The 57,671-nt window shown below is 51.1% G+C and carries 47 protein-coding genes (2 of these 47 only partly in view); 26 read left to right on the forward strand and 21 right to left on the reverse strand.

Annotation, left to right across the window (positions count from 1 at the left end; translation table 11 throughout):
• Window positions 1-730: the 3' portion of an SDR family oxidoreductase gene (locus M0L20_RS01960; protein ID WP_248475382.1), read on the forward strand. Its footprint begins 158 nt before the window's first position; only the last 730 of its 888 coding nucleotides appear in the window; its start codon lies off the left edge, out of view; its stop codon occupies window positions 728-730.
• Window positions 731-751: 21 nt separating this feature from the next.
• Here the strand turns inward: M0L20_RS01960 and M0L20_RS01965 are convergent, their stop codons facing one another.
• From M0L20_RS01965 to M0L20_RS01995, 7 genes are all read right to left on the reverse strand, one after another.
• The gene (locus M0L20_RS01965) at window positions 752-2,221 is read right to left on the reverse strand and encodes a phytoene desaturase family protein (protein ID WP_248475383.1); all 1,470 of its coding nucleotides are present in this window, start codon (window positions 2,219-2,221) and stop codon (window positions 752-754) included.
• Window positions 2,222-2,299: 78 nt separating this feature from the next.
• A complete protein-coding gene (locus tag M0L20_RS01970; protein WP_248475384.1) occupies window positions 2,300-3,586 on the reverse strand; it encodes an O-acetylhomoserine aminocarboxypropyltransferase/cysteine synthase family protein in 1,287 nt (428 codons plus the stop codon).
• Between the two features lie 88 nt (window positions 3,587-3,674).
• Window positions 3,675-4,562, reverse strand: a complete 888-nt coding sequence (locus tag M0L20_RS01975; protein ID WP_232559145.1) for a cyanophycinase — start codon at window positions 4,560-4,562, stop codon at window positions 3,675-3,677.
• 155 nt (window positions 4,563-4,717) lie between these two features.
• Complete coding sequence (locus tag M0L20_RS01980) at window positions 4,718-4,990, reverse strand: hypothetical protein (protein ID WP_248475385.1); 273 nt, start codon at window positions 4,988-4,990, stop codon at window positions 4,718-4,720.
• A 73-nt stretch (window positions 4,991-5,063) separates the two neighbouring features.
• Complete coding sequence (locus tag M0L20_RS01985; protein ID WP_248475386.1) at window positions 5,064-5,792, reverse strand: peroxiredoxin family protein; 729 nt, start codon at window positions 5,790-5,792, stop codon at window positions 5,064-5,066.
• A gap of 460 nt (window positions 5,793-6,252) precedes the next feature.
• Window positions 6,253-7,122: a hypothetical protein gene (locus M0L20_RS01990; protein WP_232559148.1), complete on the reverse strand. Its 870-nt coding sequence runs from the start codon at window positions 7,120-7,122 to the stop codon at window positions 6,253-6,255.
• A 224-nt stretch (window positions 7,123-7,346) separates the two neighbouring features.
• Window positions 7,347-7,880, reverse strand: coding sequence for a DUF2911 domain-containing protein (locus tag M0L20_RS01995; RefSeq protein ID WP_232559149.1), 534 nt, complete (start codon window positions 7,878-7,880; stop codon window positions 7,347-7,349).
• A 356-nt stretch (window positions 7,881-8,236) separates the two neighbouring features.
• Here M0L20_RS01995 and M0L20_RS02000 point away from each other — a divergent pair, with 356 nt between their 5' ends.
• From M0L20_RS02000 to M0L20_RS02015, 4 genes are all read left to right on the forward strand, one after another.
• Entirely contained in the window at window positions 8,237-9,265 is a 1,029-nt protein-coding gene (locus tag M0L20_RS02000; protein ID WP_248475387.1) for a YheT family hydrolase, read from the forward strand.
• 30 nt (window positions 9,266-9,295) lie between these two features.
• Window positions 9,296-11,215, forward strand: a complete 1,920-nt coding sequence (gene serA, locus M0L20_RS02005; protein ID WP_248475388.1) for a phosphoglycerate dehydrogenase — start codon at window positions 9,296-9,298, stop codon at window positions 11,213-11,215.
• 77 nt (window positions 11,216-11,292) lie between these two features.
• Window positions 11,293-12,369, forward strand: coding sequence for an aminotransferase class V-fold PLP-dependent enzyme (locus M0L20_RS02010; protein ID WP_248475389.1), 1,077 nt, complete (start codon window positions 11,293-11,295; stop codon window positions 12,367-12,369).
• A 163-nt stretch (window positions 12,370-12,532) separates the two neighbouring features.
• Window positions 12,533-13,231 carry a porin family protein gene (locus M0L20_RS02015; protein ID WP_248475390.1) on the forward strand — a complete coding sequence of 233 codons (699 nt, stop codon included), beginning with the start codon at window positions 12,533-12,535 and terminating at the stop codon, window positions 13,229-13,231.
• A gap of 47 nt (window positions 13,232-13,278) precedes the next feature.
• Here the strand turns inward: M0L20_RS02015 and M0L20_RS02020 are convergent, their stop codons facing one another.
• Window positions 13,279-13,764: a DinB family protein gene (locus M0L20_RS02020; protein WP_248475391.1), complete on the reverse strand. Its 486-nt coding sequence runs from the start codon at window positions 13,762-13,764 to the stop codon at window positions 13,279-13,281.
• A 245-nt stretch (window positions 13,765-14,009) separates the two neighbouring features.
• Between M0L20_RS02020 and M0L20_RS02025 the strand changes: the two genes are divergently transcribed.
• A complete protein-coding gene (locus M0L20_RS02025; RefSeq protein WP_248475392.1) occupies window positions 14,010-15,143 on the forward strand; it encodes a spore photoproduct lyase family protein in 1,134 nt (377 codons plus the stop codon).
• 41 nt (window positions 15,144-15,184) lie between these two features.
• Here the strand turns inward: M0L20_RS02025 and M0L20_RS02030 are convergent, their stop codons facing one another.
• On the reverse strand, window positions 15,185-17,230 hold the full coding sequence (locus M0L20_RS02030; protein WP_248475393.1) for a M13 family metallopeptidase: 2,046 nt from the start codon (window positions 17,228-17,230) through the stop codon (window positions 15,185-15,187).
• Between the two features lie 175 nt (window positions 17,231-17,405).
• Between M0L20_RS02030 and M0L20_RS02035 the strand changes: the two genes are divergently transcribed.
• Window positions 17,406-17,861: a DUF4920 domain-containing protein gene (locus tag M0L20_RS02035; RefSeq protein WP_232559157.1), complete on the forward strand. Its 456-nt coding sequence runs from the start codon at window positions 17,406-17,408 to the stop codon at window positions 17,859-17,861.
• 596 nt (window positions 17,862-18,457) lie between these two features.
• Window positions 18,458-19,735, forward strand: a complete 1,278-nt coding sequence (locus M0L20_RS02040) for an amidohydrolase family protein (RefSeq protein ID WP_248475394.1) — start codon at window positions 18,458-18,460, stop codon at window positions 19,733-19,735.
• Between the two features lie 34 nt (window positions 19,736-19,769).
• On the opposite strand, the gene M0L20_RS02045 is transcribed toward M0L20_RS02040, so the two are convergent.
• The 3 genes from M0L20_RS02045 to uxuA form a co-directional block, all read right to left on the reverse strand.
• Window positions 19,770-20,636, reverse strand: a complete 867-nt coding sequence (locus M0L20_RS02045) for an alpha/beta fold hydrolase (RefSeq protein ID WP_248475395.1) — start codon at window positions 20,634-20,636, stop codon at window positions 19,770-19,772.
• Window positions 20,637-20,735: 99 nt separating this feature from the next.
• Window positions 20,736-22,163 carry a glucuronate isomerase gene (uxaC, locus tag M0L20_RS02050; protein ID WP_248475396.1) on the reverse strand — a complete coding sequence of 476 codons (1,428 nt, stop codon included), beginning with the start codon at window positions 22,161-22,163 and terminating at the stop codon, window positions 20,736-20,738.
• A gap of 154 nt (window positions 22,164-22,317) precedes the next feature.
• Window positions 22,318-23,499, reverse strand: a complete 1,182-nt coding sequence (uxuA, locus tag M0L20_RS02055) for a mannonate dehydratase (protein ID WP_248475397.1) — start codon at window positions 23,497-23,499, stop codon at window positions 22,318-22,320.
• Window positions 23,500-23,646: 147 nt separating this feature from the next.
• Between uxuA and M0L20_RS02060 the strand changes: the two genes are divergently transcribed.
• From M0L20_RS02060 to M0L20_RS02075, 4 genes are all read left to right on the forward strand, one after another.
• Window positions 23,647-25,008 (forward strand): MFS transporter, encoded by a 1,362-nt coding sequence (locus tag M0L20_RS02060; RefSeq protein WP_232559162.1) that lies wholly within the window; start codon window positions 23,647-23,649, stop codon window positions 25,006-25,008.
• A 64-nt stretch (window positions 25,009-25,072) separates the two neighbouring features.
• Window positions 25,073-26,065 (forward strand): sugar kinase, encoded by a 993-nt coding sequence (locus M0L20_RS02065; RefSeq protein ID WP_248475398.1) that lies wholly within the window; start codon window positions 25,073-25,075, stop codon window positions 26,063-26,065.
• A gap of 79 nt (window positions 26,066-26,144) precedes the next feature.
• Entirely contained in the window at window positions 26,145-26,807 is a 663-nt protein-coding gene (locus M0L20_RS02070) for a bifunctional 4-hydroxy-2-oxoglutarate aldolase/2-dehydro-3-deoxy-phosphogluconate aldolase (protein WP_248475399.1), read from the forward strand.
• An 84-nt stretch (window positions 26,808-26,891) separates the two neighbouring features.
• On the forward strand, window positions 26,892-28,400 hold the full coding sequence (locus M0L20_RS02075; protein WP_248475400.1) for a tagaturonate reductase: 1,509 nt from the start codon (window positions 26,892-26,894) through the stop codon (window positions 28,398-28,400).
• A 54-nt stretch (window positions 28,401-28,454) separates the two neighbouring features.
• Here the strand turns inward: M0L20_RS02075 and M0L20_RS02080 are convergent, their stop codons facing one another.
• Window positions 28,455-29,489, reverse strand: coding sequence for a glycerophosphodiester phosphodiesterase (locus M0L20_RS02080; protein WP_248475401.1), 1,035 nt, complete (start codon window positions 29,487-29,489; stop codon window positions 28,455-28,457).
• A gap of 261 nt (window positions 29,490-29,750) precedes the next feature.
• Between M0L20_RS02080 and rbsK the strand changes: the two genes are divergently transcribed.
• The 3 genes from rbsK (at window position 29,751) to M0L20_RS02095 (ending at window position 33,617) form a co-directional block, all read left to right on the forward strand.
• Window positions 29,751-30,686: a ribokinase gene (rbsK, locus tag M0L20_RS02085; protein WP_248475402.1), complete on the forward strand. Its 936-nt coding sequence runs from the start codon at window positions 29,751-29,753 to the stop codon at window positions 30,684-30,686.
• 70 nt (window positions 30,687-30,756) lie between these two features.
• Window positions 30,757-32,313 carry an ADP-ribosylglycohydrolase family protein gene (locus M0L20_RS02090; RefSeq protein ID WP_248475403.1) on the forward strand — a complete coding sequence of 519 codons (1,557 nt, stop codon included), beginning with the start codon at window positions 30,757-30,759 and terminating at the stop codon, window positions 32,311-32,313.
• Between the two features lie 80 nt (window positions 32,314-32,393).
• Window positions 32,394-33,617 (forward strand): hypothetical protein, encoded by a 1,224-nt coding sequence (locus tag M0L20_RS02095; protein WP_248475404.1) that lies wholly within the window; start codon window positions 32,394-32,396, stop codon window positions 33,615-33,617.
• 9 nt (window positions 33,618-33,626) lie between these two features.
• On the opposite strand, the gene M0L20_RS02100 is transcribed toward M0L20_RS02095, so the two are convergent.
• The gene (locus M0L20_RS02100; RefSeq protein ID WP_248475405.1) at window positions 33,627-35,081 is read right to left on the reverse strand and encodes a sulfatase family protein; all 1,455 of its coding nucleotides are present in this window, start codon (window positions 35,079-35,081) and stop codon (window positions 33,627-33,629) included.
• A 215-nt stretch (window positions 35,082-35,296) separates the two neighbouring features.
• Between M0L20_RS02100 and M0L20_RS02105 the strand changes: the two genes are divergently transcribed.
• Window positions 35,297-36,541, forward strand: coding sequence for a cation:proton antiporter (locus M0L20_RS02105; protein WP_248475406.1), 1,245 nt, complete (start codon window positions 35,297-35,299; stop codon window positions 36,539-36,541).
• A gap of 156 nt (window positions 36,542-36,697) precedes the next feature.
• On the opposite strand, the gene M0L20_RS02110 is transcribed toward M0L20_RS02105, so the two are convergent.
• On the reverse strand, window positions 36,698-37,312 hold the full coding sequence (locus M0L20_RS02110; RefSeq protein ID WP_354004154.1) for an outer membrane beta-barrel protein: 615 nt from the start codon (window positions 37,310-37,312) through the stop codon (window positions 36,698-36,700).
• 223 nt (window positions 37,313-37,535) lie between these two features.
• On the opposite strand from M0L20_RS02110, the gene M0L20_RS02115 reads away from it, so the two are divergent.
• From M0L20_RS02115 to M0L20_RS02130, 4 genes are all read left to right on the forward strand, one after another.
• Window positions 37,536-37,979 carry a DMT family transporter gene (locus M0L20_RS02115; RefSeq protein ID WP_232559173.1) on the forward strand — a complete coding sequence of 148 codons (444 nt, stop codon included), beginning with the start codon at window positions 37,536-37,538 and terminating at the stop codon, window positions 37,977-37,979.
• Window positions 37,980-38,049: 70 nt separating this feature from the next.
• Window positions 38,050-38,652 (forward strand): hypothetical protein, encoded by a 603-nt coding sequence (locus M0L20_RS02120; protein WP_232559174.1) that lies wholly within the window; start codon window positions 38,050-38,052, stop codon window positions 38,650-38,652.
• A 218-nt stretch (window positions 38,653-38,870) separates the two neighbouring features.
• Entirely contained in the window at window positions 38,871-41,870 is a 3,000-nt protein-coding gene (locus M0L20_RS02125; protein WP_248475408.1) for a serine hydrolase domain-containing protein, read from the forward strand.
• A complete protein-coding gene (locus M0L20_RS02130; protein ID WP_248475409.1) occupies window positions 41,867-42,322 on the forward strand; it encodes a DinB family protein in 456 nt (151 codons plus the stop codon). Before M0L20_RS02125 ends, M0L20_RS02130 begins: the two co-directional genes overlap by 4 nt.
• An 88-nt stretch (window positions 42,323-42,410) precedes the next feature.
• On the opposite strand, the gene M0L20_RS02135 is transcribed toward M0L20_RS02130, so the two are convergent.
• Together M0L20_RS02135 and M0L20_RS02140 are read right to left on the reverse strand one after the other, a co-directional pair.
• A complete protein-coding gene (locus M0L20_RS02135) occupies window positions 42,411-44,303 on the reverse strand; it encodes an amidophosphoribosyltransferase (RefSeq protein WP_232559177.1) in 1,893 nt (630 codons plus the stop codon).
• A 167-nt stretch (window positions 44,304-44,470) separates the two neighbouring features.
• Window positions 44,471-45,040, reverse strand: coding sequence for a hypothetical protein (locus M0L20_RS02140; protein ID WP_232559178.1), 570 nt, complete (start codon window positions 45,038-45,040; stop codon window positions 44,471-44,473).
• A 217-nt stretch (window positions 45,041-45,257) separates the two neighbouring features.
• Between M0L20_RS02140 and lpdA the strand changes: the two genes are divergently transcribed.
• Window positions 45,258-46,658, forward strand: a complete 1,401-nt coding sequence (lpdA, locus tag M0L20_RS02145; protein WP_232559179.1) for a dihydrolipoyl dehydrogenase — start codon at window positions 45,258-45,260, stop codon at window positions 46,656-46,658.
• 91 nt (window positions 46,659-46,749) lie between these two features.
• Window positions 46,750-48,114 (forward strand): M28 family peptidase, encoded by a 1,365-nt coding sequence (locus M0L20_RS02150; RefSeq protein ID WP_248475410.1) that lies wholly within the window; start codon window positions 46,750-46,752, stop codon window positions 48,112-48,114.
• 66 nt (window positions 48,115-48,180) lie between these two features.
• On the opposite strand, the gene M0L20_RS02155 is transcribed toward M0L20_RS02150, so the two are convergent.
• The 4 genes from M0L20_RS02155 to M0L20_RS02170 all read right to left on the reverse strand — a co-directional run bounded on the left by M0L20_RS02155 (window position 48,181) and on the right by M0L20_RS02170 (window position 53,669).
• Entirely contained in the window at window positions 48,181-49,329 is a 1,149-nt protein-coding gene (locus tag M0L20_RS02155) for a BamA/TamA family outer membrane protein (RefSeq protein WP_248475411.1), read from the reverse strand.
• 128 nt (window positions 49,330-49,457) lie between these two features.
• The gene (locus M0L20_RS02160; RefSeq protein WP_248475412.1) at window positions 49,458-51,128 is read right to left on the reverse strand and encodes a hypothetical protein; all 1,671 of its coding nucleotides are present in this window, start codon (window positions 51,126-51,128) and stop codon (window positions 49,458-49,460) included.
• Between the two features lie 76 nt (window positions 51,129-51,204).
• A complete protein-coding gene (locus M0L20_RS02165) occupies window positions 51,205-51,696 on the reverse strand; it encodes an NADH-quinone oxidoreductase subunit C (RefSeq protein WP_248475413.1) in 492 nt (163 codons plus the stop codon).
• A gap of 8 nt (window positions 51,697-51,704) precedes the next feature.
• Entirely contained in the window at window positions 51,705-53,669 is a 1,965-nt protein-coding gene (locus tag M0L20_RS02170; RefSeq protein WP_248475414.1) for a M1 family metallopeptidase, read from the reverse strand.
• 383 nt (window positions 53,670-54,052) lie between these two features.
• Here M0L20_RS02170 and eno point away from each other — a divergent pair, with 383 nt between their 5' ends.
• From eno to gpmI, 4 genes are all read left to right on the forward strand, one after another.
• Window positions 54,053-55,333, forward strand: a complete 1,281-nt coding sequence (gene eno / locus M0L20_RS02175; protein ID WP_232559185.1) for a phosphopyruvate hydratase — start codon at window positions 54,053-54,055, stop codon at window positions 55,331-55,333.
• A gap of 267 nt (window positions 55,334-55,600) precedes the next feature.
• Entirely contained in the window at window positions 55,601-55,912 is a 312-nt protein-coding gene (locus M0L20_RS02180) for an FtsB family cell division protein (RefSeq protein ID WP_232559186.1), read from the forward strand.
• Window positions 55,913-55,983: 71 nt separating this feature from the next.
• On the forward strand, window positions 55,984-56,487 hold the full coding sequence (locus M0L20_RS02185; RefSeq protein WP_232559187.1) for a low molecular weight protein-tyrosine-phosphatase: 504 nt from the start codon (window positions 55,984-55,986) through the stop codon (window positions 56,485-56,487).
• 44 nt (window positions 56,488-56,531) lie between these two features.
• Window positions 56,532-57,671, forward strand: the 5' portion of a protein-coding gene (gene gpmI, locus M0L20_RS02190) for a 2,3-bisphosphoglycerate-independent phosphoglycerate mutase (protein WP_232559188.1). Its footprint extends 432 nt past the window's final position; 1,140 of the gene's 1,572 nt are visible here — the first part of the coding sequence; the start codon lies at window positions 56,532-56,534; its stop codon lies off the right edge, out of view.

Consider the following 57,671-nt stretch of genomic DNA (forward strand, 5'->3'; position numbering starts at 1 on the left):
TCGTTTTGTCAAACTGGATTTTACCGATTCGAATACGTTCACTTCGGCTCTCACGGGTATTACCCGCGTGTTGCTGATCCGGCCGACCGAATTGTCGGATGTAGAGGCTTATTTTAAGCCATTTATAGCTGCGATGAAGCAGGCAGCCGTTCGACACGTAACTTTTTTATCATTACAGGGTGTAGAACACAATCCGATCGTTCCGCATCATGCGATTGAAAAGCTTATCGTCGAGGCCGGATTATCATTTACCTTTCTTCGGCCCAGTTTTTTCATGCAAAACCTTTGCCATACCCACCGCGCCGAAATCCGACTGCGCAACGAGATTTTTGTACCTGCTGGCAATGGTCGTACCAGTTTGATTGACGTACGTGATGTAGCTGCCGTTGCCGCCCGGACACTGACAAGCCAAAGCAATGAATACAGGAATAGAGGGTACGAACTAACCGGTTCCGACGCGTTGACTTATTACGAGATTGCCCAGTTACTGAGCCGGGTGCTGGATCGTCAGATTATCTATAAAAATCCGTCTATGCTAGAATTCATCTGGCAGAAGTGGCACCGGGAGAATAGGTCGTTAGCGCATACACTGGTTAAAACGGCCCTTTACACCGTAGCGCGACTGGGCAAAGCCGCTGACCTCACGAATGAAACTGAACAACTGCTGGGTCGTCCACCGATTACATTCGAGCAATTTGCTATTGACCACCGCGCGGCCTGGCTGCCTTAAACCGAATGGTTACAATACACTTTACCCGGTTGCTAGTGGAACCGACACGGGCAAACCGAATCCTTCGCGTAGGGCAACCCGAGCCGCATGATAACCGCACATACCGTGTACTCCCCCACCCGGTGGCGTAGACGATGAGCACAGGTAAATGCCGGGCGCTGATGTCCGGTAAGGCGATAAGGTTACCACCGGGCGCGTGTACAACTGCCGGATGTCGATAATACCACCGTTGATGTCCCCCCCCACGTAGTTTGGATTATACGCTTCCAGCTGGGCGGTGTTTATCGTATGCCGGGCCAGAATCCGGTCCCGAAAACCAGGCGCATACCGTTCGATTTGCTGTTCAATTACTTCCGTTCGGTCAACCGTCGACCCGTTGGGTACGTGGCAGTAAGCCCAGGCGGTGTGCTTCCCTTGCGGAGCGCGCGTTGAATCAAACAGGCTTTGTTGCGCCAGCAATACATAAGGCCGATCCGGGTGATGGCCAAGTGACGTGAGCCGTTCGGCCTCCGCAATTTCTTCGAGTGTGCTTCCCAGATGAATGGTTCCGGCTTGTCGGCATTCGGGAGCGGTGAACGGAATTGGACCGTCCAGTGCCCAATCGACCTTGAACACACCCATTCCGTACCGATAATGCTCCAGCTGCCAGCGGTACAACCGGTTGAGCGGGCCGGACGCAAACCGATCCCCCGCAATAGCCAGCAGTTGCTTCGGCGTCACGTCGAACACGACTACCTTCGAGGACGGTAGCTGGCTTATCGAGCGAACCGGTATGTTGGTTTCAACTTTACCGCCAATCGACTGAAAGTATGATACTAACGCATTGGCGATAGCCTGCGAACCTCCTTTGGGAACCGGCCAGCCGCGTAAATGACCCGTCGTCATTAGCACCAACGCGATGGCTGAAGTCGTCAGATTCGAGAGCGGCTGAATAGCGTGAGCCGCCATACCCGCAAATAAACCACGGGCTTCTCGGGTCTTGAATCGCTTCGCCAACTGCACCGCCGAGGGCAAGGCATCCAACCCAAACAGCGCTAGATCGATGGGGTGTTTGGGAAAGCGTAAAGGTCCCAGCACATCAGGAGCCAACGTCGGCCAGTGACGCGCCAGCGGTTCCAGTAAACGCAGGTACGCCTGTTCGTCAGTCCCCAGAAAGCGAGCTGTTTCTTCAACGGATGAGCGCAATGCCGCTGCCGTTCCATCGTCAAACGGATGTGCCGCTGCCAGGGGTGGGTAAATAAACTCCAGACCGTGTTCGGCCAGTGGCAGACGCTGGAAAAAAGGTGAGCCAGCCGCCAGTGGGTGAACCGCCGAGCAAATGTCATGCACAAAGCCGGGAAGCGTCAGTTCTGCCGAACGCAATCCTCCGCCAATGTCGGCTTTGGCTTCCAATAAGAGCACGGATAGACCGGCCTGCTGCAAGGTAATTGCCGCACTTAGTCCATTCGGTCCGGAACCCACCACAACCGCATCGTAATCGGGCTTACTCAAAATACATGTACTGTTTATAGTTTATAGCCTCTGGTTTGGCGTTACTCCAAAGACGCCAAACCAGAGGCTATTGACCAGTTACAACTGGGAAAACGCCTGCTCAATATCTGCTTTTATATCGTCAATATGTTCGATACCCAGCGAAACCCGTAGCGCGGTAGGCGCTACACCCGCCCCCGATTGTTCTTCTTCGTTTAACTGAGAATGCGTCGTTGAAGCCGGGTGAATGATCAGCGTTTTTGAATCGCCCACGTTCGCCAGATGGCTGATGAGTTTTAGACTGTTGACAAATTTTTCAGCCCGCGCTTTGTCGCCTTTCAGCTCAAAGGAAAGCACACCACCAAAACCACGTTGCAGGTATTTTTTGGCTAGTTCGTGGTACGGATTGGTTTCTAAACCCAAATAATTGACCGATGCAACTTGCGGTTGTTGCTGAAGCCACTGCGCCAGCGCCAGGGCATTCTCGGTCGTGCGTTCGATGCGAAGCGAAAGTGTTTCAAGGCCCTGAAGCAACAGGAACGAGTTGAACGGACTTTGGGCGGGACCCCAGTCGCGCAAACCTTCTACCCTGGCCCGGATAATGAACTGAATGTTGCCAAACGGTCCGCCAACGCCGAACGCGTCATTCAAAACCAGTCCGTGGTAACTCGGCGATGGCTGCGTAAACTGTGGGTATTTGCCGTTGCCCCAGTTGTACTTACCCGAATCAACAATGACCCCGCCGATGGTCGTGCCGTGGCCGCCAATCCATTTGGTAGCGGACTCCACGATGATATGAGCGCCGTAATCGAACGGGCGGCAGATGGCTCCGGCGGCTCCGAACGTATTATCGACAATAAGCGGTAAATCGTATTTTTCGGCTAGCCGGGCAAATGCGTCAAAGTCGGGAACGTTGAAGCCGAGGTTACCAATCGTTTCCAGATACAAGAATTTTGTCCGGTCGTCGATCAGTCGCTCAAAGCTTTCGACCTTATCCCCGTCGGCAAACCGGGCTTCTACACCGATATTGTTAAATGAATTCTTGAACTGGTTGTACGACCCACCGTACAGATACGTCGTAGTGACGAAGTTATCGCCAACAGTGGTGATGTTGTTGATAGCGATAAACTGAGCCGCATGGCCCGACGCAACGGCTAATGCCCCAACGCCCCCTTCCAGTGCTGCAATGCGCTTCTCGAACACATCGCCGGTTGGGTTCATGATTCGGGTGTAGATATTCCCAAACTCTTTTAAAGCAAACAGATTCGCGCCATGCTCTGTGTTGTTGAAAGCATAGGAAGTGGTCTGGTAGATGGGCACCGCCCGGGCGTTTGTTGTGGGATCGATCTGCTGTCCGCCGTGCAGTTGGAGCGTTTCAAATTTCATGCTACTAGGTACTGGGTTTTGTTGAAGGTTACGATTCGATTTAGTGTCGTTGAGTAAATCAGAAACGAATTATCGCTGCGGTTATACTCTATTTGGCGGGCTCGTTAAACCGTACCGGCTGCTGGTTGATTACCTTCCGCGCCTGCAAATCGAACTTCTGTCCTTTTCCGAGAAAGAAAAATGGCCCACCGGTACTGTTCTGTCCCGATGGATATTTGGCGTTGTTAGCGATCTGTTCCGCCGTATAGACCGCGACATACGATGCACCGATTACCTCGAACGTGTTCTGCTGCACTACGATAGCCGTTCCTTCGTCGATACCAACGCCTAGCAATTCTGGTCGTGATTTGATTACGTCGATCAGGTCGAACTGGCGGTTACGACGCAGTACGTGCTGGTCGATGGTCACGTTATGGATGAAATCGAGTCCCTGCGTGTGGTCACCGATCATGATTGAGTTTCCTTTCGTATCGCCCCGGACCATAAACGAACCCTGAATAGTCGCACCGGCCGAGGTTCCTCCGATAACACCACCCCGGCTAAGCACCGCGTTAAATTCTTTGTGGGCTAGTGTGTTCAGGTAAGAATCGGTCAATCGCCAGTGCCGCCCACCAACGAACCACACCCCCGTAGCTTTTTTCAACGGCGCGACAAACGATTCCTGGTTGGCGACTTTCGGATCGCGGGTGTGCAACACAGTGATGTTTTTTACGCCGAGACTTTGCAGCCGTTCGGTTTCACGCGGAGCCTTACTGGCCGACGAGTCTTCGCCCGCCGTTGGAATGATGACGATGTTCGCAGCAGCTGGTCCACCCGCCAGTTCGACAAATCGGCTCCAAAGTTCGGGTGCCATATTTCCACCACCAACGATAACCAATGAACCCTTTTCGGGTCCTACGGTCTTTAGTTGGTTTTGTGCGTTGCTCAGCGAGGAAAGTAAAGCAAAAAAGAGGATGAGGGTAGATACTTTATTCATTGGTTTTAGAGGAGGTTACTTTGTCTTGTCAACACCGACGCTGAACACAAGAGACAGCACAGGTGATCCATTTTAGCAAGCTTTATAAGTGCAGGTTATGTGTTGATTGAGAAAAGGATTGACTTCTACGATGATCATCAAAGCGGTTTAAGCGATTATGTATACGCATTCAGATTGATAAGTGGACGCTCATCAACGTAGGGCAAAAGATCATCCGTATCCGTGATTGTTCGAAACAAGGTAACGACAAACCGACGCCGACATACCCACATCTCAACAAAAAGCAGGTCAACCGCGTACAAATGCAACCGGAAATCAGGGAGATGACGGGTAGCCACTGGCTGACCTTTTTGCCAAATCGTTGCTGCCTGCTCAGGAAATGGCAATTTGTCAAAGGTGGCCAGTGGCTTGTCAGAATTATTAATCACGGATCGAATAAATGTTTCCGGCTTGGGAAATATAGTAGCCTATCTCAGTTGTCTTCGTGGACAGAATTTACGCTTATGGATTGAGGAACTGCGTACCAGCAGCCGCGAGAAACCCCAGCACCCAAAGAGCAACAAATCGTTGGGCGTAGGTATTTAATCGGCTTAGCGGCTTATCGTTAAGTTCTAACTCAACGGGAATGAGCGACCAGACCTGAGCAATAATTTCATCAATGTCGATGGGTGTATCGAAGTTTTCATCCAGAAAATCATACTCAATTCGGCGGTCTGAGCCAATCACATAAACAGCCGGGATAAACGCTTCGTCGGAGATCCCGGATACCCGATCCCAGACGGGACTGTCTTCATTGTAAACCCCAAACTGACGGGACACCTGCTGATCGGCATCATGAGCGAATAGAAAATCCAGCTGTTTCCCCTGACGCGCTAACGCTTGTGGCGATTCGATCGAAAGAACAACCAACTCGACCCCGATCTGTTGAAGTGCGTCGTTAAGCCGGATAAGCGATTCGAGGTAAGGACCAGCGTACCGTCCCCAGCATGGGCAGTAGAAGCTAACAACAACGGGTTTTTCAGCTACTAAATCCAGCAGAGAAACGGACTGTCCAGAACCGGGCTTAGGGTAATTAAAATTGGAAGCCTTCCAGTCGCCGGACCCACCCGAGAGACTAAAAAAAGGAGCGATGTCGCCTGTTTTCAACGGTTGTACGTCCGTATTGGACTGACGAGGCTTTGTAATAACTGTCCGAAAATCACCGAGTTCATTTTGAAATTGGAGTGTCATAGGTATTTGTGTTTTAGCTGCCTTATAGGATAAAATATATATCCTATATATTTAGTAGTGTATTGTTGTAAATAAAAATCAGTTATTGCTTGTCAAGCTAGTGAGGGATTGATTTACACACCAGTTGACGTGATAAATTTCGCTGTGAGCAGAGGTAATACAGAGGAATCGAAATTGAATAGAATCAACAACAGCAAGCCATGTGCAAGGCGCACATTCGAAACCGAGAAACGGATATTTCAGAAGAAAATACCGGTTGAAATGCTTGCGTGTTCATCCTTGTAATTGACTGCCTGATGACTCAGTCTATTAAGTTCATGGGCAAAGGTGAACAGTATTTTTCTGTTTCGCAAATTTTTCGGGTAAAAAAGTCAGACTTTTTCAATATCAACAGCCTGATTATCAACCCTAAAACTCGATAGACTATTCATTTTGTAAAGCTAACTATACTAGGTTACTGCTACTTAATGCGCTGTTTACCCTGTACATCGAGCACGTGTGCTAGTGTTTGGCGAACGACAAAATTATAGCGAAGTGTTACGCCGTAGCTCATTCCGCTACCCGTTCCAAGCAGTTGAGCCTGCTGTACATCACGCCCATTAAGAAAGTAAGATACGTTGGTCGTGAGTGAATTTCCCAGCCCCCATAGTTTATGAACCGCAAAGCCCATGTCGAATCGGTTGCTAAGCCGGAGATTGTATTCGACACCCGTTTCGAGCATAGCTGTTGGATTCGTGTTCAAGGCGGTACGACCGGTCAATCGGATCGTATCCGGCTTTTCCCAATGGCTATCTTTATTTCCGTAACCCGCTAAAGCAAACTGCCCTTTATCCTGTCCATTGTTGGGCATCAGCCACAGGCCGCCCGTCAGCCAAAATCCGGAACGACGCCAGGGGCCACTAGTTGACAAAATCATTCGTTTTCCGCGCAGGACGAACCCCTGTCTGTTGTTCGTAAACCGGAATGCGTAAGGATAGGAAGCACTGTTGACAACCACCTCCGTATGGATAGGCATATTGGCATAGCCTGCTTCAACCGCCCATTGCTCACGGTGAGACCAGCCGACCAATGCACTACCCGCCAATGTTGTAACGCGATCGCTGTACAGGAGGCCATTGAATGAATTATCAAGTTTAGCACGGTCTGTCCGCACAAACCCGCTCAACGACACATACCAGCGGTCGCGGGTGTAGGCACCGCCATAGCGAGTAAGCAACCGATCGTATTGGCGCTGCGCACTGGGAAGCTGGTAGTAGTCGGCCATTTTCTGCGCAAAGGCAGGCCAGCCAGCCAGTGTTATAAGTAAAAAAAGAAGGTAGCGTTTCATCATCCAATACGACTGAGGTTGTTCACTAAAGTAACTACTTAATTTGCTGTCTGTTAACTTTTTACGCAAATTTTAATGCGCTCGTTGCAAGATAGACCCCTGGTTACTCAAAAGCGATGGAATTGGCTCCGTTCTTTTCTTACAAAAAGTACACCCAGCTCCTCCTGTGAGCAATTGGGTGTACTTTTTAATTTTAAAAACTAAAGCGTCCGGATGGGCCCGTAAGCTTACGATCCATGCTTCGTTACAGGCACCGATACCGTCATGTTGTCCCATGCGATGGCGATGCTGCTGTTCGATGGCGTAATCGTCAGCTTCTCCATTGGTGATTTACCAGTTGATACCGGTACGGTTACCATAGCGACGTCATTACCTTTAATTTTTTCGTAATCGTACGCTCCCCACTGACCCAGCGTGCTATTCAGCAGTACTTTCCATTCTTTCTCACCAGGAATCGTGTACAGTGTGTACGTACCGGCTTTTACCATTTTACCACCGAACATTACGTCGTTCTTGAACGTCACTTCGGTCGCTTCGTTGGCTCCCGTCCGCCATACTTTACCGTATTTCTCCAAGCTGGTCGATCCTTCGGGTCCGAAAATAACCCGACCTTTTTTGGACGGCTGACCATAAACGACCTTGATCGACTTGTCGGGGCTTTCGGCGGTGATCTTTGGACTCGCTGGCGCTTTTTTATCCTGCGCCTGCACCAGTGATACCATAGCGAACAGGAAACTAAATACTGCAATCAGGTTTTTCATCCTACTACATTGATTTGGTTAGTTGTATTATGTACGTTACAAAATAAGCGATAGTTTTCGGGTAGGTCTGTAAAGATTACCGGTGCAAACTGGATTTTTACTGACTGGCCTTACGGCCTGCAACCCTTCCCACTTTCTGCTATTCTGTTACTTTAAAACCTCTGCAATTTTTTCTCCAAATGCGGCTGAACAAGGCTAGTTATTCCAGTAACCAGTACTTTCCAGACGGAATTACAAACCTGATTGCTATGGCTGCTGGCTGTTCTGCCGGTCGATGAAGGATTGTTTCTGCATAAAATAATGGTCTGCTTCATCGTTTTCTTTACCTTTGCGGTTTCAATCACCCGCGTGTTGTAATGCCGCTGATTGCGCCGTCGAGTTACCAGCCGCCTGCCCGTTTGTGGAATGGGCACCTGCAAACCATCATTCCCTCGCTTTTTCGCAAGGTTACGGTTTCCTACAACCGCGAACGGATCGAAACGCCCGATGATGATTTTCTAGACCTGGACTGGAGTGGAGAACAAAGTAATTGGGACGCCGTGCTGGAAAGCGACGTAGCGCGTTCCAAACCGCTGGTTATCCTCTCTCACGGACTGGAAGGCAGCTCAACGAGTCAGTATCTGGCCGGAATGGTTAGTTACTTAACCAAACAGGGTTTCGACTGTCTGGCCTGGCATTACCGCTCGTGCAGTGGCGAAATGAACCGCCAGCAGCGTTTCTACCACATCGGCGAAACGGGTGATCTTCACTTCATCATTCAATACGCGCTCTCGAAAGGCTATCAGACCATTTACCTGATGGGTTTCAGCGCCGGGGGGAACGTAACCTTAAAATACCTCGGCGAACAGGGCAAATCACTTCATCCAGCGATTCGGAAAGCGGTGGTGTTTTCGGTACCGGTTGATCTGCTTGGGTCGGCCCACCGGCTCGAACAGTGGGACAGCCTGGTGTATAATTACCGATTCAACCGAACGCTAAAACGAAAGGTATTGCAAAAAGCCGCGGTCATGCCGGGGGTGTTTCCAACGGAACGAATCGGGAAAGTGCGAACGATTCGGGAGTTTGACGATTTGTTTACCGCTCCGCAGAATGGTTTTCGCGACGTAACCGATTACTACACACGGAGCAGCTCGTTGCAATTCATACCGGGCATCGCCGTTCCAACGCTGATTGTCAATGCGAAAAATGACCCGTTTTTGTCGCCGGAATGCTTTCCCGAGCAGCTGGCGCGGGAACTACCCACCGTATGGATGGAGTTTCCGGAGCAAGGCGGTCATTGCGGGTTTCCACCGCGAACCGGTGGCATCAACGGTACCTACTGGTCCGAAGAACGGGCGGCATCGTTTTTACTAGAATCTAATTTGACACAACCATACGTAGATTAATCAAGTCGCTGCGATAGCGGTTTCTCACCCATGCTCACCAAATCACCGAACGTCGGCTCGACCGAACAAACGTATTATATCATCGATTTCGACAGCACCTTTACCAAGGTAGAAGCCTTAGATGTGCTGGGCGAGATCTCGCTTATTGGTCGCCCTGACCGCGACGACGTGCTGGATCAGATCAAATCGATCACTGACCGGGGTATGTCGGGGGAAATTTCGTTCACCGAATCGCTCGAACTACGGTTGAATCTGCTGAAAGCCCACCGCGATCATCTTCCGGCGCTGATCGAGACCCTGATGGGAAAAATCTCGGACTCGTTCCAGCGAAACAAACAGTTTCTGGCCGAGAATGCCGATCAGATTTACGTCGTGTCCAATGGGTTCAAAGAGTTTATCGTTCCAATCGTCACGTCACTGGGCGTGCTGGCGGAAAACGTGTTTGCCAATACATTCGTGTTCGACGAAGCCGGTAGTATTGTTGGTTTTGACCGCGAGAATCCGCTTTCGGCAAACGGTGGTAAATCGCAGGTGATTCGCGACTTGAAACTCGACGGCGAAGTGTACGTCATTGGCGATGGGTATACCGACTACGAAATCCGGGCGGCTGGTCTGGCCAATCGGTTCTACGCGTTCACCGAAAATGTGATGCGTCCCCGCGTCGTCGAAAAGGCCGACTTTATTGCTCCTTCGCTGGACGAATTTCTGTACCATAACCATCTGAGCCGCAGCCAATCGTACCCTAAAAGCCGCATCAAGGTTTTGCTACTCGAAAACGTGCACCCGGTTGCCGTCAAACTGTTTGAACAGGAAGGATTTAACGTCGAAATCCGGAAAGGTGCGCTGGACGAAGATGAGCTCATCGAAGCGATCCGCGACGTATCGATTCTGGGTATCCGGTCCAAGACCAACGTAACACAGCGGGTACTGGAACATGCCAACAAACTGATGACGGTCGGCGCGTTCTGCATTGGTACCAACCAGATTGATCTACCCGCCTGCACCGAACGCGGTATCGCGGTTTTCAATGCGCCCTACAGCAACACCCGCTCGGTCGTTGAACTGGCGGTTGGCGAAATCATCATGCTTATTCGGAACATCGTTCCCAAGAGCAACCTGATGCACCAGGGCGTATGGGACAAATCGGCTAAGAATAGCTTCGAAGTACGGGGTAAAAAACTCGGACTGATCGGCTATGGCAACATCGGAACGCAGTTGTCGGTCGTTGCGGAAGCACTCGGTATGGAAGTATACTTCTACGATGTAGTCGATAAACTGGCGCTCGGCAATGCCCGCAAGTGCAAATCGCTGGACGAACTGCTGGCCATCGCCGACATCATTAGTTTGCATACCGACGGTCGGAAGGAAAACAAAAATCTGATTAGCTACCGCGAATTCGGGTTAATGAAAAACGGGGTTATTTTCCTCAATCTGTCGCGGGGTCACATTGTCGATATTCCGGCGCTGGTCGATGCCATTGAGCGGGGCAAGATCGGGGGGGCAGGAATTGATGTGTTCCCGTACGAACCCAAAACCAACAACGAAGAGTTTATTAATGCGCTGCGCAATCAGCCCAATGTCATCCTGACGCCACACATTGGCGGTAGTACGGAAGAAGCGCAGGAGAACATTGGCAACTTTGTGCCGGCCAAATTGCTTGAATACATTAACAACGGCAGCACCTACGGTAGTGTCAACTTCCCTGAGATTCAGTTGCCGCTGCTGAAGGAGTCGCACCGGCTGCTGCACGTTCACGCCAATGTACCCGGTATTCTGGCGCAGATGAACAATATCTTTGCGAAATACAACATCAATATTCACGGCCAATACCTCAAAACGAATGAGCAGATCGGCTATGTGATCACCGATGTAGCCAAAGAATATGCCGATGAGGTCGTTGAAGACCTCAAAAAAATCGACCAGACGATTAAGTTTAGACTTCTGTACTAGAAAGTAACCAAGCGAAAGAGTGATCAACAGACCGACACACTCTTTCGCTTGATTGCTCTTTCACTCTTTGGCTCTTTATGAAACAAACGTACTTTACGCCCGGTCCGGCTGAGCTGTATCCAACCATCTATCAGCACCTTCAAACGGCGATGGACGAGCAGCTTGGGTCAATTTCGCACCGAAGCCAGAAATTCCGGGATATCTACAAATTCACCGACGAGCAACTACGCACGTTGTTGAACGTTCCCGAAACGCACGGCATTTTTTTTACCGGCTCGGCCTCGGAAGTGTGGGAGCGCATCTTGTTCAACTGCGTTGAGCACGAGAGCTTTCACCTCGTCAACGGGTCCTTTTCGAAAAAGTTTTACGACTACGCCAACGCGCTGCACAAGTACGCTCATGTCTTTGAAAAGCCGTTCGGCGAAGGTTTCGATGCCAACGAAATTGAGGTGCCGGAATACGCCGAACTGATTTGCCTGACCCACAACGAAACCTCGTCGGGTGTGCAGACACGTACGCAGGACATTCACAAAATCAAGCGCAAATACGCCAAGAAGCTGGTCGTTGTCGATATGGTTTCGTCGGCCCCCTACCCTGATCTGGATTATAGTTTGGTCGATTCGGCGTTTTTCTCGGTCCAGAAAGCGTTTGGTATGCCAGCCGGTTTGGGCGTATGGATTGCCAGTCAAACCTGCCTTGAAAAGGCGGAGCGGTTACAGAAGTACGACAGCATGACCGTCGGGGCGCATCATACCCTGCCTACGCTCTGGAGTCATTACAAAACATTTGAAACGCCCGCTACACCAAACGTGCTGTTCATCTACCTGCTGGGAAAAATAGCCGAGGATCTCAACAAGATCGGTATTGACACCATTCGCAAACAAACCGAAGAAAAAGCCCGGATGCTGTACAAGTTCCTGGATGATTCGGCAGACTATACTCCCTTTGTTCAGCAGGAACGGCATCGGTCACAGACGGTTATCGTTGCGAATACCCAAAAACCCTCTGCCGATGTCATTTCAAACGCAAAACAGGCGGGTATGGTGGTTGGAACGGGTTACGGCAAGTTTAAGGACTCGCAAATCCGAATTGCCAACTTCCCGGCAACATCATTTGTTCAGGTAGAAGCCTTAATCAAGCAGTTATCAAAATAAGAATTTGTTTTAGTCTCTTTTCAAGGATAAGCCGTCTTCTTCATTTAAGGCGGCTTTTTCTGTTTTGTAGCGGCAAACGCTCGTCCAACAGCCGAAGCAAACCTTCTTTATCCTTTACAGTTTACTAAGTCAACGTTTCTATAAAAAATACATAAACTCAACGATGATGAAACAGCTGCTATCAACGATTACGCTTCTTGCCTGTTTTTCGCTGGCAGGATATGCCCAGAACAACGCCGACTCAACGGAACGCTCAAAACCGCTGATCGACGAACGTACCCGTCAGGAAGCTCGCCAAAAAGCGAACCAGGTAGAAGAAAAGCTAAGCGAGGAAATCGAAAAATCGCGCAACTACATGCAGGACAACCAGCTTAGCTGGTTCCAGCCGGGCAATCTTTTCCTGGGCGGTGGCATTGGGTTTGGGGCAACCAGCGGAAAAGTGTACACCGACATCAACGCTCGATTGGGCTACTTTTTCCAGCCTGGCTTCGCGGCTGGTCTACGATTCGACTATGATCGGCTCGTTGGTAACAAATACCACGCGCGTCAAGCTGGTATTTTCGCCCGGTATTATCCATTTCGTACGCGGGTCAGCAGCTTTGTTGGCGCGAGTTTAAATGGTGGCCGCGAATTCTCCGAAAATATCGCATCGGACACCAAGGCAACCTACACCAGTGTTGGCCTAGAGCTAGGCGTTATGTTCTGGATTCTGCACCGGTTGGGAGCTGAGGTAAGCTACGAAGGTAACTTTTACAACAAATTTGACCCAACATTGGGGCGTGGTAAAGGGGGTCGGCTTAAGTTCGGCGTCAATTATTACTTTGGCCAGGTGGGTAACCGGGGCCTACGCCTTGCCCGGTAAGCAAATGACATACTGACCTAAAAAGCCAATTCAAAAGAATTGGCTTTTTAGGTTTTTGGCAGCAGACGTAAGTGGTGTTGCGTATGCGTGCTTGTAAAATACAGCATTTCACGAACGGTCAGCATACCGAGCACAGGATGGGGAATAAGAAATGTATTAAGGTTGTTGTCTGACCATCCTTCGGAAGCCTCCACGAGTGATGCGTAAATGGCCGAAAACCGATCTATCATCCCTTGTTTCGTCACTTCCATATCTTCCGGGCGGGGCGACATGCTTGCGGGGGCTTTGTTGCCAAAGGTTAAAACTTTTTGGTAAGCTGCCGCGATTTCTTCATAGTGCCGGGATGGCCTGTCTGCATTACCCCATTGGTCAAAAACCTCACGCGGCCCTGCCATCAATCGAGCAACTGGTCGGGCCGACAGGTAGAGATGCTGCATTACTTCGGCAACAGACCACTTTCCATCGACTTGTTGTGTAAACTGAGCTTCAGAACGCTCGTTTGCTACATCAATAAAAGCACGACAATCGGTCATGAGCTGGTTCTGTATGTCGGTCTTGCTCCTATTTTCCATACCTACATTTCCTCTAAGATTACGGTTTATATTTATTTAACGCTTCATTAAAATAATCTTTTATTTTAATGATAAACTATTCGTTATCAGCAAGATAACACCCTATCAAATATCAGCCAAATGGATTTATAACGTCCCAAACTATGTTATAAAAGAGTAGCAGGGCTACGTTTTTCCCCTCCTGCTGTTCCATATATACTCTCGTTATGACTGGTGAACAAACCGAACAAGTGAAGCCTCAGTTGGCCAAAGAACCGCTCGTTAAATCAGCCCGTGTCTGGATGCCAAAACGGGTTGTTTTCACAGCCGATGTGTTGAAAGAGCCTTTTGGCCAAGCAATGTACGAACGAATTTCGGCCTTTGATCTACCCATCGAAGTAGCTAAGAACAACCGCATTACGGGTTTGCGTGGAGCAGACGAGCGGGAGACCTATCGTATTGCTAAAAATACGCTTGCCATTGTCAACGCACCACCGAGCGCTTTCCGTTTGCAACCCATTCCGCCGTCAGCAGACTGGCAAATGAACCTGGCGGAAGGATGCCCCGCTCATTGTCACTACTGCTATCTGGCGGGTAGTTTGGCCGGTCCACCCGTGGTTCGTGCCTATGCAAACCTGCCCAAGATGCTTGCGCATACCGCTACCTACGAAGGTACCTTTCCGCCCAACAAAAGCTGGCAGGGCCACGATCCCAACCGCCCCACCAGCTTTGAAGTTAGCTGCTACACCGACGTACTGGGTATTGAGCACCTGACGGGTAGTCTGGCCGAATGCATTCGCCATTTTGGTACGCGTGAGCAAGGTCAGTTGCGCTTCGTCTCTAAATATAATCAAGTTGATAGCTTGCTAGACTTACAGCACAACGGTCAGACACGTGCCCGGTTTAGTTTGAATACCGACTCGGTGGCCCGGCGGCTGGAAGGAGGTACGGCTTCGGTTGAGGCTCGGTTGCAGGCGATGCGAAAGCTGGCGCTTCCCCGCGAATTAGGCGGTGGCGGCTATCGGGTCGGCGTAGTTCTGGCTCCGATCATGCCCATTCCTAACTGGCGCGAGGAATATACGGCTCTACTAGAACGCATTAAAACGTATCTTGACTTCCCTTGCGACCTGACGGTTGAATTTATTACTCACCGGTTTACTCCAGGCTCCAAGGACGTGCTGATGCAATGGTATCCAAATACCTCGCTCGACATGGACGAAGCGGGCCGGGCCGAGAAGCGAAACAAGTTTGGCGGCACCAAATACGTCTATCAACCCACCGACATGAAAGACATGAAAGCGTTTTTTTATGCTGAATGGGAGAAGCGCTTTCCCAACGCACCGATGCTTTACTGGACGTAATTTTCCTGACCCCTCTCTTAGAAGAGGGGTCAGGAAACTAGCTACCACACCTTTGCCTGTTCGACTTCGGGCTTGTACAGCTTCTGTCCCGGCTTTACGTTAAACGCCCGGTAAAACGGTTCGAAATTTGTCAGCGGACCGTTGACCCGAAACTTAGCGGGCGAATGTGGATCAGTAGAGATTCCAGCCCGTTCGGTTTCGTTACGTACCTTGATGCGCCATACCTGCGCAAAGCCAAGGAAAAAGCGTTGATCGGGTGTGAAGCCGTCAATTTTATCGGTGCCCTTGCCCTGCTTAGTCAGTTTGAACGCCTGATAGGCTAGCGTGATACCGCCCAGGTCGGCCAGATTTTCGCCCAACGTCAGCCGACCGTTTAACTGTAAATTGTCAAGAACCGTGTACTTGTTATACTGGTTGACAACCGTTTGCACTTTCGTCTTGAATCGCTCGGCATCCTGTTTGGTCCACCAGTCGCGAAGGTTACCGTTCGCATCGTACTGACGGCCCTGATCGTCGAACAGGTGGGTCATTTCGTGGCCGATCACCATTCCGATACCACCGTAGTTGATGGCATCATCGGCATCTTTGTCGAAGAATGGGAACTGAAGAATTCCCGCCGGAAAAACGATTTCGTTGTTAGTCGGATTGGCGTAGGCATTCACCGTTGGTGGAGTCATACCCCATTCGGTGCGATCAACGGGTTTGTTGATTTTTGCAAACTCTTCCTTGTAATAGTGCTTCCGGGCCCGCTGCACGTTACCAAAATAATCGTCCCGCTTGATGTCGACATCCGAATAATCTTTCCACTTGTCGGGATAGCCGATTTTCTTGACGAATTTATCCAGCTTCACCAGGGCAACTTCTTTGGTTTCGGGAGCCATCCAATCGAGCTTTTCGATGCGCTCGCGGTACACCTTTTGCAAATTATCGACCAGCGTCAACATCCGCTCTTTGGCTTCTGCCGGGAAATATTTCTTAACCCATAATTGTCCCAGGGCTTCTCCCAGCGAACCGTCCGTACGGTCAGCAATGCGCTTCCAGCGTTCGGATAGCTGAGGCTGTCCATAGAGCGTTTTGCTGTTGAAATCGAAACTGGCCTGTTCAAAGGGTTTGCTCAACAAACTGGCGTTGTGGTCCAGCAGGTCAAACACAAGCCGGTCTTTCAGTACACTGATCGACGCTGTCGGTAACGTTTTGTCCAATGCCTGGTAGTAGCCAGGTTGCGCCACCAAGACCGTATCGATTTTCTCCAGACCCATCGTGTTGAGCAACGTCCGCCAGTCGAGGTTGGGCATTCGTTTGGTCAGGTCAGCAACGGCAAATTTGTTGTAATTCGCAACCGGATCGCGCAGATCGGCGGGCGCTTTGTGCGATTTGGCCAGGGCCGTTTCAAATTCCAGAATAGCGTCGGCTTTGGTGCGAGCCGAAGTCGGATCGACGCCAACCATCGTAAAAAGTTTAGCCACGTAAGCGACGAAAGCTGTCCGAATTTTCTTCGTGGCCTCGTCGGTCCGGGTGTAGTACTCTTTCTCGGGCAACGACAAACCCGCCTGACTGAAATTGATCCGATTGATCGAACTCTGCCGGTCGTCGGAACCGACGTAAAACCCAATGAACTCCCCGCCCCGATTACTTTCGTCAGCAGCTAAGTAGTTCAACACCTGCTTGTAATCGGTCAGAGCCGCAATTTTTGCCAGTTCGGCTTTTAGCGGTTCGTAGCTGAGTTTGTTAATGGTAGCCGTATCCATCCCGCTGGCGTAGAAATCGCCAACTTTCTGTTCGACACTTCCCGATTTAGCGTCAGACTTGGCGGCTTCTTCCAGAATGGATCGCGTTTTGCGCTGGTTATCTTCATAAATCTGGTAAAACGAGCCCCAGCCGGTCTGATCATCGGGAATTTTCGTTTTCTTCACCCAGGTTCCGTTGGCGTATGAGAAAAAGTCATTGCCAGGCAAAACAGTCGTATCCATTCCCGATTTGTCGAAAAAGGTGGTACGCGAAGGCACGTCGTCCTTCTCTTTTTTCTGGCAGGCTGTCAGGGCCAACGCACACAGGCCGACGACAAATACCGCATTGATTCGTGTCATAATTCGCAGTAGAGTTTCATGAAATGGGAGTCCGGTATGAACTTAAAGAGCAAGATCAAAAAACTTACTGAAACTTGGTTCGCTTTTTGATAAATGTCCGCCAACGAGGTATCACATGACAAACCACAATCTTTCCTTATCTTCGTTTATCAATTCGTCAAATTTTACTTTCACCATGAAAAAACTGCTCATTCTCAGCTTACTCGTCGGTGCATCGTTTGGTGCTTTTGCGCAGGGCGAAGCGAGTTATCACGGCAAAAAAATTACCGAAAAAGGAGCTATCCCCGCTACGCAGTTATCGGCCAAAATGAACGGCAAAGACAAGCTGGATACGAAAGTCGAAGGCACTGTCGAGTCGGTCTGCAAAATGAAAGGCTGCTGGATGAAAATTAAAACGGGCGACGGACAAACCATGCGCGTCATGTTTAAAGACTACGCCTTCTTCGTTCCGAAAGACATCGTTGGCAAAACGGTCGTTGTTGAAGGCACCGCCGAAAGTACGACTACGCCGGTTGACGAACTCCGTCACTACGCCGAGGATGCTGGTAAATCAAAGGAAGAAATCGAGAAAATCAACCAGCCCGAAAAAGCTCTAACATTTATGGCCGACGGCGTGATCGTGAAAAAATAATTGATCGCTCCAACCTTTTTTCAGGCGGACGAATCCTTGTCAAAAAACACCAGGGATTATGGTTAATTTCACAAAGGCGCTTTCTGGTTTACTCATCGTTGGAACGGCTTTTTTTGCAGCTTGTCACTCTGGTGATACAGTACCGCGTGAAAAACTTCCTGCTGACCACTTGGCTCTTCAGGCTGGAACCTCCATACAAACATCAACTGGCTTAAATATCCGGGCTGATTCGGTTCGTGTATCCATTTGCCCGCCTAACGCTGACTGTTTCGCTCCTGACAATGCTAGTGTCTTGCTACACTTGTCAAAAGCGTCTCAGAGCCAATCTGTTCGGTTATTTGCATGGATTCCTAATTATACACGCATATCTACTTATCCATCAAAGTATACGGACTCAACAAGCATCAATTTTAGTGGACAACGGTACAAGGTCATTTTACGAGATGGACGGTATAATGCTAGCTCTAGCTCAGAATCTTCGCAGGAAGTTATTGTGCAGGTTTCGCCGATTGACTAGCTCACTTTAACTAATTTCAGTAGATTAAGGGCTGCAACGATCCGTTGCGGCCTTTTTTGTACCCAACCAACAATCTTTTATGAAAAAACTATACCTACTGGCAGGATTATCCCTGCTGGCAGCTCCTCTGTTTGCCCAGCGTACACTCATTCACTGCGGAAACCTCTTCGATGGCGTCGGCAACTCGCTGCAACCTCAAATGACGGTTGTTGTTGAAGGTAACAAAATTACCGCTATTCAGAAAGGCTATACCAATCCTGCTGGTAAAGACGCCGTTGTCGATCTGAAATCAAAAACTGTCCTGCCTGGCCTGATCGACATGCACGTTCACCTCGAAAGTCAGACACGCCGGGGCGGTGCTATTGATGGCTTTACGAAGAACGTGCCGGATGTGGCTTTCCAGGCGTCAAAATACGCCAAAACAACGCTTCTTGCCGGTTTTACTACGGTGCGAGATTTAGGAGGCAGCGGTGTCAATATTTCGCTTCGCAATGCCATCAATGCTGGGCTGGTTGACGGTCCTCGTATACTGACCGTTGGCAAATCCATTGCAACAACCGGCGGTCATGCCGATCCGACGAACGGCTACCGTAAAGATCTCATGGGCGATCCGGGACCAGAAGATGGTGTGATCAACAGCGCAGCCGATGCCCGCAAAGCCGTTCGGCAACGGTACAAAGATGGCGCGGACCTCATCAAAATCACGGCAACGGGTGGGGTGTTGAGTAACGCAAAAGATGGGTCTAACCCCCAATTTACGGAGGAAGAAGTGAAAGCGGTGGTCGATGCGGCCAAAGATTACGGTTTTGCCGTGGCGGCTCACGCCCACGGGGCCGAAGGCATGAAGCGAGCCATCCGCGCGGGCGTGCAAACCATCGAGCACGGCACGTTTATGGACGACGAAGCAATTGAGCTGTTCAAAAAGCACGGTACGTACTTTGTTCCGACGATTATTGCCGGTAAAACCGTCGCCGATTCCGCCCGGATGTTTGGGTACTACCCCGCCCTCGTGACGCCGAAAGCCCTGGCAATTGGACCAAAAATTCAGGCTACGTTTGGTAAAGCTTACAAAGCGGGAGTTAAGATTGCCTTTGGAACCGATGCCGGCGTGTACATTCACGGTTACAACGCCAAGGAGTTCGAATACATGGTCGAAGCCGGTATGCCCGCCGTAGAAGCGATTAAAACAGCCCTGCTGACTAATGCCAAGCTGCTTGGCCTAGATACGCAAATTGGCTCGATTGAAACGGGCAAACTGGCCGACATCATTGCCGTTAGCGAAAATCCGTTGCAGAATATCAAAACGTTGCAGACCGTTCAGTTTGTGATGAAGGACGGAAAAATTTACAAGCAATAGTCGTTCACGCCTAGTCACCTCTGAATTGGGGTGACTATATACGCGTATCCTCTTTTAGTAACGCATTGACTCGTTCGGCTTCTTCGTGCTGAACCCAATGGGTGGCGTTTTCCAGATAAACAACACGTCCTTGATCGCAAAGATCAAGACTAAGCTGGGCCATTTCTCGCTTTAAAAATCGGTCTTTGACACCCCAGATAATCAGCGTCGGCACGGTGACCCGAATCGATTTCTGACGACTTGGTGGTTTCCGTAGAGCCGCCCGGTACCAGTTGACCATTGCCGTTAATGTACCGGGTTGCGACCAGGCCGTTTTATAGTGGCCGAGATCGTCGTTCGTAAACGTCCCCCGGCGGCTGCTTCCACGCAGGGTTCGCGCCAGAAATGAGTAATTGCGTAATCCCAGTAATTTTTCGGGCAGCCAGGGCAGTTGAAAAAATCCGATGTACCAGCTCCGTTTCAGCTGACCCAGATCACGACTGGCAAATTTTTTCATAACAACCGGGTGGGGTACGTTCAGCACAACAAGCCGCTCGACCCGCTCTGGATATACCACAGCGGTCCACCAGGCGACAGCCGCGCCCCAGTCGTGACCGACGACCCTTGCTTTTTGCCGACCTGCCGCGTCGATTAATCCAATTACATCGGCGGCTAAACTATCAATCGCGTATGAGGCAACCCCTTTCGGTTTGTCACTCAGGTTGTAGCCGCGCTGATCGGGTACCCAGACACAAAAACCGGCTGCGGCTAGTTCACTAATCTGCTGGTGCCAGCCGTACCAGAACTCGGGAAAACCATGCAGCAGAATGGCCAACGGCCCATCAACTGGACCCGCCTGAACCACGTGCAGCCGAATGCGCCCGGATTGTGTATTGTTGATGTCGACAAATGTGTGTTCCATAGAAAAACAAATGTCGTTTTTGAGTGAATGTTTTTTGTGCGTTTTGGGTGTGGTGTCAGGTTCTCAAACCTGATACCACACCCAAAACGCCACTTACTGTTAGAAACCGAAATACCGCTCGGCGTTGCGATAACAGATGTCCTGTACAATCTGCCCGATCCAATCCACATCATTCGGTAGCTCGCCGTTTTCAATATCGTTCCCGAAGATGTTGCAGAGAATGCGTCGGAAATATTCGTGTCGGCTGTACGATACAAAACTCCGCGAATCGGTCAGCATCCCGACGAAGGCACTCAACAAGCCCATGTTCGACAAGGCGTTGATCTGTTTTTCCATCCCGTCTTTCTGATCAAGGAACCACCAGCCCGAACCGAACTGTACCTTACCGCGTACCGAACCGTCGTTGAAGTTGCCGATCATGGTAGCGATCACTTCGTTGTCCGCCGGATTGAGGTTATACAGAATCGTCTTTGCCAGTTGGTTGCGATCATCCAGACCACCCAGAAAGCGCGACAAGGCAACAGCCTGCGGAAAATCGCCGATGCTATCCCAACCGGTGTCCGGACCGAGATCGCGCAACCGCCGAACGTTGTTGTTCCGGAGCGCCCCCAGGTGAAACTGCTGCGTCCAGCCTTTCTCGTGATCCCATTCGGCAAATTGAACGAGCATGAACGACTTGAACTTTAGTATATCGGTAGGGCTAAGCACCTTTAGTCCATCACTCCAGTTGAGCAATAGATTGTCGAAAATCGTTTTGATTTCGCTTTCTACGTACGGTTCGGCGTAGACAGTTTCGAGGCCGTGATCGGATAAGCGGCAGCCCATTTCGGCAAAGTAATCGTGCCGGGACTTGAGCGCATCCATGTAATCAGTTAGGGTACGAATTTCGCGGTTCGTCACCTCCCCCACTTTCTGAACATAAGCCCGAAACGCAGCCGGATCATCAACGGCCATAGCCTTGTCAGGTCGGAACGTAGGCAGGATCTTTACCTTAAAACCGTCCCTGGCAATAGCGCGGTGGTGCTCAAGTGAATCCGTCGGATCATCCGTCGTACAGACCACCCGGACATCGAAATGTTGAAGCAGCGCGCGCGTCGATAGGCTGGGCAATTGCTCATTACAGCTATCGTACACCGAACGAGCCGTAGAGGGGCTTAGAATATCGGTCAGGCCAAACGGGTTTTTAAGCTCCAGATGCGACCAATGGTATAGGGGGTTCCGCACTGTGTATGGCACGGTTTCCGCCCATTTCTCAAACTTCTCCCAATCGGATGCATTGCCCGTGCAGTACCGCTCATCGATGCCGTGGGTGCGCATAGCCCGCCATTTATAATGGTCGCCGTAGAGCCAGAGCTGCGTTATGTTCTCAAACCGTTTGTCGGCAGCAATCTGATCGGGCGGCAGATGACAGTGGTAATCAATGATTGGCATGGGCCGGGCGTACTCGTGGTAAAGCCGCCGGGCTGTCTCCGTCTGAAGCAGAAAGTCGTCGGACAAAAACGCGGGAGAAGACAAGAGTGTATTCATGGTTGGAAAAGCAAAAACCGGGTAGTTTCTCCCGGTCTCTGTATTTATTTTTTAAAAGGGTGACTCATGAACTGAAAACGATTCACCTTCGGCGTAATTGCCATTATCTACCTAGCTAGTCTTTGCAGGACAAACAACTAATTCGGGCAACAGGCTATTGATGCATTAGCCCCGTCATTAGTCCGCGTAGTTCCGCCAGTCCGCGCAATCGGCCAATAGCGGTATAGCCCGGATTGGTCCGCTTACCCGACGTCAGATCATCAAGCATCCGGTGACCATGATCGGGGCGGAACGGCATTCGAAAATCGGTTCGGCCTTCGTCTTGCCGCCGTTTTTGCTCGTTCAACAAAGCCCGCATCACGCCTGCCATCGGCACATCGCCCTCGAGGTGGTTCGCTTCCTGGAAACTACCGTCGGCATTGCGTTCGGTACTGCGCAGGTGAACAAAGTGAATCTTATCGCCCAGCCGTTCGGCCATGCCCACTAAATCGTTATCCGCCCGAACGCCGTAGGAGCCGGTGCAAAAACAGATTCCGTTCGCCGGTGAGTTGGCCGCAGCCAGGAGCGCACGGGCATCCGCTTCGGTACTGACCACGCGGGGCAACCCGAGAATCGGGTATGGCGGATCGTCGGGGTGAATGGCTAGTCGCACGCCAACCGATTGGGCTACGGGTACGATCTCCCGCAAAAAGGCATACAGATTCTGCCGTAAGTCGTGATCGCTGATGTCTTTGTACGCATCGAGCGCATCCCGGAATTGTTCTACGGTATAACTTTCTTCGGAACCGGGCAGCCCCGCAATGATTGTGCGCGTCAGGCGTTTCACCTGCGCATCCGTCATCGAATCGAGCATTGCCCGCGCCCGTTGCTTTTGGGTATCGTTGTACAGGTATTCCGCGCCCGGCCGTTTCAGAATATACAGCTCAAAAGCAGCAAATTCGGTAGCATCGAACCGTAAACCCGTCGAACCGTCGGGCATGGGATAATCGAGATCGGTCCGCGTCCAGTCGAGGACAGGCATGAAATTGTAACAAACCGTATCGATACCGGCCTGCGCTACATTCACGATTGATTCTTTGTAGTCTTCGATGTAGCGCAGGAAATCACCGGATCGCGTTTTGATCCCTTCATGAACAGGAATACTTTCGACAACCGACCAGGTCAGGCCCGCCCGTTCAATTTGTGATTTGCGGCCCTGGATTTCGTCTATCGACCAGACTTCGCCGTTTGGAATATGATGCAGGGCGGTTACAATGCCGGTAGCGCCAGCCTGTCGTACGTCGTTTAGCGATACGGGATCATTCGGTCCAAACCATCGCCAGGTTTGTTCAAGCATTTTACAATCAGTAAGTTAGTATATTAATAAGCAAGCAAGTTTGACACGTACAGACCATTTGACGGCTTGCAACTACCGACTTACTGACTAATTTTAGGTAAAAAAGCGTATTTCTATGCTTTTCTCACCAATTAGCAGTCATTTGTTTTGCAAACGCTCACAACATCCGGTCGTTTCCGCTGGCGTATCGTCGCGCTGTTGTTCCTGGCAACGACTATCAACTACATTGATCGCCAGGTGCTTTCCTTTACGATGACCGATGAGGTTTTTCGCAAAGAAATGCTCGATTTACCGCTTGACAAAGAGCTGACCAAGGAAGCCATCGACCGGTTCAAGATCCTGTACAGCGATGTGGATGCGGCTTTCAAATTTGCCTATGCCATCGGTTTTCTACTGGCGGGCTGGCTTATCGACCGGATTGGTACCAAACGCGGCTTTGCCCTGGGCATTATCGTCTGGAGCATCGCGGCTACCTTGACGACGTTTGTGCAAACGATGACCGGTCTGCGGTGGACAAGGGGTATTTTGGGGCTGGGTGAATCGGCTAATTTCCCGTCGTCGGTCAAAACCATATCGGAATGGTTTCCCCGGCGCGAGCGCTCGTTTGCCAATGGACTTTTCAACGCCGGAACAAACGTCGGCATCATCCTGACGGCTCTCGCCATTCCTTCCCTGATTCTACGCTTTGGTTGGCGAAGTTCCTTTTTTGTAACGGGTTTACTCGGTTTCGGCCTGCTTATACTCTGGTGGTTTACCTACAGCAAACCCGAACGGAACCCAAAGCTCTCCCCCGCCGAACTAGCTTACATCCGGAGCGACGAGGAACGTCGTGTGCCCGTAAAACCCTCCTGGGGGCAATTGTTGAGCTACAAACAAACATGGGCCTTTGCTATTGGTAAGTTCCTGGCCGATCCGATCTGGTGGTTTTACATGACGTGGCTTCCCGATTTTTTCAACTCAAATGACGCGCTTGATCAGAAGCTCGACCTGAAAAGCTTCGGCGTTCCTTTCCTGATCATTTACCTGGTTTCCGATGCCGGGAGCATTTTCTTTGGCTGGCTGAGCACCCAGTTTATGAGCCTGGGCTGGTCGGCCAACCGCGCCCGCAAGACCACCATGCTTATCTGCGCCTTGTGCGTTGTACCCATATTTTTTGCGGCTCAAACCAACAGTCTGACCATCGCTATCGCCCTCATTTCGCTCGCTACGGCTGCGCACCAGGGTTGGGCGGCCAACATGTACACCTTTGCCTCCGACCTGTTTCCGAGAAATGTTGTGGCCTCAGTAACGGGTATCGGCGGTATGTTCGGGGCGGTGGGCGGTATCCTGCTCGCGCTGCTGTCCGGACGTATTATTACAGCATTCGGGTATTTGCCCATGTTCATCGTTGCCAGTTGCAGCTACCTGACCGCTTTGCTGCTCATTCACCTGGTCCTGCCCAAACTGGAACCGGTCAAAGCCGAAGAATTGGAAAACCGGGGAAAATGGAGCTTGTTAAGTGCCAAATAAATACTACACATTTCTCAACGGATGCCCGTAACTTGCACATTCTAATCTACCCTTCTTACCATTCATGAAAGTCATCACTTTCGGCGAAGTTATGCTCCGGCTTAGTCCACCGGGTGTTGAGCGTTTTGTACAAACCGATTCATTGACCATGCACTTTGGCGGGACCGAAGCCAATGTGGCCGTCTCCTTGGCGCAGTTAGGACTCGAAACCGCCCACGTCACTCGTTTTCCCGATCATGCTTTAGGTCGGTCGGCGGCTGGCTACTTACGTCAGTACGGCGTAGGAACGCAGCATATTCGTTCCGGTGATGGTCGACTTGGGTTGTATTTTCTGGAAACGGGTGCGGGAAGCCGGGCCAGCCAGATTATCTACGACCGTGTCGATTCGGCGTTTTCGCGCATCACGCCCAACGATATTGACTGGGAGGTTGTCCTGAGTGGTGCCGACTGGTTTCACTGGACCGGGATTACGCCCGCACTCTCGCAGGGCGCTGCGGATTGTTTGCTGGCTGGTATTCAGACTGCGAACCGGCTCGGCGTTCCGGTTTCGGGTGATATCGTTTACCGCAGTAATCTCTGGCAATACGGTCGTACTCCGCAGGAAATTATGCCTGCTTTAACCGAAGGCTGTACGCTTGTTTTGGGTAACAAAGCGCTTTTTTCGGAACTGTACGGCGTGGTAGGCAGCACGTTTATTGAAGCAGGACGGGCTATGATGAAACGTTTTCCAACCCTGAAGTACATTACGGATACCAAACGCAATTCCCTGAGTGCATCGCACAATGAACTGTCGGCCAAGCTGTTCGACGGCAACACCGTTCATAAATCAAGAGTGTACAGCATTCAGCCTATTGTGGATCGGATTGGCACAGGTGACGCCTACATGGCCGGACTGATTTACGGTTTGCTTACTTTCAACGATCCACAGCGAGCGGTTGAGTTCGGCGCAGCGGCTTCGGCCTTGAAGCATACGATTCCCGGCGATGTGAATCTGGCCACCGTCAGCGAAATTGAAACGCTGGAAGCGGGTGACAGTTCCGGAAAACTGCGACGCTAAAACCCGCTTGTGCTTTGTAGAATTTAGTGGCCGACCGTCGAGCAATGACCGTCCGCCCAAAACGATAAACTTCAGAAAAATGGCCCGCATTCCCCGATTAACGCTTTATCAGACCATCCGTCAGACCCCGCTTGTCCCCGTCTTTTACCATCCCGATGATGAAGTCTGTCTGGGTGTCGTGTCAGCCTGTTACCGGGCGGGTGTTCGGGCATTCGAATTCACCAACCGGGGCGATTTTGCTCACGAACGTTTTGCGAACCTGAGCCGTATTTGTGCCCGCGAGTTTCCTAGTCTGGCACTTGGTGCCGGTACCGTACTGGACGCGCCAACGGCTGCGCTTTATCTGCAACTCGGTGCTGACTTCATTGTCGGTCCAACTTTCAGTGAAGAAGTTGCCCGGCTGTGCAACCGTCGAAAAGTGGCTTACATGCCCGGTTGCGCAACATTAACCGAAATTACTACCGCTCACGAATGGGGCGTTGAAGTGGTCAAGATCTTTCCGGGAGAGGTGTTGGGACCTCAATTTATTCGGAGCCTAAGCGGGCCGCTGCCGTTTGCCAGTGCGATGGTAACGGGTGGCGTTGAACCCAACCGGGAAAGCCTATCCAAGTGGTTCGGCGCGGGTGTTGTCGCCGTTGGGATGGGTTCACAGCTTTTCCCAAAAGATGTACTGGCAAACCGTGCGTTTGATAAAATAGAGGCTACAGTTAGCGATGTACTGCGTATTATTGCTGAATTGTGAAGTATCAACCCGACGTTTTCATCTTTACGCAATAGTTAACGAACTTCTTAGATGATTGCAGAACAGCCTGCCACCCACCCACCCATGTCAAAACTCAACCGTTCGACGCATCCCGCTCCTGTTTTTCCGGAAAAGGTCTTACAGTTCGGTACAGGCGTCCTATTGCGTGGCCTGCCCGATTATTTAGTGCAAAAAGCCAATGCTGAAGGTCGATTCAACGGCTCGATTGTCGTCGTTAAATCAACCGATAGTCAAACCAGCGAATTTTCGGATCAGGATAATCTGTACACCGTGGCCGTTCGGGGTGTTCAGCAAGGTGAAAACGTAGCCGAAACAACGATTGTGTCGGCGATCAGCCGGGTGATGGCGGCTCAGACCCAGTGGAATGAGATTTTGATGCTGGCTCGAAACCCAAAGTTGCAGATCATCATTTCCAATACCACCGAGGTAGGCTTAAACTATACCGAAGAAAGTATCTTCCAGCATCCTCCCCAATCGTTTCCGGCGAAGCTGACGGCCTTTCTGTACGAGCGATTCCGTAGCGTAGGCGGCTCGAAAGCAAAAGGTCTGGTAGTTATTCCGACGGAGCTGGTCACCGACAATGGCTTGATCCTCCGCGAAGCCGTGGAGAAACTGGCTCAATTCAACGAGTTGGGCAAGCTGTTTACGAAGTGGCTTAAGTTTCACGTTCGCTTTTGTAACTCGCTGGTTGACCGCATTGTCACGCGCCCAACCGACGAAGCTAAACAGGAACTTCAACAGGAGCTTGGCTATGAAGACGACCTGCTGACGTTTACGGAACCGTATCACCTGTGGGCTATCGAAGGCGACGACCGCGTCCGGGAAACGCTAAGCTTCGTGGACGGAAGTACGCCACAAGTAATTATTGACGAGGATATTAATTTTTACAAAGAGCGTAAGTTACGGGTACTGAACGGTACACACACGCTCACCATGCCACTGGGCTACCTGCTTGGTTTGGAAACGGTAGCGGATGAGATGAAGCACCCGGCAATGAGCAAATTTGTCGAGTCGTTGATGCTCAAAGAGATCGTGCCGACCGTCCCTGACTACGGCGTTCCGGGTATGGACAAAGCCGATGTTGCCCAGTTCGCCCACGATGTACTGGATCGGTTCCGCAATCCGTACCTCGATCACCTGCTACTGAACATTTCGCTTCAGGAAACGGCAAAGATGCAGGCTCGGAACGTAGCGACCATTCAACGGTACTACGAACAGTTCAATGCGGTGCCCAAATTTGTCGCGTTGGGTTTCGCGGCTTACCTGCGTTTTATGAAGGCCGTACGGCAGGAAGAAGGCCAGTTCTTTGGCGAGATTGCCGTCGGTGGTGGGGTACTCAACTACCCGATCCGCGACGAACGCGCTGGTTATTACTACGGCGACTGGCAGACCGTCAAGGAAAATGATTCCGCAACCGTCTTTTCGTTTGTCAAAAGCGTACTGTCCGACAAATCGCTCTGGCAGGCCGATCTAACAACGTTGCCGGGCTTCACCGAAGCGGTGGCTGACTACCTGAACGAGATTCTCGAATCGGGTGCCGAAGCGGTGCTCAACAAAGCCGTATCGGAATAATTTTTTCGTACAGCCAGCGTCAGGTTGGTCAACCCGATGCTGGCTGTACACTACCTAATTGGCAAGTAGCGATAGCAATAACTCCGGTTCGTTGGTAGTGATGAAATCAGCGTGCCGCTCCAAAAACCACGTCAACGTTTCCCGATCATTCACGGTCCAGACGTTAACTGTAAGGTGACGCTTTTGCGCGTCGGCTATCCAGTCTTCGTTTTTCTTTAGTACACTGAAGTGGTAATCTAAGCCAAATAGATTGTCGGCAGCCAGTTGCTCCGGTGATTTATCGCCGTACAGGTAAGCAACCCGTGCATCCGGATTAAGCGCTTTCACTTTTTTACAAACGTCATAATCGAAAGCGATGTAATCGACCCAAGCCTGCGCTTTTAATCGGTTTACGGTTTGCAGGACCCGCTCCGTCAACGCCATCGACCGTTCTTTCCCCATTGTCGATGTTTTTATTTCCAGAATCAGCCGGGTACGGTTTTGTTTCATGCCTTCGGTCAGATAGGCTTCCAGCGTGGGCAGGGGCTCTCCGTTGCTGAGTTTGATTTTAGCCAGCTCTAAAGAAGGCGTTTTCTCGATAGCAAGCCCTTGAATGGTCGCGTCGTGATTGACGAACAACACCGAATCGGCGGACATGTGCACGTCGAACTCGCTACCCATGCAGCCTAGCCGAATCGCATTTTGTAGCGCCGTAATCGAGTTTTCGCTAGTCTTGGCTTGTTTCCAAGCTCCCCGGTGTGCAACTACCTGATTGCGGATAAATTCATCTTTCACAATCCGAAACGTATCGCGCACGCTACCGGAAGCCGTCTGTCCTTCAACGATAAGATCGTACCAGGGCGTGGCCGTTTTCGCGGCTTTCGGCGAAATAGCCAGTTGATTGCTTTTGTTCAGGGTGAATAAACCCGCATTGGGCCCCCGCAGGCTTAAACGACTTACCGGACCAGTAGCCCGAAGCGTCCCTACCGCCGTTTGTGTAGGCGAATACGTATAATTGGAGAGCGATAAGGTTTGCTGAGCGTTGGCAGCCAAGTGACTTAAGCAGCTAGTGAGCAGTAAATTGAGTACAGTAATTCGAAAATTGACCATGACCGGGCACTGATTAGTAAGCGTATTGGTAAGAAAAGAGAAGCAAGGTAGCCTTCATACTCCAAACTCAGTTGAAACTAAGATTATCATTACCCGGTACTAGACAACATAGCCATAATGCGAACAGAAACTTACCGGGCGATGCGACTCTGTCTTCGGCAACGACAGCTTACCCATCAATCGTCTGAATAGACAACTATTCAGCTTGCAATATACTTTTTGCCAGATAAATTTGCACCCGCCCCTTAACTCATCTATCGAATGCCAGATCAGATTCTTGTCATTGGAAGTTCAAACACCGACATGGTCGTAAAGGCCGAAAAACTACCCGCGCCGGGCGAAACCGTTATGGGGGGTACATTTTTAATGAATCCCGGTGGCAAGGGGGCCAATCAGGCCGTAGCGGCCGCCCGACTGGTTGAGGCTTCCAAGGGAGGTTCGGTAACGTTTGTTGCGAAAGTAGGCAACGACATTTTTGGCAAACAGGCCCTTGACGGATTCGAGCGGGAAGGCATCAACACAACCTATGTACAAACCGATAGTGATCATCCGTCAGGGGTAGCCCTGATCAACGTCGATGCATCCGGCGAAAACAGCATTACGGTAGCTCCGGGCGCGAATGCCAATCTGCTCCCGGAAGAAACCGAAGCCGCCTTGCAGTCGGCAGAACCCGGCGCGCTGGTATTACTTCAGCTGGAAATTCCGCTGCCGACTGTCGAATACGTCGTTCGCAGAGCGGCTGAGCGAGGTTTGCGCGTCATTCTGAATCCGGCCCCCGCCCAGACGCTGCCACCTGATCTATTTCCGCATTTGTTCCTGATTACGCCCAACGAAACCGAAGCCGAACTGCTAACGGGTGTTCGGGTAGTTGATCTTGCCACCGCCGAAAAAGCAGCGCAAAAGCTCCACGAAATGGGCGTTTCCAACGTGGTTATTACCCTCGGCTCAAAAGGAGCTTACCTAACTACCAACAGCCAGTCCGGCCAGCTCGTCGAAACGCCCGTTGTCAAAGCAATCGATACAACCGCTGCGGGAGATTGCTTCAACGGAGCGTTAACGGTAGCCTTATCCGAAGGAAAAACGCTGGCGGACGCTGTAACATTTGCCTGCCGGGCGGCTTCCGTATCGGTTACACGCATGGGCGCTCAGGCATCGGCCCCGTACCGACACGAACTGGAACCACTACTGAGCAAGTAGTAACGACGTTATCCAGCTTGCTGACTGTAATCGTAGACAACGCATAGTCTTTTATCCCTCACCTTTCTTTATGAAAAAGTTACTGTTATCGGGTATCCTGCTCGCTTCATTATCGGGCGCTGTACCGCCGGTTAAGAAATCGAAAACCCCTCCTAAATCGGTAACGATGGCTAAAACGGCCATTCAGGATAAGATCAAAGGCGGTTGGGCCGGGCAACTGATTGGCTGCTCATTTGGCGGACCGACCGAGTTTCAGTACAACGGCACGATGATCAACGACTATCAGCCCATTCCGTGGTACGACGGCTACATCAAGCACACAATGCTGAACAATCCGGGCCTTTACGACGACATTTACATGGATCTGACGTTCGTGGATGTGTTTGAACAGAAAGGTCTTGATGCGCCGGTTGATGAACATGCGAAAGCGTATGCCAACGCGGGCTACATGCTCTGGCACGCGAATCAGGCGGGGCGATACAATCTGCTGAATGGTCTTAAAGCACCCGAGTCGGGTCACTGGCTGAACAACCCCCACGCCGACGATATTGATTTTCAGATCGAAGCGGATTTTTCGGGTTTAATGGCTCCCGGAATGCCCAATTCCGCCGTTCAGATTGGCGATCCCATCGGACACATTATGAACTACGGCGACGGCTGGTACGGGGGCGCGTTTGTCGGGGCTATGTATTCGCTGGCGTTTGTTTCCAACGACGTCAATTACGTTGTCAAAGAAGCGTTGAAGACCATTCCGGCGCAAAGTACCTTTTATCAGTGCATTGCCGATGTCATCAAATGGCATGAGCAGTACCCAACTGACTGGAAACGCAACTGGTTTGAAATTCAGAAAAAATGGTCGGATGAAACCGGTTGCCCCGAAGGTGTGTTTCACGCCCTTGACATTGACGCAAAAATCAATGCCGCTTACATCGTTCTGGGTTTACTCTACGGCGGGGGCGACTTCACCAAAACGATGGAAATCAGCACCCGCGCTGGTCAGGACTCGGATTGCAATCCATCCTCGGCGGGGGGTATTTTGGGAACGATGCTCGGCTATGACAAAATTCCGGGGTACTGGAAACAAGGCTTGCGGGAAGCCGAAGATATTGATTTCAAATACACAACCCTATCGCTCAACGATGTTTACGCGCTAAGCCTGAAACACGCGCTCCAGGTTGTTGAACGGAACGGCGGTAAAATCAACGGCGATCAGGTAACAATTGCGGTCCAGACGCCCAAAACTGTTCGACTCGAACAGGCGTTTACGGGTCATTATCCGGTGCGGGTTACGCCCATTCGTAAAAGCCTGGAGAACGAATACACGACTGAATTTGACGGCATCGGTTTTGTCATTCGGGGCGAGGCAAAACCAAAAAATCGAAGCAACTGGGGCTACGAAAGCACATTTGCCTTTAATGCCGAACTTTACGTTGACGACAAAAAGATTGAAACCGCTAAACTGCCCGTTAATTTTATCCATCGTCGCTATGATCTGTTTTGGAAGTATCAGCTCCCCAAAGGCAAACATACGGTGCGGGTTAAGTTGCTGAATCCAGATGCCGAACACGTGGTTTCTATGACGGACCTGCTCGTTTACAGCGATCAGCCCGTTAAGTCGAAATTATAGCAATACAGGATTAGCGTATAATCGGGTATGCAGGGCGAGCAGGGCTCCCGTAGATGCAGCCGTTTTTGGTTTTGTTGTGTATGAAGCGCTGTCTACTCTTTCTGGTCGTAGCTCTGCTGCCTATCTTTTCAGGCTGGGCACAGCCCAACCCACCAACGTTGTACCCAAACCCGGAAGCAGCTCTGCAACTTTACCGCAGTAACCTGACCCGACTACGCCAGGAACATCTCAACCACCGCAGTCTGCCCGACTTATCGTTTTTTCTGTTCGGCATGGGCGACCGGGCCAAGTACATTTACCGGGCCGGGCGATTGATCGACGCCTTAACCGGGCACATCGAGGAGCAATGGACGGTCAAAAGTGAGCTGATTGTTCCGTCCGAATACCTGGTTCATCTGACCCTGGACGACAACAGCACCGTTCAAATCCGGGAAGACGAAACGGGAGTCTGGTTGATTCAGGCAGCGGCAACCAATAGCAATAAACTACCTAAAGTCAGACGCATACGCAATACGAAACGAACGGTAAACCTACCACGTTTTGCTAGCAACACGTTCGGACCAGTCCTGCGGGTATTACACCACGACCTGTTGATTAACCTAATAGCGGGCTCCGACGGTGTTAGCCGACCCGTATCAAACGTCATGGTTTACACAAAACCTTCGTACGGTAATGCTGCTCTTATGGGTATGGTTCTGAAAAAAACAGACAACCTACGGCTTATCCGCGACTGGATCTTATCGATACGCGATCCGTTCGATTGGAATAAACCAGGAGTCGCCGAGGTCGATAATGTGGGTCAGGTGTTGTTTTTAGTATCGCTGGTTTCGGACCGCAATCACCCGGTTGTGCAAATGGCTCTGGACTCGGTCAACCGGTTTCGAAAAGACAAGTACATCCTTGGCAAAACCGATAACGAGGACCATCCGGTTTTCCAGACCAAGTGGCTGAAGTACGGGCTGAAATCGTTGGGACTACCCGATCCATATATCATTCCGAAGCAGTATGACAGCTATTCGGCGCTGTTCTGGTGGGATTTTACCAAGGAGCACGTTGCAGGACCGAAGTTCGACGAAGAAGTCAGTGCGACTAAACCGTATCTGGTTTGGGCTGAAGATCATTTCTACCACGAAAAACGCGGTATGCTGGGTACCGTCGACTATCCCCTCAGCTGGGAACAAAAAGCCAGCGATGCCCATTACCCCGCTTTGACCGTGCTTGACAAAGAGTTGGTGAAGCAAAAGCTGGCTTTTCCTCATGCCCGCCACGCAGCCGAGATGTTTTTACTGCTCAGTGATCAGTAGCCGGCCATTCTAGTCCCAGAAAATGATACCCGTTCGGGTTATCCAGGCGTGGGTTGTCGATTCGTACTTGTCGATCTTATCACCACCGCCCTGCCGACGCGGATCATTCTCGGCCTGCATCCAGGTATCCAGCCGCTGCTGCAATCCTTTCTTGATTACCGCGTATTTTGGATTGCTGGTCTGATTACGCATATTGTACGGATCGTCTTTGAGAATATACAATTCATCGGCGGGGCGCTTCTCGAATCCTAGCGCAAACAGTGCCTTAACCGCTGGCTCATTGCGATGATCCATCATGTACACTTTCGTCGGACCACCGTCCACATCACCGAATACGGAAGGCGTTCCCGGAATCGTTTCGTCGCCCGCAGGCATTCGGTCGGGTCGGAAGTTTCGAATGTACAGATACTCTTTCGTCCGGATGGCGCGCATCGGATACCCGGCTCCGTAGTCAAATTCGGCCCGGCACAAACAATGCCGCTCCCGTTCCAGAAACACCTCCGACCGATGAACCGCTTGCTGACCGTTCAATACGGGCAGCAAACTCATTCCATCCAGTTCGGGCCGCTGCTGAACGCCCGCCCAATCCAGAAACGTTGGCATTAAATCAAGCAGATTAACAAACGAGTCATTGCGTTTCGGCTGACTCCCGTTTTTGTCGAAGCGGCTGATGAGCAGCGGAACGCGCGTGCCGTAGTCGTACAGATTGGCTTTGGCGTGCGGAAAAGGCATGCCATTGTCCGACGCGACGACAATCATCGTGTTTTCCAGCTGACCCGAGCTTTCCAGTTTTTTGAGTAAGTCACCAATTTCCCGGTCAAACCGCTCTACTTCGCCCAGGTAATCGGCCACATCCCCTCTCACTTCCGGCACATCCGGCAAAAACTTGGGCAGGTTAATTTTTTGAGGATCGATACCCACTTTCTGGCCGCTTCCCTGATCGAAAGGGCGGTGCGGGTCGTTGGTGCCGAACCAGAAAAAGAACGGCTTTCCTTTGGGTAGCTTGTCTATAAACGTCTCAAATACTGCCGAATCGCCAGCGGGATTTTGGGTATAGCCCATCTTTCGAAAATCGCCGGGAGACCAGCCTTTACGGTCGTACGCCACAGCGTAGCCCGCTTTGTCCAACAACTGAACGTAGGTGGGTATGCTGTGATCGAGCCGTCCACACAGATTAACGCCTTCACCCAGGTTGTGCGGATACCGTCCGGTCAGCATAGCCGCCCGCGAGGGGGTGCAGGATGGCGAAGCGCAGTAAGCGTTGGTAAAAACGGTTCCGTGCTGAGCCAGCCGGTTCAGATTAGGGGTTCGAATCGACTTGTCGCCGTAGATACTAGCATACGGATAACTCCAGTCATCGGCCAGAATAAACAGGATGTTAGGTCTTGGTTTCTCTTTCTGGAATGAAAAGAGGCCAAGAGCGGCAATCAAAATCACCCCAATCAGAGCGGCCAGGTATTTCATCAGCTTTCTATAGTTTGCCGCAAATTAGCACGAACCCCTGGCTCCTGAAAGCTTCCCTACGGTAACCTCGTTGTTGGTCTAAGTGCCGATTCGTGAAAACACCATATGGAAATGAGCAGTTAAGTTAGAGAAGCCCCCAGATTCTATTGTTACATTGGGCAATCAGTAATGGGCAGCTTAGCCCGTTATCGATTGCCTTTTAACCATTTTACTGCATGGATCTTTTCACTGCTACCAGCATACTGGTTGGACTTAGCGCGCTGCTTTCTTACATAAACGCCCGCTTTATACGACTTCCCGGAACCATTGGAGTTGTTTTCTTGACACTGGTTCTTATTATTTCGGTGGTGATCATCGGTAGCCTCTCGTCGGGGTTTGCCCAACTGCTGATTGGCATCACCGAGCAGATCGACTTTACTAAAACACTCCTCGATGTCATGCTGGGCTTCCTGCTCTTTGCCGCTGCGCTGCATTTTGACCTCGACGATCTGAAACAGCAATTCCGTCCGGTACTGGTCTTGAGTACCGTCGGGGTCATTTTTTCAACGGCTTTGTTTGGTGTTGGCTTTTTCTTCCTGACCAACCTTTTTAATTTCCCCGTTCCGCTTATGTATTGTTTTCTGTTCGGTGCGCTCATTTCGCCTACCGATCCAGTAGCCGTTGGGGCCATTCTTAAAGATTCCCCTATTCCACGCCGACTGGAAACGATTATCACGGGCGAATCGCTGTTCAACGACGGTGTGGGCCTGGTGCTGTTTATCTCGTTGCAGGAAGTGGCCAACCCGGATGTTAGTTTTTCTTTCTCAGACGCTGTTTTACTTTTCTGCCGGGAAGTATTCGGAGGCATATCGCTGGGTATCCTGATGGGGTTAATCGCTTACCGCCTGATCAAAGCGTCGGACGATTTCCACACGGTTGTTCTGTTATCGCTGGCAATGGTTATGATCGTTTCGGTTATAGGCAATGCCCTGCACGTATCAGTTCCTTTGGCCGAAGTAGCCGCTGGGTTGCTATTAGGAAGCCGCTTGTCAGGCTCGTCGCGCACTGACACCCCCAAGTTTTACCTGGATCGGTTCTGGCATTTGATGGATGAAATCCTTAACACGATACTGTTCGTCATGATTGGGCTGCAAATCGTGGTGCTTCCGTTCATCCGTGATTACCTACTGATTGGCTTACTGACCGTCGTGCTGGCTATCGTAGCCCGGAGCCTCAGCATATTGCTGCCCTACCTATTGCAGTTTCAGTTATCAAGACTCAAACCCGGTAGCCTGCGCATTCTTACCTGGGCAGGACTCCGGGGCGGTATATCCGTAGCACTGGCTTTGTCATTACCCGACTCGCCCTATCGCGAATTGATTCTGGCTTGCTGCTACAGCATTGTTATTTTCTCGATTATCGGCCAGGGACTTACGTTGAAACGAGTGGTCAGCTCCGCGACAAAAAATCAGGCAGCCTAAGCATTTTTGGTGGGACTTATCGTAGTCGATGGGTTTCCTAAACACCAGAAGGCTCATAGCGTGGTGTCGGTTTCTCAAAACCGACACCACGCTATGAGCCTTCTGGTGTTTGAGACTATCTGATAGGACCATAACTACATCACAGTCTCGACCCGATTAGTGCAACTTGCCACCTAGTGTATAACCGGCTTTCAAGCTAAAATACTCATTTTTACCAATCAGTTTCGCGTTCGTAAACTCGTTGATGACGGTTGTATCATCGAGAAAATTGTAGGCGGCTTCAACGTTGAATTGCCAGAATTTAATACCTGCCCGCAATAATCCACCCAGCTTGTTCGTGACCGGTAACGCATAGAACAGTGTTGTATTAGCCGCGCCCATCACCTGCTGCTCACTGGCCGCAGCCCGGTAAAAGCTTACACCACCGCCCACGTACGGCCGAAAAGCCGTGCTTTTTCCGACCGTATAAGTCAAGGTTAATGCACCTGACATAAGCGATTTTGCCTGCGAATCGAAGAAAATAATGTTGCCCAGTACTTCGGGACGCTGGATAAATGCCTGCTCGAATCGAACACCCACATCGAGGTGTCGCCCGATTTCGTACTGCGGTTCGAGGCTATACACAAATCCCCCTTTACTCCCGTCTTTATCGCCCGACCGATCAGCCGGAGAAGCGTAGCCTAGGGAGGCATTTAGTTTAAACGGACCGAGCGATTGAGCAACCGTTACGGATGAAACAAACATGAATGCAAGAAAAAGCAATTGACGCATAACGACTATATAGTGGGTGAATACTAGATACCGGTCCGATTCGGACTATCCTGCGCTGGCAGTTATCAATAGTGAAGACCTATTAGCCGTTACCCACAACAAGAGTCATCCGTTGCAGATTACCCAAGCATTTGTTGTCAAATGCGCAGGAATCACCCGGCAAGTTGGTTAGAAAAAGAAGTTCGGGCACAAAGCGATACGACCCGTTGCTACCTTTGCACGCATGAATTACCTCTACGTTTTTTTTGCTTTTCTGGTCGGTCTGGCGATTACCGTCCAGGCGGGTGTTAATGCCAATCTACGTCAGGCGATGGCCAACCCCATTCTGGCGGCTGCAATCTCGTTCGGTTCTGGATTCATTGTACTGGTATTGCTTCTACTGGCGTCGGGCAGTTCGGTACCTTCGCTGGATACCGTCAAGCAGGTAAGCTGGTGGAAGTGGATGGGCGGAGCGATGGGGGCGCTATACATGATCACGGTGATTGTCAGCGTACCCAAAATTGGAACGGCCAATCTGGTTAGTCTGAGTGTCGCGGGTCAATTGCTGGCTGCCGTAGTGCTGGATCATTACGGCTTGATGGGTTTTGCACTACATCCCGCCAACGGCTGGCGACTAGCCGGACTGGTGCTGATTATGGCTGGCGTGTTACTGGTTGTCCGAAACTAAGTACCCGATTTGCGGTTTAAAGCGTGTGGCTATCTTCAGCCCGCTTCGTCAACGCCTAAAACTGTACTCCGTGATTCAGTATCGCTTTTACCCTTCCCTGCTCAACGTTTTCTCGCGGTATCTACATGGCGGCAACCTGTCGGTGCAGGCGCTCATCGACTCCATTAACCGCGTTCCGACGCCAACTACCGCAGCGCAGGAGCGTGGTGTTTCGTTCGAAGAAGCCGTTATCAAAGGTACTGACGAAGATCGATTTGACGCCGAGATCGTTAAGAAGGTGCGAAAACTTCTCCCCCGGCCCATTGTCGATACGCAGGTTTTCTGCCAATGGGAAATCGACGATGTGCTGTTTTACGGCTACGTCGATGTGATCGGCAAATTCAAAGCCGTTGATTTGAAAACTACAGCGTCTTATCAGCCGGGTCGTTTCGTGCATAATCACCAGAATTTGTACCTCCACGCGCTCAAACGCAAGGGTATCAAGCTTATGGAGTACGTCATCACCGATTTTCGGGATGTGTACGTGGAAAGCTACGCGCTGACCCACCCCATCGACAAACAACTGGAAGAGATTCGCTTGTTTAAAGCCTTTCTGGAAGAGCATCGCCCGCTCATTACGGATAAAAAAATATTTATAGCGCCCGGTGAAGACACCGACGCCCGGCGCAAATAACCCGTTTGGCCTGTTTGCGCTCTTCAATTGTACAACCTCTGTTCTAGCGGTCAAGACCCGACTTAGGCGCTCTCTTTTTACCGCTCAGGAAAAACTTAACGGTTTCGCTTACATTTTGGTGAATTTCACGCGCTAGGCTGTTGGCAAAGTACCCGGATCGATAGGTCTTAGCCGACCTTTTCGTATTTTTGGGTTTTCACGACCCAATTGATTTGCTCATGCCTTTTTGCCGGTTCCTGATTATTCTTTTCATCAACGTTTTCTTTTCCTTAACGGCTTTTTCGCAGTCAACGCCCCCGCCCTTTTTAAAGCTTACACCCGCCCAGAATCGCTGGGCCGACTCGGTCTTTGCGAGTCTCACGCCCGATCAACGGATCGCTCAGTTGATTATGGTGGCGGGTTATTCGAACCGGAAACCAGCTTACGAAGATTCACTCGTCAACCTGGTGCGCACCTACAAACTCGGTGGCGTGGTCATGTTTCAGGGTGGTCCTATGCGTCAGGCAAAGCTTACCAACCGGCTGCAAGCCCTTTCGACCGTACCGTTGCTGATCGCCATGGATGCCGAATGGGGTTTGGCGATGCGACTCGATAGCACCGTCCGCTATCCATACCAGATGACGCTGGGCGCTATGCAGGGTAACGACTCCTTGATTTATAACATGGGCGCGAGTCTGGCGCGGCAAGCCCGTCGACTAGGGGTCCACGTCAATTTTGCGCCGTCCATTGATGTCAATAACAACCCGAACAACCCGGTGATCAATTTCCGGTCGTTCGGCGAAGATAAGTATGCGGTTGCGCGCAAAGCCCTGGCGTATGTACGCGGGATGCAGGATAATCACCTGCTGACCAGCCTGAAGCATTTTCCGGGACACGGCGATACGGGCACCGACTCCCACTACGACCTACCGCTGATCAACAAAAGCCGGGCCGAACTCGACTCGCTGGAACTGTACCCGTTCCGTCAGTTGATCAACGCCGGAGCCGCCGGTGTGATGATTGCTCACCTGAGCATTCCGTCGCTCGACACCACCCGCAATCGGCCCTCGACGCTTTCGCCCGCCATTGTCACGAACCTGCTCAAAGATGAACTGGGCTTTCAGGGATTGATTTTTTCGGACGCGATGAACATGAAAGGCGTTACGAAATATTTTCCGTCGGGAAAAGCCGATGAACTGGGTCTGGAAGCGGGCATGGACGTGCTCGAATTTACGGAGGATGTTCCTTCGGCGTTGGCGCAGATCAGACAGGCCATAACCGACGGTCGCATCACGCAGGAATCGCTGGACGCCCGGTGCCTGAAAGTACTACGGGCCAAAGCGTGGGTGGGGCTGAACCAATACAAGCCTATCGTTCTTGATAATCTGGTGCGCGACCTAAACCCGGTTCGCGACGAGTTGCTTAACCGGAAGCTCACCGAAGCCAGCCTGACGGTGCTGAAAAACGTGGACAATCTGCTGCCTCTCCAGCGACTGGACACGCTACGCATTGCGTCGGTTGCCGTTGAAAGCGATAAACTGACGGCTTTCCAGAAAATGGCCGCCAACTACACGCAGGTAGATCATTTCAACATCACGTCAAAAACCGCCGATTCGACGTTGGCGCAGGTGCGGGATTCGCTCAAGAATTACAACCTTATCCTGGTCGATGTGCATCTGAATAACATTCGGCCTACGGCGAAATATGGTCTCCAGGCTAAAACCGCAGGTCTGGTCAGCGAACTGGTGGCGACGGGCAAAGCCGTTGTGACCGTTTTCGGCAATGCGTATGCGCTCGACAAGCTAACATTTCCCTCGGATACGGCACAGACCAGCCGTAACATCGAACAGGCGCGCGCCATCGTAATGCCTTACCAGCTGACGCCTTACGCCGAAGATCTTTCGGCCCAGCTCATCTTTGGGGCCATCGGTGCTTCGGGAAAACTGCCGGTGACGGTCAATCAACGGTTTCGGACGGGCGATGGACTGACCATCAAACCCATCGGTCGATTAAAATACACAATTCCCGAAGAAGTCGGTATCGACAGCCGGTACTTAACGCAACAAGTTGACTCGCTCGTCAACGTAGGGTTGACCCAAAAAGCGTTTCCGGGCTGCGTCGTTCAGATGGCCAAAGATGGAAAAGTGATTTTCCACAAAGCTTACGGTAACCATACGTATGACGCTTCGCTGGGTGCCGAACCCAAGCCAACGCAACTGGATGATCTGTTTGATATGGCGTCGGTAACAAAAGTAAGCACGTCCACCCCTGCCCTGATGAAACTGGTTGACGCCGGCAAGTTCAATCTAGACGGAAAGATGGAAGATTACCTACCCTGGCTCAAAAAGTCGAACAAAGCCGATCTGCGCTGGCGCGATGTACTGACCCACCAGGCCCGGCTGAAAGCGTGGATTGCCTTCTGGAAAGACACGAAAGAAGAAGACGGCTCCTGGAAACCTAGAACGTTCAAAGACGAACAGTCCGGTCGCTATCCTATCGAAGTAACGGACAGCCTGTTCGAGTTCAAGAACTACCCGAAAACGATTTATCAGCAGATTGAAGATTCGCCACTGAACGAGAAAAAAGAGTACGTTTACTCCGACCTGTCGTTTATCCTTTACCCGCAGGTGGTCAAGTACCTGACCAAAATAAACTTTGAAGATTACCTCAAAACAAACTTCTACAGGCCACTCGGCGCGACGACGCTGACGTACAAACCACGCCGGTTCTATTCGCTCGACCGCATCGTGCCGACTGAGTACGATTCTCTTTTCCGCAAAACCCTTATCTGGGGGCGTGTTCACGACGAGGGCGCGGCCATGCTCGACGGGCTGTCGGGTCACGCGGGGCTGTTTGGTAGCTCGAACGACCTACTAAAAATGGTGCAGATGTATTTGCAGAAAGGCTCCTACGGTGGTCAGCAATTTATCTCGGCCAAAACCATGAATGAATTTACGCGCTACCAGTTTCCGGAACTGGGCAACCGGCGCGGTCTGGGCTTCGACAAACCGTCGTTTAAGTATTCAGGGAACGCCCCCAAATCAGCCACGAAGGATAGCTTTGGGCATTCAGGTTTTACCGGAACGTTCATCTGGGTCGAACCGGCATACAATTTGTCGTACGTTTTCCTGTCGAACCGGGTCTACCCAACTCGGAACAATAACCGAATTAGCGAGTTGAATACGCGAACCAACGTTGTCGAAGCGTTGTATCAGGCGGTGAAACGCGGCATTCAATGAAAAACTACCTCATCCATTTACTGAACTACGAACTCTGGGCAAACCAGCGTATCATCAACGTCCTCGAAGGTCTAGATAATCCGCCAGCGAGAGCCGTCGCCGTGATGGGCCATATTCTGTCGGCACAACAGATCTGGTTTGGCCGATTCACAAAGGAACCCACATTCGTGGCGATTTGGGAGGATGTTCCGGTTAGCTGGATGGGTGAAACCGCTGAACGACAGCACCGTAAAATGGTTAGCTATCTGAATGCACTTGCCGAACCTGAACTGTTGCAATCGTTTGATTACGTCACGTCGAAGGATGAGCCATTTCACAGCACATTGATCGATATTCTGACGCACATGAGTCATCACGCGGCTTACCATCGCGGGCAGGTGGTTCAACTGATCCGTCCGTTGATAAAAGAAGCACCCGTAACGGACTTTATTGTTTGGGCGAGAGAAGGCTAATCGGCTACGGCGTTTAATATATTGTAATAACTCCCAAACAAAAAGAGACACAAGCAGCTTATGTCTCTTTTTGTTTGGGAGTTATCGTTTAGTAGGCGCGTACGAGTCGGCCTTCCATAAAATTCACGAATGCTTTGTTTACCACGTTGTTACCACCGGGCGTTGGGTAATTCCCCGTGAAGTACCAATCACCGGAGTGGTTTGGGCAGGCGCGGTGCAGGTTCTCGACCGTTTGGTACACCACCGCTACTTCGGCTTTCAGATCAGCGGGTGTAACAATCTGCGCAACTTTGCGAGACAATTCTTCGTGCGTGAAAGGCTCGAAGATAGCCTTAACATAGTTCTGCTGCGACGCATTGCCCGACTCGATGGCGGCTACACTTTGCGCGTATACTTCATCCAGAATATAATCCTGACCCCGTTCGCGGAGAAGTTCGAGTGCCGCCCGGAAGCCAACAAACTCTTTGAACTTCGACATATCGATGCCGTAGCAATCGGGGAAACGAATCTGGGGAGCCGAGGATACGATAATGATCTTTTTAGGGCCGAGCCGGTCCAGCATCCTAAGGATACTTTTCTCCAGCGTTGTTCCCCGCACAATCGAATCGTCAACGACAACTACATTATCGACGCCTTTCCGAATCACTTCGAAGGTAGTATCGTACACATGCGAAACCATATCATCCCGTTGCGAATCGTCGGTGATGAAGGTCCGCATTTTCACGTCTTTAGAAACAAGCTTTTCGACGCGAGGACGGAAAGAAAGTACCCGGTCGAGTTCTTCCTCGAACAGGATTCCGTCCATAATGGCTTTCTTCCGCTGTTTGTACAGGTATTCTTCTAAACCTTCGACCATTCCGAAGAAAGCAGTTTCGGCGGTGTTAGGGATGTAGGAGAAGACCGTATTTTCAAGGTCGTAGTCAATCTCCTCCAGGATCTGCGGAACGAGCAGTTTACCCAATGTTTTGCGCTCGTTGTAGATATCAGGATCAGTAGCACGCGAGAAATAAATCCGTTCGAAGCTGCATGACCGCTTTTCGATAGGCTTCACGAACTGAAGTTCGTTGTACTCGCCGTACTTGTCAATGATGAGTGCGTGACCGGGCTGCACTTCCTTGATTTCGCTGTAATCAGCGTTGAAAGCCGTTTTGATGGCGGGTTTCTCCGAAGCCACCACAATCACTTCGTCATCGGCATAATAGTAAGCAGGCCGGATACCGGCGGGATCGCGGGCGACGAAAGATGCGCCGTAGCCCGTCATACCCACCATCGCATAGCCACCGTCGAAGTCGCGGCAGGAACGATGCAGAACACGCTGCATGTCAATGTTATCTTCGATGATATCCGACAAATCGGGATTTTCGTAGATGCCTTTGAATCGGTCAAACACCCGCTGGTTTTCTTCATCGAGGAAATGCCCGATTTTTTCCATCACCGTGATCGTATCAACCTTATCCTTCGGATGCTGACCCAACGAAACGAGTTTGTCGAACAGCTTATCGACATTCGTCATGTTGAAATTCCCCGCTACGACCAGGTTCCGGCTACGCCAGTTACTTTGCCGAAGCATCGGGTGACAGTTCTCAATGTCGTTGGCTCCGTGCGTACCGTACCGCAAGTGTCCCATCCAGACCTCACCCGAGAAAGCAACGTTTTCCTGAAGCCATTTGGCGTCTTTTGCCTTGTCGCGGTTGCCTTTGAGGGCTTTACGAAATTTTTTATTAACCTTCTCGAAAATGTCCGTTACAGGTCTCTGATCAACGGAACGATAGCGACTGATGTAGCGGTGACCCGGTGGTACATCGATTTTGACGTTGGCGATACCAGCGCCATCCTGGCCCCGGTTAACCTGCTTTTCCATCAGCAGATACAGCTTATTGGCGCCGTAGAGGGCCGTACCGTATTTGTCGATGTAATACTGATACGGTTTGCGGAGCCGGATAAGCGCAATTCCGCACTCGTGTTTAATAGCGTCACTCATAACAGAGACCGTTGTAACGGCGAAGACCGCCGTAGCGATTAAGTGTCAAGTTGATGAAAAAGAAACGGACTACCGACTTGTTTCGTTCGGTAACATGACAGAACAAATATAGAAAAAGATGACCGATCAGTTTTTAGCGGAGCTGGAATCCCCCAAAGAATTTGCGGTTACTGAACCTGTCCTTCCACCAAAAACTCATTCTTGTCGAAATAAGGCAGTTTTTGAAATCCAGAGAGCTTGTAGTGCTGAATGCGCCACTGCTGTTTACCATCCAGACCGCTTTCCAGCAACAGATGCCGCTCCGACGCATACAGCGGGTTGCGCGTTTGCAGGACCGCTTCAATACGGCGCGGCTGGTGGGTCAGCGAATCCAGTCGAACGTTTAGTGACCGCACCGTCAGTCGCTCTTCCGATTTTTTCAGGGTATATTGATACGTCAGCGAATCGGGTCGCGTGATCTGATAACTGCTGCGGAGCGCGGGCTTGTTGATGTCGGCCTGCGTGAACAACTCAAGTTCGCGACTCCAGTTCACGTCTTTCGTGTTTTCTGTATCTTGTTTGGCGTTGACCCCTACTAGTTTATGAACAAGCGGTTTTTGGGCGGAGAGGTCAGTGATCTGACGCTTGACAAAACCCAACACATCGTAGTACACATTCGGTTGATTCTGCTGAACGGAGTCGGTGCAACTGCTGGCAAAGAGGATAAGCAGCAGACAGCCAGAGTAAATAAAACGCATAAATTGATTCGAAACGGCGCCGGACAGAGCGCGCCTTCTGGTACCACCAACACGTTTTTTTGCAAATCGGTTTGGGTAATCGAATTCTGAACCAAATTTGCAGTCATAATGCTTTACTTACAGACGTTGGTTGGCAGCGGTTAGGCGTGGGATTCATTACTTTTACGTCCGATTTCTAACCTATATCATCCAGCATCCAGACATAACAATCATTTTCATGGAATACGATGTTATTTTCATTGGTTCGGGACCCGGTGGCTACACCGGAGCCATTCGTTGTGCCCAACTCGGACTCAAAACAGCCATTATCGAAAAATATCCAACGCTGGGTGGTACTTGCCTGAACGTCGGCTGCATTCCGTCGAAAGCCTTGCTCGACTCATCGGAGCACTACTACAACGCGGCTCATACGTTTGCTGAACACGGCATCAAACTGAATGATTTGCAGGTCGATCTGGCACAAATGATCAAACGCAAGCAGGAAGTTGTTGACCAGACAACGAAAGGCATTGCGTTCCTGATGAAGAAAAATAAGATCGACGAACTACATGGCGTTGGCTCGTTCGTTGATCCGCACACGATCAAGATTACCAAAGAGGATGGTTCAGAACAAACCATCACCGGCAAAAATATCGTGATTGCGACGGGTTCTAAACCGATGTCGTTCCCGTCAATGCCGCTGGACAAAAAGCGGGTCATTACGTCAACGGAAGCGCTGGCTTTATCCGAAATACCCAAGCATTTGATCGTCATTGGTGCGGGTGTAATCGGTGCCGAGCTGGGTTCGGTCTACGCCCGGATCGGATCGAAAGTATCGTTCGTTGAGTTCGCTGACTCGATGATTCCGACGATGGACAAAACGCTCGGCAAAGAGCTTCAGAAAGTCGTCAAAAAACTAGGGGCTGATTTTTATTTCAATCATAAAGTCACGAAGGTTGAAAACAAAGGCGACGAAGTTCTCGTAAGCATCGACACGCCCAAGGGCGAGCAGATAACCCTTACGGGCGACTATTGTCTGGTTTCGGTTGGCCGGCGTCCGTACACGGATGGTCTGAACCTGGAAGCCGCCGGTGTTAAAGCCGATGAACGCGGTAAAGTTGAGGTAGACAAGTACCTGCGCACTAACGTTCCGCATATCTACGCGCTGGGTGACGTAATTCGCGGAGCGATGCTGGCCCACAAAGCCGAAGAAGAAGGCACGTTCATCGCCGAGGTTATCGTTGGTCAGAAACCGCATATCCACTACCACCTGATTCCGGGCGTGGTGTACACCTGGCCGGAAGTAGCATCGGTTGGCTACACCGAAGACGAAATCAAGAAAGAAGGTATCCCGTACAAAGTGGGTTCGTTCCCGTTCAAAGCACTGGGCCGGGCGCGGGCGAGCATGGACATCGACGGGCTGGTGAAAGTACTGGCGCACAAAGAGACCGACGAGATCCTGGGCGTTCACATGATTGGCGCGCGCGCAGCTGACATGATTGCCGAAGCCGTAACAGCAATGGAATTCCGGGCCTCCGCCGAAGACGTATCCCGGATGTCGCACGCTCACCCAACCTTCACCGAAGCGTTCAAAGAAGCGTGTCTGGCGGCTACGGACAACCGGGCCATCAACATGTAATACTTTAGGACGTAAGGAAACAGGCCCGACTGCTGGAAAGCGGTCGGGCTTTTCTGTATCTTGCCTACTTAACCAATACAACCGCCCAATCATGAAAAAACTCTTTACCGCTCTTTTGAGCGTATCCATTGCGTGTGCCCACGCCCAGACTACCGACTCGGTTGCGGTCCGGCGGATTTATAGCGAAGCCCTTGCCAACGGCAAATCCTACGAGTGGCTGCGCTACCTGACCAAACAGATCGGCCCTCGGCTGAGTGGTTCGGAAGGTGCTCAGAAAGCCGTGGACTGGACCAAGCAGGTGATGGAGCAACAAGGCTTCGACCGGGTCTTTTTGCAGGACGTGATGGTTCCTCACTGGGTCCGGGGTGCCAAAGAAGAAGCATTTATCAAAAATGGCAATCAGAAAACTACGGTGCCCATAGCAGCGCTGGGCGGTTCGGTAGCCACCGGGCCTAAGGGCGTCGAAGCGGGTGTGATTGAAGTCAAAAGCTTTCCGGAACTGCGGGCCATGAGCCCTGACAAAGTGAAAGGAAAAATCGTGTTTTTTAATCGCCCGATGGACCCGACTAAGATCAACACCTTCGAAGCGTACGGCGGAGCGGTCGATCAGCGGGCCAACGGCGCTACCGAAGCCGCTAAACTCGGTGCGGTCGGAGCCATTGTCCGGTCGATGACCAACGTTCACGATGATTACCCGCATGTGGGTGGTATGCGCTACGCAACGGGTGTACCCTTAATTCCGACGGCGGCCATCAGCACTAACGGAGCCGACTTACTCAGCAAGTCACTCGCCGAGAACCCGAACCTAACTTTTTATTTCAAACAGAACTGCGAAACCTTGCCCGACGCGAAATCCTACAACGTCGTCGGTGAACTGAAAGGCAGCGAGAAACCCGACGAGATTATTGTTGTAGGTGGTCACCTCGACTCCTGGGATCTGGCCGAAGGGGCTCACGACGATGGTGCCGGTTGTGTACAGTCGATCGAAGTACTACGAATTTTGAAAACGCTGGGCATCAAACCCAAGCGTACCATCCGGGCGGTGATGTTCATGAACGAAGAAAACGGTTTGCGCGGTGGCGTTCAATACGCCGATCTGGCTAAAAAGAACAATGAAAAGCACATTGCCGCTGTCGAGTCAGACAATGGAGGGTTCACACCACGTGGGTTCGGCATCGTCGGAACACCGGCCCAACGGGAAAAAGTAAATCCCTGGAAACCGTTGCTAGCGCCTTATGGGTTAACCGAAATTGGCGCGGGAAGTGGCGGAGCAGATATTGGACCGCTGGCCCAGTTAGGTACGGTGTTGTTTGGTTTCAAACCGGATTCGCAACGGTATTTCGATTATCACCACACCATGGTCGATCGCTTCGAAACGGTCAGCCAACGTGAACTCGAGCTTGGTGCGGCATCGATGGCTGCTTTGGTTTACCTGTTAGACCAGCACGGCTTGTAATACTCTTTCATGGTTGCGGGCTGTTTGACGCTAACACATTCAGCCCGCAACCACGAAAATCTATTTTTAGAAAGCCTCACCGGTAAGGATATAAAAGCCTACTCCCTCCTGGGTAACCCCCACGTCGGCACGCAGGTACACGTCTTTCTTTTTAAAGAGCAAATACCGAACTCCGGCCCCACCCGTAGGCAGTAATTTATCGAGTCGGATCTGACCCGGCGCTGGACCAACCGTACCAACAGCCGCAAAAACAGCCCCACCGAACCGACGACTGAACGGAAACGGCAACCAGCGGTATTCAAGCTGCGTAGCAGCGTAAGCCTTATCCCGGAAACGACCCGGATAGTATCCTCTCATAATAATCTCACTACCCAGCAGCGCCAGTTGGTTAAACGGCACGTTGCCATTGGCCCACACACCGTAAGCCTGCCAAGCCAGCACCTGACCGGGCCGTACGGTTTTAAACAAACGCACGTCCATCGACAGGTTGGAAAAAGACAGTGAGCTACCCCGCGAACGGTTATAGTTCAGGTATGCCAGTTCGGCAAAAGCACCGCGTCGGGCGTTTAACACGTTTGGGCGACTGTCGTAGACGAAACCCACGCCAAAACCCAGATTTGCGGTTCCTAAACCACCGACGGGTAGTGTATGCGTATTGATTTCCGGCTGGTTAAACTCAACGCTACTTAGGCGCTGGTAATCAACCTCGATACCACCGAACAAATTAGGAGCAATCCGACGCATGGCCCGCTCCCGTAGTTGAATCGAAAAGGCGTCGATGGTAGCCGGATGATCGGGTTTGGTGTCGGGGCCAATGCCGTAGTACAGCAACGGAAAACGCTGAAGCCGCCCCCGCCCCAGAAAGAACCAGCGATCACGGTCCCCGTAGATTGTATGATCGATATTCAGGCCGTACTGCCCGCGTAGCGTGACAAAACTAAACGCCTGAATTTCGCTCAGTCGATTGTGCTTTACGTCGTTGTTGGCGTGATACAGGTACAACGCCGACACCCCAATCTCGACACTGGTTTCGGGCGCATAACTTATGGTTGGATAAAACGAAACGTGCGGATCAGCCGACGAAGTGGTGTCATTGAAAAACCGATTGAATAACCGCTTAACCACAGTTTGAGACCGCGATGGATACGGAATACCGGCTAGTAATGCAGTAAAAAGTAGTAACGTCAACCAATACGTAGCCTGCGATCTGCTCATAAGAATGACACCCAACCTTACTGAACAGCAAGGCGTTGGTTTCTATCAACCAATTCTAGTAGTCTTACTCGCGGGAGGCACCAATAGTTTTTAATTAGTAGAAATTCGTTAAAACGACTACTAGCGATCTACAGATTTTTAGCGATGACTTTTCGTACTTCGCCAAAATCGGCGGGTAAGGGGGCATTCCGTTTGTTTATTTTACCGACGCGATTAATCACCGTTGCGGCTAGTTCGCCGTCGGGTCGGAGTCGGTCAATGGCGTCGTACAGCTGCGAATCCGTCAGTAACAGGTGATCTCCGGAAAGGTTGTACCGTGTCGCGATCTCCGGCCATAACGACTTATCCGCTCCGCTCATGGGCAGGTAGATCAACGCAAAATCGCGGGAGCTGTAGGCGTTACGAAGCCGCTGGGCATCGAGCGCAGCCTGCCGACCCGCTTCGTCACCGGGCGAGAAAAGCAGCAGATAAATAACTTTTCCCCGATTGGCATTAACCACCTGATCGAGCAGATCGGAGCCGCTTCTCAAATCGTCACGCGTCGCAAACACACCCGGCGAAATCTCAAGGCTATTGGCGGCTTTTCCCGCTTTGCGTAATGTTTGAATGGCCGCCCGGATGCGGGTGCTGTCTTTTACTTCAAGCCGATACAACTCATCGAGCGACTGGATGAGTGTCGGTTCTTTTATCTGCGGACGAGCGTAACTGTACAGGAGCTTCGAGAAATCGATTGTTAGACCGGGCAACGAACTCGCCAGCCAGTAAGCAGCCAGGTAATCGACAGCCGCGCCGTCGTAGAGCCGGATACTGCGCTGAATAAGCGTCTCATAATTTACCAGCCGTTGAAGTGTGTCGGGATTCCGCTTCACCAATCCGTCAAAAAAGCGCAGGTCCGACGCACGCGCTGAATTACTCAACGCGTAATCATTAAGCCGGAGTCGTTCATCCGCCGTGATGTTTTTGCCGTAGCGTTCGAGCAAAACAGCCAGCGCCCGGACGGTCAACCCGTTTGAGCGACTGTTACCAGCCTCCGCTGATACCCGTTGGGTAACGTAAGCCGCGAAGCGGTTCATCGCCGATACGCGGGCAGCCGTCAGCAATCGATCATTAGCCGGACGGAGCGAATCGTTCAGGGTTTTGTCCAGCTCTTCATTATCGTAAGTGGCCTTGTCGTACAAAAAAGCCGATGCGTTATAGCGGTCCGCCGACCCGACCCAGCGGGCCAGCAGAGGAAACGGTTTTTCCCGCTGGGCGAAAGCCGAAAGGGGTGCCCGGTAAGCGCTCGTTAAGATTCGATAGGCAGCTTCATCACCCACGCCATTTATTTTATCCGACAGCTTTTTACCATCGGGTTTGTTGGCATAAGTCGCTTCAAACGCTTTGTAACGGGCAAACTGCTGGTTGACCTGCGCATTGACCCCACCGAAGCGAAACGGCACAGCCGCCGTAAACAGCGAATCGGCGTTTAGCTCAATACTCAAATTGCCCGCCGAAGCCAGGAAAGCCGTCGAAATGCGACCGTAGGTAAAGTACATTTCTTCCTGCGTATAGATTAACGGCATCGACACGCGAAACGTACCATCAATATTCAAGGGTGTTGAACGCACCAGTTCGCGACTGGCTTGCAGGATATTATTCCGACTAACGGATACCGCTGGCGATTCACGGTACAAGCGAGCCGATAAATTACGGATTCGTCCGGTTACAATCACCGAATCCGTTTGCGCAAACGATAAGGCAGGAAGTAGATAACCCGCCGTTATGAGCAGGCCGTAGAGAAGCCAACACGATTTTTTCATTAGTCAGTACGAACAAGATAAAGCAATAACGAATTGGCCCGGCAAAAGGTCAACGACTGGCGAAAAATAGCAGGCGCTACTTCGTTTTTATACCGTGGTACTGCTCCTCTTCCTGGTAATCGGTGCGGAGCGGATGACCTACCCAATCGGTAGGCAGCAGAATCCGGCGCAGATCAGGATGTCCCTCGAATCGAATACCCACTAGGTCGAACGCTTCCCGTTCGTGCCAGTCGGCAGTGCGCCAGATCGATACGACGCTCGGCACGGAAGGCAGCTGACTACTCCCGGTATCTCGCGGCACAAAAACTTTCAGCATCAGATTGTGCTCGTAGGGTATGGACGTGAGGTTATAAACCACCTCCATCGTGTTGACTTGCAAGCCGTTGTCGATGCCCGTAATGCAGGCCAGCAGATCAAAAAAGAGCCGTTTGTCGTCCCGCAAGAATTGGCAAATTGCCACCAGACGGTCAGCCGGAACGATCAGATAAGGCTGAAGATTTTGGGTGTTCGCCTGAATGGCGTCGCCAAATTCAGCGGTAAGACTATCAGTTATTTCAAGAAAAGTCATGTTCGCTTCTAAGCCAGCCACGCCAGCCATTGCATCCAGTTTTCGATCCAGAACAAAAATTTCGTAGCAAATTTAGCCGCTGGTGCCGACGATGGTTCCAGCGTCAGGCTATTATTATTCAGGTCGGTGTCCATGTAGATTTTTTGCTTCGGGTCCACCTTGGCCCACAGCACGCGGGCATTTTCGGTAAGCGTAAACTGACGCTGACGCGCTTTGCCGTCCCAAAACAGCATCATCTCCTTGCCGTTGTCGAAATGGGCCAGCACATCAACCGGCATTTTTCCGTCGCCGTTCCGCTGAACCGTGACGACGGCCTGCCGCTTTCCGTCGCGCAGGCGGTTCCGCAGGGTGATCAGTTCGTAATCGACTACGTTATCGCCATACAACACCTGGTCAAAAAACCAGTTCATGTCCGGGCCGTATTTTGTACCGAGCCGCTTCAAGACAATTTCGTTGACAATGGTCGTAAAGCTGTCGGCATTCGGATGTTTGAATTTCCAGCGATTGAAATACGTCTGCATGATCTCGTCCATCACTGGGCGACCAACTAACCCTTCCAACGTTTTCAGCCAGGTTGCGGTCTTTGAATACGTCAACACACCGTACTGACCATCGGGCAACTGCCAGGTGTTGCCAAATGACGAGCCGATACCCGGATTTTGCTGGTGTACGTAACTATCGCGCGAGCCTTCCAGGTCGCCCTGCTTGTAGCCAAATAAGTCAAACTGCGATGACCGAACTCCGTACGTTTCGTCCATAATTCGGCCCTCGTAATACTGGTTAAATCCTTCATCGAGCCAGGCTTCTTCAAATTCGTTCGATGCCAGGAGCTGCATAAAGTACTGGTGTCCAAACTCATGGACAGTCACCAATTCAGGGAAGCGGGCTCCGGCGGGTAAAAACCAGGCCGTTCCGGCGGTAATGAACGTGGGGTACTCCATACCGAACGACCCACTGGCGTGAAGAGGAGGATCAACGATAGTGAGATTGGGAAACGGGTATTTGCCCAGGTGCTTATCGAAATACGCTAAAGCCGCTTTAGCCGCATCCAGATGGCGCTGAGCCTGATGCCGATGTTCCGGCTGCATCACGAGTTCAATCTTGACTTCCCCTCCCGATGGACGCTTCCAGCTATCATTCACGACCTGAAAATGCGGGGAGGCCGTCCAGGCAAAATCAACCACATCTTCGGCATGATACCGAACCGTCTTCAATCCGTTCGGCGTAATTTTCTCGGACTGGAAAAGACCCGTAGCGCTGATCCAGTATTCTTTGGGCATCGTCATGGCTACGTCATAAACGCCGTAGTCAGCGTAGAACTCCGAGTGGGCATGAAACTGATGACAGTTCCATTGGCCTTGCTTCGCGTAGCGCGTACCCGCCGGTTCGTACACCCCGATTTTGGGAAACCATTGGCCAACCAGAAAAAAATCGCGGCTGAACCCCGTTCGGGCAAAGATCTTGGGCAGTTTGGCGCGGAAAGCGATGTCCAGCGTAATCGTCTCACCGGGTCCAACGGGTTTGCTCAGCGGTACCCGGATCACCGTGCGGTCGTCTTTGTTTGGTGATCCGGCATCCCGATCATCCGGCTGAATAAACTGGTAAGCCAGCGATTCGCCTTTTGTCTTCATCGACACGATCTCCGTGTAGCCGTACGGATTCTCTTTCGAATTGCGATCAATTACGTCGCCCCGGAGCTGACCGCCGGATTCGCGCATAAACGTCGATTTCTCGTTGCGAAAGGCGTTCAGATACAGGTGAAACCGTAACTCACGAATGACATCGTTCGACGGATTTTTCCACGTCAACGTTTCGCGTCCGTCGAGCTTTTTGGTAACCGGGTCCAGTTTTACATCAATCCGGTAATTCGCCAGACGTGGGCTAAGTGGCATCGCAAAAATTGGTTTTGGCATTTGAGCAAACCCATTTTGCATACTAATCCATACGGCTATAGCGGCTAAAAGTTGTTTCATGGAGCGAATGAGCCTGACTCAGTAACGAAGCTCTTTGTCAGACTGTGTAGCGATGGTCAAATATACTGGTTAATTGCTCCCGGTCCTTAAACCCACTTGAGAGTCAGTTGGCTTTGTCTTAAAAAAGCAGATGTGGTTGCTGTATTCAACTTCGTGTAACGAATCAATGACGTAAATACCCACTATGACAGGCCGTTAAAACCCGTCAGACAATCAGGCATCTGCTAAAACCGTGATCATCCGTTCTATATCTGATCGCGTATATAAAAACTTTTCCTCGGTATTTCGTTACTTTGCTGCTGGTTTGCCAATCGGCCTAACGACTTGGTAGTCATGGCCGAAAAAATTGGCTTTTTTGGTGTTAACCCTTCTTATTTTCTGCGATGAGTACCATTCAAAGCATTCATGCCCGACAGATTCTGGATTCACGAGGCAACCCGACCGTTGAGGTAGACGTTCGGACAGAAAACGGATATCTTGGTCGCGCGGCTGTACCATCAGGCGCATCAACTGGCTCTCACGAAGCGGTTGAACTCCGCGACGACGATCCGAAAGTATACGTTGGCAAAGGCGTACTGAAAGCGGTATCGAACGTTAACGATCTTATTTTCCCTGAACTGGTTGGCATTTCGGTTTATGACCAAAGCATGATTGATAAAATTATGCTGGAGCTGGACGGTACGCCAAACAAAGGCCGTTTGGGTGCTAACGCCATTCTGGGTGTATCACTGGCCGTAGCTAAAGCGGCTGCCCAGGAAGCCGGTCTGCCCCTGTACCGCTACATCGGTGGTGTCAGCGCCAACACGCTGCCCGTACCCATGATGAACATCCTGAACGGTGGTTCACATGCCGATAACTCCATTGATTTCCAGGAATTCATGGTTATGCCTGCCAATGCACCCAGCTTCTCGGAAGCACTGCGTTGGGGTACCGAAATATTCCACACGCTGAAGAAAGTGCTGAAAGGCATGGGCTTAGCAACGAACGTGGGTGATGAAGGTGGTTTTGCACCAAACATCAAATCGAACGAAGAAGCGATTCAGACCATTCTGCAAGCCATCGAGAAAGCGGGCTACCGTCCGGGTGAAGACGTTTGGATTGCCATGGATGCTGCTTCGTCGGAGTTCTACAATGCCGAAGAAGGCGTTTACCACTTCAAAAAATCGACCGGCGATAAACTGACTTCGTCAGAAATGGCTGGCTACTGGAAAGAGTGGGTTAACAAATACCCCATTCTGTCTATCGAAGATGGTATGGCCGAGGACGATTGGAACGGCTGGAAAGCGCATACCGACGCGTTGAAAGGTACGAAAACCCAACTCGTTGGCGACGATCTGTTCGTAACTAATGTAACCCGTCTACAGGAAGGTATCGACCAAGGCATTGCCAACGCGATCCTGATCAAGGTTAACCAGATCGGTTCGTTGACCGAAACGATTGACACGGTGAATCTGGCGAAACGCAATTCGTACAAAAACATCATGTCGCACCGTTCGGGCGAAACCGAAGACGCAACCATCGCTGATTTGGCAGTTGCGCTCAACACGGGCCAGATCAAAACGGGTTCGGCGTCGCGTTCGGACCGGATGGCGAAATACAACCAACTGCTTCGCATCGAGGAAGAACTAGGCGAAACCGCTTACTTCCCAGGCAAGAAGTTGTAACGTTTTTTGTGGTGTCGGCGGGGCCACCTAGGCGGTCTAAGGACCCGACACTTTTTTACGTTTAAAAATGTCAGGTCATGTGATCCGTATTGTCCGAAACCTCCAGAATGAGTAATGTGCTGCTGGGCGCGTGAAGTGAGCGTGGAGTCGGTTTCTCAAAACCGACCCTTTGCGTCAGCAACCTGTGTCAGTTTTGAGAAACCGACTCCACGCCCACTTCACCTATCTCGGACAATACGGGTCCTTTGACTCGACACCACAAAAGCCATGCTCCAAAGAATCCTCTACTACTTACGCAATTTTTACGTCGCTACTGGTTTGGGGTTACTGGTATGGATGACGTTTTTTGATGCCAATGACCTTCCTATGCAGATCCGTAACTGGTGGAAACTGCGCGAGCTGGAAGGAGAAGCGTCGTTTTACCAGACGCAGATTCAGAAAGTACAGACCGAACGGAAGGAAGTGCTGGGCAATGATCGGCTCCGCGAAAAGTACGCGCGGGAAAAGTACCTGATGAAAAAACCCAGCGAAGATATTTTCGTCATCGTAGACGACAAGAATGATCCAATTGAAAAATAGCCCGGTGGCCCGTGCAGGAAGTAAGGAACGTGTTCCGTGTACCGCGCTCACCGCTCTATGCTCCCTAGCCTATGATCAACGTTCTTTTCGTTTGTCTCGGTAACATCTGCCGGTCGCCCGTAGCCGAAGGTGTATTCAGAACATTAGTAGAAGAAAAAGGATTAAGCGACCAAATCCAGTGTGATTCAGCCGGAACCTCCTCGTATCACCTTGGTCAGCTACCCGATCGCCGTACGCGCGAAAATGCTTTAGAACACAATCTGACGCTTACCCATCGGGCCCGACGCCTGACTGGCGAAGATCTGGCTCAGTTCACGCACTTTGTTGCGATGGATGAGCAGAACCTCGAAGCCGTTGAGAAATTACATTACCGCAGCACCGGTCTTCCCAACAACGACACCATTTTTCTGCTGCGCGAGTTTGACCCGGATGTCAGCGACGATCCGAACGTGCCCGATCCTTATTACGAAGGTCCCGACGTTTTTGAAGACGTGTATCAGATCACATTGCGGTGTTGCCGCCAATTACTTTCCTACTTAATACAACAAGATAATCGTCAACTTTTGAGTGAGTAATCGACCGAAAAAATCGCTTGTTCACTCATTGGCTTATTTACATTATGAACAAAAAAGTCATTCTTGTTATTCTCGACGGCTGGGGCATTCCCCTGCGCCCCGAAGTTTCGGCCATTGAAGCGGCTAGTACACCGTTCATGAACTCGCTGTATCCAAAGTACGCACATAGCACTTTGGAAGCGTCGGGGCTGGCCGTTGGTCTGCCCGCCGGACAAATGGGCAATTCCGAAGTAGGACACATGAACCTCGGCGCGGGCCGAATCGTCTATCAGGATCTCGTCAAGGTAAACAAAGCCGTTGATGAACACACGCTGGACAATGAACCCGTACTGGTTGATGCGCTCAACTACGCCCAGACTCAGGGTAAAAAAGTGCACTTCATCGGTCTGGTTTCAGACGGTGGCGTTCATGCGCACATCAACCACGTGAAGGGCTTGTTATCCATTGCTCATGCGCGTGGGCTCACCGACGTGTTTGTTCATGCCTTTACAGACGGACGGGACACCGATCCCAAAGGGGGCGTTGCCTACCTGACGGATTTACAAGCGCACATGACGGCCACCACAGGGCACATTGCCAGCGTTACGGGTCGTTACTACGCGATGGACCGCGACAACCGGTGGGAGCGCGTCAAAGTAGCGTATGATGCGATGGTACTCGGTGTTGGTGTGCCGACCACCGATCCTATCGGCGCATTGCAGGCTTCGTATGATGCCGATGTTACCGATGAATTCGTCAAGCCGATTATTAACACAGATGCCGAAGGTACTCCTCTTGCGGTCATTGAAGAAGGTGACGTAGTGCTTTGTTTCAACTTCCGTACCGACCGGGGACGCGAAATTACCCAGGCCCTGACCCAGAAAGATTTTCCGGAATTGGGCATGAAGAAACTGGCGCTTCATTACATCACCATGACGAACTACGACAGCGAGTTTGAGGGTGTAAAAGTGATTTTCGACAAAGACAATCTGGAAAAAACGCTCGGTGAGGTCATCGCGGATGCGGGTCGCAAACAAATTCGGATTGCCGAAACCGAGAAATACCCGCACGTAACCTTCTTCTTTTCGGGTGGCCGCGAGGAACCCTTTACGGGTGAGAAACGGCTGTTGTGCCCATCGCCCAAAGAAATGACGGTGTACAGCGAAGAGGGTGTAGCCATGACCATTCCGGTGAAAACGTACGAC

Source organism: Spirosoma liriopis (genome assembly GCF_023196085.1).
Classification (GTDB): Bacteria; Bacteroidota; Bacteroidia; order Cytophagales; family Spirosomataceae; genus Spirosoma; species Spirosoma oryzicola.

What these genes read in the sequence shown, in the direction of transcription:
- M0L20_RS01970 (WP_248475384.1), bottom strand. Translation starts at nt 3,586, where the DNA reads ATGAAATTTGAAACGCTCCAACTGCACGGCGGACAGCAGATCGATCCC.
- M0L20_RS01975 (WP_232559145.1), bottom strand. Translation starts at nt 4,562, where the DNA reads ATGAATAAAGTATCTACCCTCATCCTCTTTTTTGCTTTACTTTCCTCG.
- M0L20_RS01985 (WP_248475386.1), bottom strand. Translation starts at nt 5,792, where the DNA reads ATGACACTCCAATTTCAAAATGAACTCGGTGATTTTCGGACAGTTATT.
- M0L20_RS01990 (WP_232559148.1), bottom strand. Translation starts at nt 7,122, where the DNA reads ATGATGAAACGCTACCTTCTTTTTTTACTTATAACACTGGCTGGCTGG.
- M0L20_RS01995 (WP_232559149.1), bottom strand. Translation starts at nt 7,880, where the DNA reads ATGAAAAACCTGATTGCAGTATTTAGTTTCCTGTTCGCTATGGTATCA.
- M0L20_RS02000 (WP_248475387.1), top strand. Translation starts at nt 8,237, where the DNA reads ATGCCGCTGATTGCGCCGTCGAGTTACCAGCCGCCTGCCCGTTTGTGG.
- serA (WP_248475388.1), top strand. Translation starts at nt 9,296, where the DNA reads ATGCTCACCAAATCACCGAACGTCGGCTCGACCGAACAAACGTATTAT.
- M0L20_RS02010 (WP_248475389.1), top strand. Translation starts at nt 11,293, where the DNA reads ATGAAACAAACGTACTTTACGCCCGGTCCGGCTGAGCTGTATCCAACC.
- M0L20_RS02015 (WP_248475390.1), top strand. Translation starts at nt 12,533, where the DNA reads ATGATGAAACAGCTGCTATCAACGATTACGCTTCTTGCCTGTTTTTCG.
- M0L20_RS02020 (WP_248475391.1), bottom strand. Translation starts at nt 13,764, where the DNA reads ATGACCGATTGTCGTGCTTTTATTGATGTAGCAAACGAGCGTTCTGAA.
- M0L20_RS02025 (WP_248475392.1), top strand. Translation starts at nt 14,010, where the DNA reads ATGACTGGTGAACAAACCGAACAAGTGAAGCCTCAGTTGGCCAAAGAA.
- M0L20_RS02030 (WP_248475393.1), bottom strand. Translation starts at nt 17,230, where the DNA reads ATGACACGAATCAATGCGGTATTTGTCGTCGGCCTGTGTGCGTTGGCC.
- M0L20_RS02035 (WP_232559157.1), top strand. Translation starts at nt 17,406, where the DNA reads ATGAAAAAACTGCTCATTCTCAGCTTACTCGTCGGTGCATCGTTTGGT.
- M0L20_RS02040 (WP_248475394.1), top strand. Translation starts at nt 18,458, where the DNA reads ATGAAAAAACTATACCTACTGGCAGGATTATCCCTGCTGGCAGCTCCT.
- M0L20_RS02045 (WP_248475395.1), bottom strand. Translation starts at nt 20,636, where the DNA reads ATGGAACACACATTTGTCGACATCAACAATACACAATCCGGGCGCATT.
- uxaC (WP_248475396.1), bottom strand. Translation starts at nt 22,163, where the DNA reads ATGAATACACTCTTGTCTTCTCCCGCGTTTTTGTCCGACGACTTTCTG.
- uxuA (WP_248475397.1), bottom strand. Translation starts at nt 23,499, where the DNA reads ATGCTTGAACAAACCTGGCGATGGTTTGGACCGAATGATCCCGTATCG.
- M0L20_RS02065 (WP_248475398.1), top strand. Translation starts at nt 25,073, where the DNA reads ATGAAAGTCATCACTTTCGGCGAAGTTATGCTCCGGCTTAGTCCACCG.
- M0L20_RS02070 (WP_248475399.1), top strand. Translation starts at nt 26,145, where the DNA reads ATGGCCCGCATTCCCCGATTAACGCTTTATCAGACCATCCGTCAGACC.
- M0L20_RS02075 (WP_248475400.1), top strand. Translation starts at nt 26,892, where the DNA reads ATGTCAAAACTCAACCGTTCGACGCATCCCGCTCCTGTTTTTCCGGAA.
- M0L20_RS02080 (WP_248475401.1), bottom strand. Translation starts at nt 29,489, where the DNA reads ATGGTCAATTTTCGAATTACTGTACTCAATTTACTGCTCACTAGCTGC.
- rbsK (WP_248475402.1), top strand. Translation starts at nt 29,751, where the DNA reads ATGCCAGATCAGATTCTTGTCATTGGAAGTTCAAACACCGACATGGTC.
- M0L20_RS02090 (WP_248475403.1), top strand. Translation starts at nt 30,757, where the DNA reads ATGAAAAAGTTACTGTTATCGGGTATCCTGCTCGCTTCATTATCGGGC.
- M0L20_RS02095 (WP_248475404.1), top strand. Translation starts at nt 32,394, where the DNA reads ATGAAGCGCTGTCTACTCTTTCTGGTCGTAGCTCTGCTGCCTATCTTT.
- M0L20_RS02100 (WP_248475405.1), bottom strand. Translation starts at nt 35,081, where the DNA reads ATGAAATACCTGGCCGCTCTGATTGGGGTGATTTTGATTGCCGCTCTT.
- M0L20_RS02105 (WP_248475406.1), top strand. Translation starts at nt 35,297, where the DNA reads ATGGATCTTTTCACTGCTACCAGCATACTGGTTGGACTTAGCGCGCTG.
- M0L20_RS02110 (WP_354004154.1), bottom strand. Translation starts at nt 37,312, where the DNA reads ATGCGTCAATTGCTTTTTCTTGCATTCATGTTTGTTTCATCCGTAACG.
- M0L20_RS02115 (WP_232559173.1), top strand. Translation starts at nt 37,536, where the DNA reads ATGAATTACCTCTACGTTTTTTTTGCTTTTCTGGTCGGTCTGGCGATT.
- M0L20_RS02125 (WP_248475408.1), top strand. Translation starts at nt 38,871, where the DNA reads ATGCCTTTTTGCCGGTTCCTGATTATTCTTTTCATCAACGTTTTCTTT.
- M0L20_RS02130 (WP_248475409.1), top strand. Translation starts at nt 41,867, where the DNA reads ATGAAAAACTACCTCATCCATTTACTGAACTACGAACTCTGGGCAAAC.
- M0L20_RS02135 (WP_232559177.1), bottom strand. Translation starts at nt 44,303, where the DNA reads ATGAGTGACGCTATTAAACACGAGTGCGGAATTGCGCTTATCCGGCTC.
- M0L20_RS02140 (WP_232559178.1), bottom strand. Translation starts at nt 45,040, where the DNA reads ATGCGTTTTATTTACTCTGGCTGTCTGCTGCTTATCCTCTTTGCCAGC.
- lpdA (WP_232559179.1), top strand. Translation starts at nt 45,258, where the DNA reads ATGGAATACGATGTTATTTTCATTGGTTCGGGACCCGGTGGCTACACC.
- M0L20_RS02150 (WP_248475410.1), top strand. Translation starts at nt 46,750, where the DNA reads ATGAAAAAACTCTTTACCGCTCTTTTGAGCGTATCCATTGCGTGTGCC.
- M0L20_RS02155 (WP_248475411.1), bottom strand. Translation starts at nt 49,329, where the DNA reads ATGAGCAGATCGCAGGCTACGTATTGGTTGACGTTACTACTTTTTACT.
- M0L20_RS02160 (WP_248475412.1), bottom strand. Translation starts at nt 51,128, where the DNA reads ATGAAAAAATCGTGTTGGCTTCTCTACGGCCTGCTCATAACGGCGGGT.
- M0L20_RS02165 (WP_248475413.1), bottom strand. Translation starts at nt 51,696, where the DNA reads ATGACTTTTCTTGAAATAACTGATAGTCTTACCGCTGAATTTGGCGAC.
- M0L20_RS02170 (WP_248475414.1), bottom strand. Translation starts at nt 53,669, where the DNA reads ATGAAACAACTTTTAGCCGCTATAGCCGTATGGATTAGTATGCAAAAT.
- eno (WP_232559185.1), top strand. Translation starts at nt 54,053, where the DNA reads ATGAGTACCATTCAAAGCATTCATGCCCGACAGATTCTGGATTCACGA.
- M0L20_RS02180 (WP_232559186.1), top strand. Translation starts at nt 55,601, where the DNA reads ATGCTCCAAAGAATCCTCTACTACTTACGCAATTTTTACGTCGCTACT.
- M0L20_RS02185 (WP_232559187.1), top strand. Translation starts at nt 55,984, where the DNA reads ATGATCAACGTTCTTTTCGTTTGTCTCGGTAACATCTGCCGGTCGCCC.